Annotated in this window: 40 protein-coding genes, 9 tRNA genes and 1 riboswitch (1 of these 50 running past the window's edge); of the genes, 28 read left to right on the top strand and 21 right to left on the bottom strand. The window is 71.8% G+C overall.

Annotation, left to right across the window (positions count from 1 at the left end):
- The 3 genes from ACLB9X_RS30580 to ACLB9X_RS30570 all read left to right on the top strand — a co-directional run.
- Positions 1-1,548, top strand: the 3' portion of a protein-coding gene (locus ACLB9X_RS30580; protein ID WP_410363673.1) for a hypothetical protein. Its footprint begins 114 nt before the window's first position; 1,548 of the gene's 1,662 nt are visible here — the last part of the coding sequence; the start codon falls outside the window, past its left edge; the stop codon is at positions 1,546-1,548.
- A gap of 212 nt (positions 1,549-1,760) precedes the next feature.
- Entirely contained in the window at positions 1,761-3,221 is a 1,461-nt protein-coding gene (locus tag ACLB9X_RS30575) for a N,N-dimethylformamidase beta subunit family domain-containing protein (RefSeq protein WP_410363672.1), read from the top strand.
- A 94-nt stretch (positions 3,222-3,315) separates the two neighbouring features.
- The gene (locus ACLB9X_RS30570) at positions 3,316-4,215 is read left to right on the top strand and encodes a phosphoribosylaminoimidazolesuccinocarboxamide synthase (protein ID WP_410363671.1); all 900 of its coding nucleotides are present in this window, start codon (positions 3,316-3,318) and stop codon (positions 4,213-4,215) included.
- A 49-nt stretch (positions 4,216-4,264) separates the two neighbouring features.
- Here the strand turns inward: ACLB9X_RS30570 and ACLB9X_RS30565 are convergent.
- The 4 genes from ACLB9X_RS30565 to ACLB9X_RS30550 form a co-directional block, all read right to left on the bottom strand.
- Positions 4,265-4,337, bottom strand: a tRNA-Gly gene (locus tag ACLB9X_RS30565).
- Between the two features lie 338 nt (positions 4,338-4,675).
- Positions 4,676-4,748 (bottom strand) — tRNA-Gly (locus ACLB9X_RS30560).
- A gap of 81 nt (positions 4,749-4,829) precedes the next feature.
- A tRNA-Gly gene (locus tag ACLB9X_RS30555) sits at positions 4,830-4,901 on the bottom strand.
- Between the two features lie 116 nt (positions 4,902-5,017).
- On the bottom strand, positions 5,018-5,353 hold the full coding sequence (locus tag ACLB9X_RS30550; protein WP_410363670.1) for a histone-like nucleoid-structuring protein Lsr2: 336 nt from the start codon (positions 5,351-5,353) through the stop codon (positions 5,018-5,020).
- A 279-nt stretch (positions 5,354-5,632) separates the two neighbouring features.
- Between ACLB9X_RS30550 and purS the strand changes: the two genes are divergently transcribed.
- The 7 genes from purS to purM all read left to right on the top strand — a co-directional run bounded on the left by purS (position 5,633) and on the right by purM (position 13,702).
- Positions 5,633-5,878 (top strand): phosphoribosylformylglycinamidine synthase subunit PurS, encoded by a 246-nt coding sequence (gene purS / locus ACLB9X_RS30545; protein ID WP_410363669.1) that lies wholly within the window; start codon positions 5,633-5,635, stop codon positions 5,876-5,878.
- The gene (purQ, locus tag ACLB9X_RS30540; protein ID WP_410363668.1) at positions 5,875-6,555 is read left to right on the top strand and encodes a phosphoribosylformylglycinamidine synthase subunit PurQ; all 681 of its coding nucleotides are present in this window, start codon (positions 5,875-5,877) and stop codon (positions 6,553-6,555) included. Before purS ends, purQ begins: the two co-directional genes overlap by 4 nt.
- Positions 6,552-8,801, top strand: a complete 2,250-nt coding sequence (gene purL, locus ACLB9X_RS30535) for a phosphoribosylformylglycinamidine synthase subunit PurL (protein WP_410363667.1) — start codon at positions 6,552-6,554, stop codon at positions 8,799-8,801. The genes purQ and purL overlap by 4 nt, the downstream gene beginning before the upstream one ends.
- Before the next feature lie 84 nt (positions 8,802-8,885).
- Positions 8,886-9,674: a sterol carrier family protein gene (locus ACLB9X_RS30530; RefSeq protein WP_410363666.1), complete on the top strand. Its 789-nt coding sequence runs from the start codon at positions 8,886-8,888 to the stop codon at positions 9,672-9,674.
- An 83-nt stretch (positions 9,675-9,757) separates the two neighbouring features.
- Positions 9,758-10,564 carry an META domain-containing protein gene (locus ACLB9X_RS30525; protein ID WP_410363665.1) on the top strand — a complete coding sequence of 269 codons (807 nt, stop codon included), beginning with the start codon at positions 9,758-9,760 and terminating at the stop codon, positions 10,562-10,564.
- 510 nt (positions 10,565-11,074) lie between these two features.
- Positions 11,075-12,592, top strand: a complete 1,518-nt coding sequence (purF, locus tag ACLB9X_RS30520) for an amidophosphoribosyltransferase (RefSeq protein ID WP_410363664.1) — start codon at positions 11,075-11,077, stop codon at positions 12,590-12,592.
- Positions 12,593-12,634: 42 nt separating this feature from the next.
- The gene (gene purM / locus ACLB9X_RS30515) at positions 12,635-13,702 is read left to right on the top strand and encodes a phosphoribosylformylglycinamidine cyclo-ligase (RefSeq protein WP_410363663.1); all 1,068 of its coding nucleotides are present in this window, start codon (positions 12,635-12,637) and stop codon (positions 13,700-13,702) included.
- 54 nt (positions 13,703-13,756) lie between these two features.
- Here the strand turns inward: purM and ACLB9X_RS30510 are convergent, their stop codons facing one another.
- Positions 13,757-14,020 carry a DUF3073 domain-containing protein gene (locus ACLB9X_RS30510; RefSeq protein ID WP_410363662.1) on the bottom strand — a complete coding sequence of 88 codons (264 nt, stop codon included), beginning with the start codon at positions 14,018-14,020 and terminating at the stop codon, positions 13,757-13,759.
- A 281-nt stretch (positions 14,021-14,301) separates the two neighbouring features.
- The gene (locus ACLB9X_RS30505; protein ID WP_410363661.1) at positions 14,302-15,393 is read right to left on the bottom strand and encodes a Leu/Phe/Val dehydrogenase; all 1,092 of its coding nucleotides are present in this window, start codon (positions 15,391-15,393) and stop codon (positions 14,302-14,304) included.
- A gap of 156 nt (positions 15,394-15,549) precedes the next feature.
- Between ACLB9X_RS30505 and ACLB9X_RS30500 the strand changes: the two genes are divergently transcribed.
- Together ACLB9X_RS30500 and bldC are read left to right on the top strand one after the other, a co-directional pair.
- Positions 15,550-16,380 (top strand): hypothetical protein, encoded by an 831-nt coding sequence (locus ACLB9X_RS30500; RefSeq protein WP_410363660.1) that lies wholly within the window; start codon positions 15,550-15,552, stop codon positions 16,378-16,380.
- Between the two features lie 477 nt (positions 16,381-16,857).
- Positions 16,858-17,064, top strand: a complete 207-nt coding sequence (gene bldC / locus ACLB9X_RS30495) for a developmental transcriptional regulator BldC (RefSeq protein ID WP_003949541.1) — start codon at positions 16,858-16,860, stop codon at positions 17,062-17,064.
- A gap of 367 nt (positions 17,065-17,431) precedes the next feature.
- Here the strand turns inward: bldC and ACLB9X_RS30490 are convergent, their stop codons facing one another.
- The 3 genes from ACLB9X_RS30490 to hrpA form a co-directional block, all read right to left on the bottom strand.
- Positions 17,432-17,620: a DUF6274 family protein gene (locus ACLB9X_RS30490; protein WP_410363659.1), complete on the bottom strand. Its 189-nt coding sequence runs from the start codon at positions 17,618-17,620 to the stop codon at positions 17,432-17,434.
- A gap of 244 nt (positions 17,621-17,864) precedes the next feature.
- A tRNA-Asp gene (locus tag ACLB9X_RS30485) sits at positions 17,865-17,939 on the bottom strand.
- Between the two features lie 90 nt (positions 17,940-18,029).
- Positions 18,030-21,959, bottom strand: coding sequence for an ATP-dependent RNA helicase HrpA (hrpA, locus tag ACLB9X_RS30480; RefSeq protein ID WP_410363658.1), 3,930 nt, complete (start codon positions 21,957-21,959; stop codon positions 18,030-18,032).
- Between the two features lie 118 nt (positions 21,960-22,077).
- Here hrpA and ACLB9X_RS30475 point away from each other — a divergent pair, with 118 nt between their 5' ends.
- The 3 genes from ACLB9X_RS30475 to ACLB9X_RS30465 are packed head-to-tail and all read left to right on the top strand — an operon-like array spanning position 22,078 to position 24,518.
- Complete coding sequence (locus tag ACLB9X_RS30475; RefSeq protein WP_410363657.1) at positions 22,078-22,869, top strand: hypothetical protein; 792 nt, start codon at positions 22,078-22,080, stop codon at positions 22,867-22,869.
- 60 nt (positions 22,870-22,929) lie between these two features.
- Positions 22,930-23,688: a DsbA family protein gene (locus tag ACLB9X_RS30470; RefSeq protein WP_410363656.1), complete on the top strand. Its 759-nt coding sequence runs from the start codon at positions 22,930-22,932 to the stop codon at positions 23,686-23,688.
- The gene (locus ACLB9X_RS30465; RefSeq protein WP_410363680.1) at positions 23,688-24,518 is read left to right on the top strand and encodes a cytochrome c biogenesis CcdA family protein; all 831 of its coding nucleotides are present in this window, start codon (positions 23,688-23,690) and stop codon (positions 24,516-24,518) included. The genes ACLB9X_RS30470 and ACLB9X_RS30465 overlap by 1 nt, the downstream gene beginning before the upstream one ends.
- Positions 24,519-24,618: 100 nt before the next feature.
- On the opposite strand, the gene ACLB9X_RS30460 is transcribed toward ACLB9X_RS30465, so the two are convergent.
- The 4 genes from ACLB9X_RS30460 to ACLB9X_RS30445 all read right to left on the bottom strand — a co-directional run bounded on the left by ACLB9X_RS30460 (position 24,619) and on the right by ACLB9X_RS30445 (position 26,571).
- Positions 24,619-24,695, bottom strand: a tRNA-Phe gene (locus ACLB9X_RS30460).
- A gap of 22 nt (positions 24,696-24,717) precedes the next feature.
- Positions 24,718-24,792 (bottom strand) — tRNA-Asp (locus tag ACLB9X_RS30455).
- Positions 24,793-24,831: 39 nt separating this feature from the next.
- Positions 24,832-24,904, bottom strand: a tRNA-Glu gene (locus ACLB9X_RS30450).
- An 80-nt stretch (positions 24,905-24,984) separates the two neighbouring features.
- Positions 24,985-26,571: a metallophosphoesterase gene (locus ACLB9X_RS30445; RefSeq protein WP_410363655.1), complete on the bottom strand. Its 1,587-nt coding sequence runs from the start codon at positions 26,569-26,571 to the stop codon at positions 24,985-24,987.
- Positions 26,572-26,646: 75 nt separating this feature from the next.
- Between ACLB9X_RS30445 and ACLB9X_RS30440 the strand changes: the two genes are divergently transcribed.
- The 6 genes from ACLB9X_RS30440 (at position 26,647) to ACLB9X_RS30415 (ending at position 35,883) form a co-directional block, all read left to right on the top strand.
- A complete protein-coding gene (locus tag ACLB9X_RS30440) occupies positions 26,647-26,997 on the top strand; it encodes a metallopeptidase family protein (RefSeq protein ID WP_307714680.1) in 351 nt (116 codons plus the stop codon).
- A gap of 311 nt (positions 26,998-27,308) precedes the next feature.
- Positions 27,309-27,821, top strand: coding sequence for a hypothetical protein (locus ACLB9X_RS30435; protein ID WP_410363654.1), 513 nt, complete (start codon positions 27,309-27,311; stop codon positions 27,819-27,821).
- Between the two features lie 264 nt (positions 27,822-28,085).
- Positions 28,086-30,203 carry a DEAD/DEAH box helicase gene (locus ACLB9X_RS30430; protein ID WP_410363653.1) on the top strand — a complete coding sequence of 706 codons (2,118 nt, stop codon included), beginning with the start codon at positions 28,086-28,088 and terminating at the stop codon, positions 30,201-30,203.
- A 225-nt stretch (positions 30,204-30,428) separates the two neighbouring features.
- Positions 30,429-33,506: an FG-GAP-like repeat-containing protein gene (locus ACLB9X_RS30425; RefSeq protein ID WP_410363652.1), complete on the top strand. Its 3,078-nt coding sequence runs from the start codon at positions 30,429-30,431 to the stop codon at positions 33,504-33,506.
- 104 nt (positions 33,507-33,610) lie between these two features.
- Positions 33,611-33,683 (top strand) — tRNA-Lys (locus tag ACLB9X_RS30420).
- A 586-nt stretch (positions 33,684-34,269) separates the two neighbouring features.
- Positions 34,270-35,883, top strand: a complete 1,614-nt coding sequence (locus ACLB9X_RS30415; protein WP_410363651.1) for a phosphodiester glycosidase family protein — start codon at positions 34,270-34,272, stop codon at positions 35,881-35,883.
- Between the two features lie 149 nt (positions 35,884-36,032).
- Here the strand turns inward: ACLB9X_RS30415 and ACLB9X_RS30410 are convergent, their stop codons facing one another.
- Positions 36,033-37,031, bottom strand: a complete 999-nt coding sequence (locus ACLB9X_RS30410; protein WP_410363650.1) for an N-acetylmuramoyl-L-alanine amidase — start codon at positions 37,029-37,031, stop codon at positions 36,033-36,035.
- Positions 37,032-37,275: 244 nt separating this feature from the next.
- Here ACLB9X_RS30410 and ACLB9X_RS30405 point away from each other — a divergent pair.
- The 3 genes from ACLB9X_RS30405 (at position 37,276) to ACLB9X_RS30395 (ending at position 40,177) form a co-directional block, all read left to right on the top strand.
- Positions 37,276-37,349 (top strand) — tRNA-Met (locus tag ACLB9X_RS30405).
- Between the two features lie 181 nt (positions 37,350-37,530).
- On the top strand, positions 37,531-38,745 hold the full coding sequence (locus ACLB9X_RS30400) for a PP2C family protein-serine/threonine phosphatase (RefSeq protein WP_410363649.1): 1,215 nt from the start codon (positions 37,531-37,533) through the stop codon (positions 38,743-38,745).
- Between the two features lie 214 nt (positions 38,746-38,959).
- Positions 38,960-39,116: riboswitch (cyclic di-AMP (ydaO/yuaA leader) on the top strand.
- Positions 39,117-39,127: 11 nt separating this feature from the next.
- Positions 39,128-40,177, top strand: a complete 1,050-nt coding sequence (locus tag ACLB9X_RS30395) for a M23 family metallopeptidase (protein ID WP_410363648.1) — start codon at positions 39,128-39,130, stop codon at positions 40,175-40,177.
- 161 nt (positions 40,178-40,338) lie between these two features.
- Here ACLB9X_RS30395 and ACLB9X_RS30390 read toward each other — a convergent pair whose 3' ends face one another.
- From ACLB9X_RS30390 to ACLB9X_RS30375, 4 genes are all read right to left on the bottom strand, one after another.
- Complete coding sequence (locus ACLB9X_RS30390; RefSeq protein ID WP_410363679.1) at positions 40,339-41,667, bottom strand: PrsW family intramembrane metalloprotease; 1,329 nt, start codon at positions 41,665-41,667, stop codon at positions 40,339-40,341.
- A 266-nt stretch (positions 41,668-41,933) separates the two neighbouring features.
- Positions 41,934-42,725 carry a tRNA (guanosine(46)-N7)-methyltransferase TrmB gene (gene trmB, locus ACLB9X_RS30385; protein WP_410363647.1) on the bottom strand — a complete coding sequence of 264 codons (792 nt, stop codon included), beginning with the start codon at positions 42,723-42,725 and terminating at the stop codon, positions 41,934-41,936.
- Positions 42,726-42,801: 76 nt separating this feature from the next.
- Complete coding sequence (lhgO, locus tag ACLB9X_RS30380) at positions 42,802-44,049, bottom strand: L-2-hydroxyglutarate oxidase (RefSeq protein WP_410363646.1); 1,248 nt, start codon at positions 44,047-44,049, stop codon at positions 42,802-42,804.
- A gap of 190 nt (positions 44,050-44,239) precedes the next feature.
- Positions 44,240-45,724, bottom strand: coding sequence for an MFS transporter (locus tag ACLB9X_RS30375; protein WP_410363645.1), 1,485 nt, complete (start codon positions 45,722-45,724; stop codon positions 44,240-44,242).
- A 706-nt stretch (positions 45,725-46,430) separates the two neighbouring features.
- Between ACLB9X_RS30375 and ACLB9X_RS30370 the strand changes: the two genes are divergently transcribed.
- Complete coding sequence (locus tag ACLB9X_RS30370) at positions 46,431-48,605, top strand: asparagine synthase-related protein (protein ID WP_410363644.1); 2,175 nt, start codon at positions 46,431-46,433, stop codon at positions 48,603-48,605.
- A 37-nt stretch (positions 48,606-48,642) separates the two neighbouring features.
- Here ACLB9X_RS30370 and ACLB9X_RS30365 read toward each other — a convergent pair whose 3' ends face one another.
- Both ACLB9X_RS30365 and ACLB9X_RS30360 read right to left on the bottom strand, forming a co-directional pair.
- Positions 48,643-50,646 (bottom strand): sigma-70 family RNA polymerase sigma factor, encoded by a 2,004-nt coding sequence (locus ACLB9X_RS30365; RefSeq protein ID WP_410363643.1) that lies wholly within the window; start codon positions 50,644-50,646, stop codon positions 48,643-48,645.
- 231 nt (positions 50,647-50,877) lie between these two features.
- Entirely contained in the window at positions 50,878-51,663 is a 786-nt protein-coding gene (locus ACLB9X_RS30360; RefSeq protein WP_410363642.1) for a TetR/AcrR family transcriptional regulator, read from the bottom strand.
- A gap of 325 nt (positions 51,664-51,988) precedes the next feature.
- Between ACLB9X_RS30360 and ACLB9X_RS30355 the strand changes: the two genes are divergently transcribed.
- Both ACLB9X_RS30355 and ACLB9X_RS30350 read left to right on the top strand, forming a co-directional pair.
- Entirely contained in the window at positions 51,989-53,452 is a 1,464-nt protein-coding gene (locus ACLB9X_RS30355; RefSeq protein WP_410363641.1) for an NAD(P)/FAD-dependent oxidoreductase, read from the top strand.
- Positions 53,453-53,581: 129 nt separating this feature from the next.
- Positions 53,582-55,237: a SpoIIE family protein phosphatase gene (locus ACLB9X_RS30350; protein WP_410363640.1), complete on the top strand. Its 1,656-nt coding sequence runs from the start codon at positions 53,582-53,584 to the stop codon at positions 55,235-55,237.
- Positions 55,238-55,240: 3 nt separating this feature from the next.
- On the opposite strand, the gene ACLB9X_RS30345 is transcribed toward ACLB9X_RS30350, so the two are convergent.
- Complete coding sequence (locus ACLB9X_RS30345; protein ID WP_410363639.1) at positions 55,241-56,515, bottom strand: MFS transporter; 1,275 nt, start codon at positions 56,513-56,515, stop codon at positions 55,241-55,243.
- Between the two features lie 158 nt (positions 56,516-56,673).
- Between ACLB9X_RS30345 and ACLB9X_RS30340 the strand changes: the two genes are divergently transcribed.
- On the top strand, positions 56,674-57,240 hold the full coding sequence (locus ACLB9X_RS30340) for a MarR family winged helix-turn-helix transcriptional regulator (protein ID WP_410363638.1): 567 nt from the start codon (positions 56,674-56,676) through the stop codon (positions 57,238-57,240).
- The last annotated feature ends 431 nt before the right edge of the window (positions 57,241-57,671 follow it).

The following is a 57,671-nucleotide window of genomic DNA, read 5'->3' as shown; positions in this document are numbered from 1 at the left end:
GTCGCCGTGATCCTGCTGGCCGGCGGTGCGACGGGCCGGTTGAGCGGCACGGGCTGGGACGCAGCGCGCTGGACGGTGACCGCGTGCGCCGTGGTGGTGCTGCTCGCCGCCGCGGCCGTCGCCGCGGTGATCACCCGGGCCACGCCGGCGCTCAGCCCGACCGTGGAGCTCCCGGAGCGCTCGGCCCCCGATCTGTACCGGCTGGTCCACGATCTGGCCGAGCGCCTGGACGTGCCCGCGCCGTCCGCGCTCGCGCTCACCCCCGACTGCGACAGCTGGCTCGAGGACCGTACGCACCCGGCGCACGCGATATCCGGGACCAGGCGGCGCCCGGGCGAGGCGCCGGTCCTGGTCATCGGCTCGCCCTTCCTGTGGTGGATGCGGGTCGCCGAGCTGCGGGCGGTGCTCGGCCCGGTCGTCGCGGGCACCGTGCTCGCCGCCGACCCCGACATAGCCGCCGCCCGCCGGTTCGTGCGGGGCCTGGACGCGGCGGTCGCCGACGCGGCCGGCCCGGGGAAGCGGTCCATAGGCAGGCCGCTGTCCCTCGCGACCGGCCGGATCGCCCGGCTCCTGCTGCGCGGCTGTCAGATGCACGCGGCGGAGATGGAGCGCTGGGTCGCGGCAGCGGCGTCCGAGCGTGCACAGGGGGTGGACTACGGCCTGCGGATCGTCGCCCAGGAGCAGGTGGGCCTCGCCTACGCGGGCTGGGACCGGCTGCTGACCAGGGTCGCCCTGCCCGCCTGGCACATGGGCCGCTGGCCGTCGCGCCTGGACGCGGGCGTCGTGGCGGCGCTGACCGAGCTCTCCCGGCGTGACCGCCTCGCCGAGGGCTTCACCTCGCGGCTGGGCGAGCGTCCCGCCTGTGACCTGCTGGAGGAGCCGGGCACCGTGGACGAGGCGGCGTCGCTGCTGGCGGCGCGGCTGTTCCACGGCGGGCCCGCCGAGGTGGGCCCCGACTGGTCCCCGGTGGACTGGCAGCGTTATCCGGACGAGGTCGTGGACCGCAAGTGGCGAACGGAAGCGGCCCGTATACACCGGGTTCTCGACGAGCTGGGTGTGCCTCCCGCGACAGGGCCCGAAGGGCCGACCCTCGCCCGTGTGATCGAGCACCTGTCGCAGCGGCCGGGCGGTGCCGCGAGCGACGACCTGGCGGCCGCCCTCACCGCCCGTACGGCACGTGAGGAGGCGGCACGGGAGCCGGCCAGGGTCCAGGGCCGGCCGGCGGCCGCCCGGGACGGCGTAAGCGACGTGCTGGCCCTGTGGGGCGGGGACCCGCTGCCGCTGTTCCCGCTCCAGCCGCCGCGCACCGGCCGTGACCTGCTCGCGGACCATGTCGTCGCGATGGTGTGCTGCACGGCGATCGACACCGTGGGCGCGGCGCCCGGCCTGGACTGGCTGGACGGCCCGGCCCTGCTGATCGACGGCGAGCGGCGGTCGGACCTCATGGCGCCCGTCCTGAGCCTGGTGGAGGACGGCGACGCGCAGCCGCTGCGGCTCTGGCTGGGTTCCCTTGGCGTCCGGCCGGAGAAGCCGGTCCGCCTCGCCTGATCCGCCGATCCGGACGGCCGGCGGCCCCAGCGCTCAGCCGGTGACCTAGCGTTCAGGGCCGTCGCGCGAGCCCCTCACCCGGAACGATCTCTTCCCTTTGACGTCAATTCGCGACGAAAGGTGACGGAGTGAGTGCGTTATGTGATGTGCTGGAGAACGGCGCTGAACAGGTCGGCGCATCGATGTCCGGGGCACCGAGGGAGGGCGCAGTCATGGGGGCGGAGCAGATCCGGCGATGGGAATCGGGCGCCCTCGCGCACGCCGTCAGCGATCCCTTCGGGCAGGGGCCGTTGCCCTGGCTGCGCGGCGGCGAGCACTACTTCGGCGACACCGGCCAGGTCGTCCCCTGGTATGCCGACCCGGTGCTGGCCCGCGGTGGCACCGGGGGCCCGCGCACCGCCGACGACGTACGCCGTCAGATCAAGGGCTTCGTCTCGCCCGGCGCCGCCGGTCCCGGCGAGGCAATCGATTTCCACATCACCGTGGATCCGCCGCAGCAGTTCTCGGTCGACATCTACCGCATCGGTCACTACGGCGGCGACGGCGCCGCCAAGATCACCACGAGCCCGCGACTGTCGGGCATCGTCCAGCCGCCGCCGCTCACCGCCGACCGCACGGTCTCGTGCCACCACTGGTGGCTCTCGTGGCGGCTGCAGATCCCCTCGTACTGGACGATCGGCGCGTACGTCGCCGTGCTGACCACCCTCGACGGCCACCGCTCCCACATTCCCTTCACGGTCCGCCACGACCGCCCTGCCGACCTGCTGCTGCTTCTGCCCGACGTCACCTGGCAGGCGTACAACCTCTACCCGGAGGACGGCCGGACCGGCGCGAGCCTGTACCACGCGTGGGACGAGAACGGCCGGCTCCTCGGCGAGGGGGACGCCGCCGTCACCGTCTCCTTCGACCGGCCCTACGCGGGCGCGGGCCTTCCCCTGCATGTCGGCCACGCCTACGACTTCATCCGCTGGGCCGAGCGGTACGGCTACGACCTCGCCTACGCCGACATCCGCGATCTGCACGCGGGCCGCGTCGATCCCTCCCACTACCGCGGCCTGATCTTCCCCGGTCACGACGAGTACTGGTCGGCGCCCATGCGCCACGCCGCCGAGACCGCCCGCGACCGCGGCACCTCGCTGGTCTTCCTCTCCGCCAACACCATGTACTGGCAGGTCGAGCTCGCTCCCTCGCCGTCCGGCATGCCCGAGCGGCTGCTGACCTGCCGCAAGCGCCGCTGCCCCGGCAAACCGGCCCTGTGGCGCGAGGTCGACCGGTCCGAGCAGTTGCTGCTGGGCATCCAGTACGCGGGCCGGGTCCCGGAGCCCTCCCCCCTCGTCGTGCGCAACGCGGACCACTGGCTGTGGGAGGCGACCGGTGCCGGAGAGGGCGACGAGCTGCCCGGTCTGGTCGCGGGCGAGGCCGATCGCTACTTCCCGCGCACCCCGCTCCCCGAGCACGTCAGCCGCATCCTGCTCGCGCACTCGCCGTACGAGGACGGCGACGGCGTGGTGCGCCACCAGGAGACGTCGCTGTACCGCGCCCCCTCCGGCGCTCTGGTCTTCGCGTCGGGGACCTTCGCCTGGTCGCCGGCCCTGGACCGGCCCGGCCACGTGGACCCCCGCATCCAGCGCGCGACGGCCAACCTCCTCGACCGCATCTGCAAACGCGACTAGGCGACGATCCGGCGCGTCCGGCACCCCTGCTCAGGAGAGTCCCGCCCGCATACGGGACAATCGGAGCCGTTGTACGTAACCACGGGGAGGAACCGTGTCCGGATTCGTCGAAAAGCCCGAGCCGATCCAGGTGCCCGGCCTGATGCACGTGCACACCGGCAAGGTGCGCGACCTGTACCGGAACGAGGCGGGCGACCTCGTGATGGTCGCCAGCGACCGCATGTCCGCCTACGACTGGGTGCTCCCCACGGAGATCCCCGACAAGGGCCGGGTGCTCACCCGCCTGTCCCTGTGGTGGTTCGAGCAGTTGCAGGACCTCGTCCCGAACCATGTGCTGTCCACCGACCTGCCCGCCGGCGCCCCCGCCGACTGGGCGGGCCGCACCCTGATCTGCAAGTCGCTGAACATGGTCCCGGTCGAGTGCGTCGCCCGCGGCTATCTGACCGGCTCCGGCCTCGTCGAGTACCAGCAGACCCGCACGGTCTGCGGCCTGGCGCTCCCCGAGGGCCTGGTCGACGGTTCCGAGCTGCCGGCCCCGATTTTCACACCGGCCACCAAGGCCGCCGTCGGCGACCACGACGAGAACGTCAGCTACGAGGAGGTGGCCCGCCAGGTCGGCGCGGAGACCGCCGCCCACCTGCGCCGCACGACGCTCGACGTGTACGCGCGCGCCCGCGACATCGCCCGTGAGCGGGGCATCATCCTGGCCGACACGAAGTTCGAGTTCGGCTTCGACGGGGACACCCTGGTCATCGCGGACGAGGTGCTGACCCCGGACTCGTCCCGCTTCTGGCCCGCGGCTTCCTGGGAGCCCGGCCACGCCCAGCCGTCGTACGACAAGCAGTACGTGCGCGACTGGCTGACGTCCCCGGCCTCCGGCTGGGACCGCAGGAGCGAGCAGCCGCCGCCGGCCCTGCCGCAGGACGTCGTTGACGCGACCCGCGCCAAGTACCTGGAGGCGTACGAGCTGCTGACCGGGACTGCCTGGCACTGACGGCACACGAAGAAGCCCCCGGCGAGATCGCCGGGGGCCTCTTCATCTGAGCGGACGACGAGATTCGAACTCGCGACCCTCACCTTGGCAAGGTGATGCTCTACCAACTGAGCCACGTCCGCATGCGCCGTAGCGCGGAGCCCACTATACCCAAACTCGCGGCCGGGTGAGACATACGCCCGTACGGATCTCCGCCCAGGGCGTCGCCGGGCCGTTGGGGGCCGGGCCCGGTCGGTGGTGCCACGGCCCGGGCGGGGCCGCTGGGGAGTCGGAGCCGGTACGTGGCGCCACGCCCCGCGCCCAATTGCCGGTCGGCAGGCCGCCCGGGGGCGGGTTGCGGGGTGCCGGACAAGGAAGCCCGTATGGGTCGCTTGCTGTGGCGACCGTCACACGCTGAAGCCGTCCGGAATCACGGAACGACGAAGGCCCCGGTCATATCGACCAGGGCCTTCGCTCTCTGAGCGGACGACGAGATTCGAACTCGCGACCCTCACCTTGGCAAGGTGATGCTCTACCAACTGAGCCACGTCCGCATTGCGGCCGCTCGGCTCTCACCGGGCGGTGTGTTCACCACTGTACCTGATCCACATCGGTGGACGGTAATAGTGGTGCAGAGCGGGTGACAGGAATTGCACACTGCGCCTTCCCCCTGGAAGGGGGATGTTCTGCTACTGAACTACACCCGCATGCTCGGTGGGCCGGGCCTTTCGGCCTTGCCCCTCGGCGTGCTCCAGACTCTAGCCGATCACCAGGGGTGCAGTGCAACTCGCTGCCCGCCGCCGCCCGCTCGAGGGCCGTCGGCTCAACTGGCCTCGCGGAACGCCTCGTAGACGTGCTTGGGGATCCGGCCCCGGGCCGGCACGTCCATCTTGCGCGACTGAGCCCAGGCGCGGACCGCGGCCGGGGACGGCTCGAGCGAGGTGTGCCGGTACGAGACGCGTGACTTGTCGCGCTTGGTGACGTTCGTCATCTTGCGGCCCGCGGCCACGTACGGGGCCAGGGCCTTGCGCAGTTTCTTTGCATTGGACGTATTGAGGTCGATCTCGTACGACTTCCCGTCGAGGCCGAACATGACCGTTTCCGCCGCTCCTCCTCCGTCGATGTCGTCGGAGAGCGTGACCACTACTCGCTGAGCCACGGATATCGGTCCTTTCCCTGCGGTATCACCGGTGCTGACGTGCGGTGATACCGGCTTTACGGCCATCGAGGGGCAATGCTGCTTTCCTCTGTATTCCTTTGTACAGCGCAGGGCCACGCATTGTGAAGCCCCGGCAATTTTCTGCGCGTGTCCGCCGCAAAGGCGTCAGGGATTCTTATCCGGGATTTCACTGCGGGGCTCCGGGATATCTACTCGCGTAGATTTTCGGGCCGGGTACGCTGAGGGAACCGCCCTCGCAACACACCACCGGGAGTGCCCGTGGCTCGCGTCGTAGTCGACGTCATGCTCAAGCCCGAGATCCTCGACCCCCAGGGACAGGCGGTGCAGCGTGCACTGCCCCGTCTGGGATTCGACGGGATCGCGGACGTTCGTCAGGGAAAGCGTTTCGAGCTGGAAGTGGACGGGCCGGTCGACGACGCCGCCCTCGCCAGCATCCATGAGATGGCCGAAACGTTCCTCGCCAACACCGTCATCGAGGACTTCGTCGTGAAGGTGGAGTCGTGACCGCTCGCATCGGAGTCGTCACGTTCCCCGGGACACTCGACGACCGGGACGCACTGCGCGCCGTCCGTGTCGCGGGCGCCGAGCCGGTCTCGCTGTGGCACCGCGACAAGGACCTGAAGCAGGTCGACGCCGTGGTCCTCGCCGGCGGGTTCTCGTACGGCGACTATCTGCGGGCCGGCGCCATCTCCCGCTTCTCGCCGGTGATGGAGACGATCATCGACCAGGCGAAGGCCGGTCTGCCGGTCCTCGGTATCTGCAACGGCTTCCAAATCCTCACCGAGGCGCACCTGCTGCCGGGCGCGATGCTGCAGAACGACCATCTGCACTTCATCTGCCGTGAGCAGAAGCTGCGGGTGGAGAACGCGGGCACCGCCTGGACCGCCGATTACGCGCAGGGCCAGGAGATCTCCGTCCCGCTGAAGAACATGGACGGCCGTTACGTCGCCGACGAGCGCACGCTCGACGAGCTGGAGGCGGAGGGCCGCGTCGCCTTCCGCTACCTGGACGGAAACCCGAACGGCTCGTTGCGCGACATCGCCGGCATCACGAACGCCGCGGGCAATGTGGTCGGTCTGATGCCGCACCCGGAGCACGCCGTGGAGCCGCTGATCGGTACCGGCGGTACCGACGGGCTCGGGTTCTTCACCTCGATCCTGAAGAAGTTGGTCGCAGCATGACCCTCGATACCGTCAAGCACGCAAGCGAGACCCCCGAGTCCGAGCAGCCCTGGAAGGAGCTCGGCCTCAGGGAGGACGAGTACGCGCGGATCCGGGAGATTCTGGGACGTCGTCCCACGGGTGCCGAGCTCGCGATGTACTCCGTGATGTGGTCGGAGCACTGCTCGTACAAGAGCAGCAAGGTCCACCTGAAGCAGTTCGGTGAGAAGGCCCCCGACAACGACGCCATGCTGGTGGGGATCGGCGAGAACGCGGGCGTCGTGGACGTGGGCCAGGGGTATGCGGTCACGTTCAAGGTGGAGTCGCACAACCACCCCTCGTACATCGAGCCGTACCAGGGTGCGGCGACGGGTGTGGGCGGCATCGTCCGCGACATCCTGGCGATGGGCGCGCGTCCGGTCGCGGTGGTGGACCCGCTGCGGTTCGGCGCGGCGGACCATCCGGACACCAAGCGGGTGCTGCCGGGCGTGGTGGCGGGCATCGGCGGCTACGGGAACTGCCTGGGTCTGCCGAACATCGGCGGCGAGGTCGTGTTCGACGCCTGCTACCAGGGCAATCCGCTGGTGAACGCCGGCTGCATCGGTGTGATGAAGCACGAGGACATCCATCTCGCGAAGGCGTCGGGCCCGGGCAACAAGGTCATCCTGTACGGCGCCCGGACGGGTGGCGACGGCATCGGCGGCGTCTCCGTGCTGGCCTCGGAGACCTTCGACGACACGAAGCCGACGAAGCGGCCCGCGGTGCAGGTGGGTGACCCGTTCCAGGAGAAGCTCCTGATCGAGTGCACGCTGGAGATCTTCAAGGAGAAGCTCGTCGCGGGCATCCAGGACCTCGGCGGCGCGGGCCTGTCCTGCGCCACGTCCGAGCTGGCGTCCGCCGGTTCCGGCGGTATGCGGGTCGAGCTGGACACCGTTCCGCTGCGTGACGCGACGCTCTCGCCGGAGGAGATCCTCATGAGCGAGTCGCAGGAGCGGATGTGCGCGATCGTGGAGCCGCAGCACGTCGAGCGGTTCATGGAGATCTGCGAGAAGTGGGACGTCACCGCCACCGTGATCGGTGAGGTCACCGACGGTGACCATCTGGAGATCTTCTGGCACGGTGAGCTGATCGTGGACGTGCCGCCGGGCACGGTCGCGCACGAGGGCCCCACGTACCACCGCCCGTACGCCCGCCCCGCCTGGCAGGACGCGCTGCAGGCCGACGACGCGAACAAGCTCGCGCGCCCGCAGACGGCCGAGGAGCTGCGTGAGCAGGTGCTGAAGCTGGTCGCCTCCCCGAACCAGGCCTCCAAGGCGTGGATCACCGACCAGTACGACCGGTTCGTGCAGGGCAACACTGTCCTCGCCCAGCCGGAGGACGCGGGCATGGTCCGCATCGACGAGGAGTCCAACCTCGGTGTGGCCATGGCGACGGACGGCAACGGCCGTTACGCCAAGCTCGACCCGTACACCGGCGCGCAGCTCGCGCTGGCGGAGGCGTACCGCAACGTGGCCGCCTCCGGGGCGAAGCCGCTGGCGATCTCGGACTGCCTGAACTTCGGCTCTCCGGAGGACCCGGACGTGATGTGGCAGTTCGCCGAGGCCACCCGCGGTCTCGCGGACGGCTGCCTGCAGCTGGGCACCCCGGTGACCGGCGGCAACGTCTCCCTGTACAACCAGACCGGTGACGTGGCGATCCACCCCACCCCCGTGGTGGCGGTCCTCGGTGTGATCGACGACGTGACCCGCCGCACCCCGATCGCGTTCGCCGAGGAAGGGCAGCTGCTGTACCTGCTCGGTGACACGCGGGAGGAGTTCGGCGGCTCGGCCTGGTCCCAGGTGATCCACGACCACCTGGGCGGCATGCCCCCGCAGGTCGACCTGGACCGGGAGAAGCTGCTCGCGGAGATCCTGATCTCCGCCTCCCGCGACGGCATGATCGACGCGGCGCACGACCTGTCCGACGGCGGACTGGTCCAGGCCGTGGTGGAGTCCTGCCTGCGCGGCGGCCACGGCGCCCGCCTCGTCGTCCCGGACGGCCTGGACGCGTTCACGTTCCTGCTCAGCGAGTCGGCCGGCCGTGCGGTCGTCGCCGTCCCGCGCAGCGAGGAACTCCGCTTCACCGACATGTGCGGCGCCCGCGGCCTGCCCGCCACCCGCATCGGCGTCGTCGACGGAGACACGGTCGAGGTGCAGGGCCAGTTCAGCATCTCCCTGCCCGAACTCCGCACCGCACACGAGCAGACCATCCCGGGTCTGCTCGTCTGAGGCGCGTGCCCCGAGGCCCCCGTCCGGTCCGACCGGGCGGGGGCCCTCGGCGTCCTGTCGTACCCACCCCGTAAGGTCGGCGTCATGCCACCGGCCAAGAAGCGTCTTCGTACGTACGACTCCGCCAAGGTCCGGGCCGCCGTGCTGGCCCAGTTCGGGCATGTCCGGGAGGTGGCGGAGAGTCTGACGGCCCGGCAGCTGGAGCTGCCCACCCGGCTGGGGGACTGGACCGTGCGGGAGCTGGTCGCGCACCTCGCCATGGCGGTCGGCGCCGTGCCCCGCTACCTCGCGCAGCCCGAGCCGGCCCGGCAGGACGTCGCGCTGCTCGACTGGCCGTTCGCCACGGTGACGGTCGCGGGGCAGGTCGACGAGGACACCCGGGAGCTGGCCGGCGGTGACCTCGGCGAGCTGTACGCGCGCACGGCCGAGCGCATCGGCGAGCTGCTGCCGCTGGTGTCGGACGAGCGGCTGGTGCCGACGCGGTTCGGGGCCATGCGGCTCGGGGACTTCCTGGTCACCCGCACCGTCGAGCTGGTCGTCCACACCGACGACCTGGCCGACGCGACCGGCCTGGACGTCCCGTACGACCGGCAGGCGCTCGCCGCCTGCACCCGGCTGCTCGCCGACGCGCTCGCGGTCAAGGCGCCCGGGGCGTCGACCGAGGTGCGGATCCCGCCGTTCGCCGTCGTGCAGTGCGTGGAGGGCCCCCGGCACACGCGGGGGACCCCGCCCAATGTCGTCGAGACCGACCCGCTGACCTGGATCCGGCTCGCCACCGGGCGCACGGGGTGGGCGGAGGCGCTGGAGGCCGCGAAGGTCAGCGCGAGCGGGGAGCGCGCGGACCTCGGGGGGCTCCTGCCGATCCTCGGCTGATCGCCCGATCCGGGCCCGGCCACGGTCCTCGGCCCGTCGCGCGTCCGAGGGAACCGACCTCGGGCCCGCCCCGTCCCAGGGGTATGCGCTACCAGCTGAGCATTCCGGTCACCGCCCTGGCCCTCCTGGCCCTGGCCGCCTGCGGCACGGAGCAGGGAGGCGGGGCCGGCAGCGGCGACTCCGTGGCACCCGACGTTCCTCTCACCGGCGTGCGCTGGTCCGTGGAGAGCGTGAGCGTCGACGGCACGAAGACCGCTTCCCCGTCCGACGCATATGTCGAGATCACCGACAAGGGCCGGGCGCAGGGCAACTACGGCTGCAACCACTTCGGCGCGGACATCACGGTCGAGGGCGACACCGTGACGGTCGGTCCCGGCGAGGTGACCGAGATGGCCTGCGACAAGAAGATCCAGGGATTCGAGGACACCCTGCGGGCCGCGTTCTCCGGCAAGCTCAAGGCGAAACTCACCGACGGCAGGCTCACCCTCACCACCGAGAAGGGCGACACGATCGCCCTGACCGTCGAGCGGCCCTCCCCGCTGATGGGCACCCGGTGGACCGTGGACTCCCTGGTGGAGGGCGAGACGGCCACCTCCCTGCCCGCAGGCACCGAGGGCAAGGCGCATCTGACCATCGCCAAGGACGGCAGCGTCGGCGGCAGTCTCGGCTGCAACCGCTTCACCGGCACCGCGAAGGTCTCCGGCGACACGATCACCTTCGGCCGCATCGCCTCCACACGGAAGCTGTGTCCTGGCCCGGAGATGGATCTGGAGCGCCAGGTGGCCCAGGTCCTGCAGCAGCGGACGGTGAAGTACGAGGTGAGGCACCGCGCCCTGAGCCTCACGGCACCGAACGGCAAGGGTCTGGGGGCGTACGCGGACATGCGCTGACCTGGCCGGGGCCGCCGATCGGCCGAGACCGCGCGTCACGCCGGGACACACAGGCCCGTACGAGGTGCGGGCCTCGGGGCATACCGGCCCGAAACGGGCGCCGGTGGCATCGAGCACATGAGCACGAGGTCGGTGAGGTGCCCAGAATGTCGGAAATCGGCCCCGCCGTCGGCGGGGCCGGGGTGTGAACTAGCGCACGCGGTGGCAGGCGGCGCCCGCGACATCGACCAGGCCGACGTGGAGGGGCTCCGCGCGTCTGACCGCCGGTCACCGAGGGGCCGCGCGGCCCGGAGTCCGGCCGGGACCGGCCAGGTGTGGCGACGATCGTCCCGGGATGCGGACGCCGAAATGGACGGCTTGTCGGTCTCCGGCAGCCGCCCCGACGGCTGTACGGGCACTGCGGATTCCCGCCTCCGCCACCGTGCGGAGGCCGCTCGGCGGACTCCCGGAATCGGGTTGCGCGGCATCCCCAATTCGGACCAGTGGTCGATCTCGCCTACACTCGGTTGCGTGCCACGTGGTGACGGACGACTCAACCACGACCTGCTCCCCGGCGAGAAGGGCCCCCAGGACGCTTGCGGCGTCTTCGGTGTCTGGGCTCCGGGTGAAGAGGTCGCGAAGCTCACTTACTTCGGGCTCTACGCCCTCCAACATCGAGGCCAGGAATCCGCGGGAATCGCGGTCAGCAACGGCTCTCAGATCCTCGTCTTCAAGGACATGGGCCTCGTGTCCCAGGTCTTCGACGAGACCTCTCTCGGCTCCCTGACCGGCCACATCGCGGTCGGCCACGCCCGCTACTCGACCACGGGCGCCTCCGTGTGGGAGAACGCACAGCCGACCTTCCGGGCCACGGCCCACGGCTCCATCGCGCTCGGCCACAACGGAAACCTGGTCAACACGGCGCAGCTGGCCGAGATGGTCGCCGAGCTCCCCAAGGAGAACGGCCGGGCTACCCAGGTCGCCGCGACCAACGACACCGATCTGGTCACCGCTCTACTCGCCGGGCAGGTCGACGAGGACGGCAAGCCGCTGACGATCGAGGAGGCGGCCGCCAAGGTCCTCCCCGACGTCCGGGGCGCGTTCTCGCTCGTCTTCATGGACGAGGGCACCCTCTACGCGGCCCGTGACCCGCAGGGCATCCGCCCGCTGGTCCTCGGCCGTCTCGACCGCGGCTGGGTCGTCGCCTCCGAGAGCGCCGCCCTCGACATCTGCGGCGCCAGCCTGGTCCGCGAGATCGAGCCCGGCGAGCTCATCGCCATCGACGAGAACGGCATCCGCACCTCTCGCTTCGCGGAAGCGAAGCCCAAGGGCTGTGTCTTCGAGTACGTCTACCTGGCCCGTCCCGACACCGACATCGCCGGCCGGAACGTCTACCTCTCCCGGGTCGAAATGGGCCGGAAACTGGCCAAGGAAGCCCCGGTCGAGGCCGACCTGGTCATAGCGACGCCGGAGTCCGGTACGCCGGCCGCGATCGGCTACGCCGAGGCCAGCGGCATCCCGTACGGCTCCGGCCTGGTGAAGAACGCCTATGTCGGGCGTACCTTCATCCAGCCCTCGCAGACGATCCGCCAGCTGGGCATCCGCCTGAAGCTGAACCCGCTCAAGGAAGTCATCCGCGGCAAGCGGCTGGTCGTCGTGGACGACTCGATCGTCCGCGGCAACACCCAGCGGGCCCTGGTCAAGATGCTCCGCGAGGCCGGCGCGGCCGAGGTCCACATCCGGATCTCCTCCCCGCCGGTGAAGTGGCCGTGCTTCTTCGGCATCGACTTCGCGACCCGCGCCGAGCTCATCGCCAACGGCATGTCGATCGACGAGATCGGCAAGTCCCTGGGCGCCGACTCCCTCGCGTACATCTCCATCGACGGCATGATCGAGGCGACCACCATCGCCAAGCCGAACCTCTGCCGCGCCTGCTTCGACGGCGAGTACCCGATGGAGCTGCCCGACCCCGAGCTGCTCGGCAAGCAGCTTCTGGAGACCGAGCTTGCGGGCGGCGCCGACGCCGCCGACGCGCTCCGTCGCCCGTAATCCCCGCTCCAACGCAGTCACGACACGAAAGCTCTCAACCCCATGAGTGAGACCACCGGTGCCAGCTACGCAGCCGCGGGCGTCGACATCGATGCGGGTGACCGCGCCGTCGAGCTGATGAAGGAGTGGGTGAAGAAGACCCGGCGCCCGGAGGTCCTGGGCGGTCTGGGCGGCTTCGCCGGCCTCTTCGACGCCTCGGCCCTGAAGCGTTACGAGCGTCCGCTGCTGGCGTCCGCGACGGACGGGGTGGGCACGAAGGTCGACATCGCCCGGCGGATGGGCGTGTACGACACGATCGGGCACGACCTGGTCGCGATGGTCATGGACGACATCGTGGTCTGCGGCGCGGAGCCGCTGTTCATGACGGACTACATCTGTGTGGGCAAGGTGCACCCGGAGCGGGTGGCCGGGATCGTCAAGGGCATCGCCGAGGGCTGTGTGCTGGCCGGTACGGCGCTGGTCGGCGGCGAGACGGCCGAGCACCCGGGTCTGCTGGGGCCGGACGACTTCGACGTGGCCGGTGCGGGCACGGGTGTGGTCGAGGCGGACCGGCTGCTGGGCGCAGATCGTATCCGGACGGGTGACGTGGTCGTCGCGATGGCGTCGTCCGGGCTTCACTCCAACGGGTACTCGCTGGTGCGGCACGTGCTGTTCGACCGGGCGGGCATGGCGCTGGAGCAGCAGGTCGAGGAGTTCGGCAGGACGCTGGGCGAGGAACTGCTGGAGCCCACGAAGATCTACTCGCTGGACTGTCTGGCGCTGACCCGGACGACCGAGGTGCACGCGTTCAGCCACATCACGGGTGGCGGGCTGGCGGCGAACCTGGCGCGGGTGATCCCGGACGGTCTGCACGCGGTGGTCGACCGCTCCACGTGGACCCCGGGCGCGGTGTTCGACCTCGTCGGACGGGCCGGCCAGGTGGAGCGGCTGGAGCTGGAGAAGACGCTGAACATGGGCGTCGGCATGATGGCGGTCGTCCCGGCGGAGTCCGTCGAGGTCGCGCTGACCACCCTCGCCGACCGCGGTGTGGACGCCTGGGTCGCGGGCGAGATCATCGAGCGCGGCGAACGTACCACGGGCGCGGAGCTGACCGGCGACTACGCAAGCTGAACAGCACAGAACCCGGTCCGGGGCAGGCCCCGGACCGGGTCGGTGAGTACAGCGTCAAGCGCCGCGGCGCTGTGACGACGGGCCGGACTCGTCGTCCTCGTCCTCGTCGTCGTTGTACATGTCCGCGTACCGTGCGTACGGGTCGTCTTCCTCGTCGTCGTCCTCGAACGGCTCGCCGTTCGGCGGCTGGTTCGAAATCGGACTCGAAGTCGATGCGCCCAGCTCGTTGGCCAGACGCGACAGGTCAGTCCCGCCGCTGTTGTACTTCAGCTGGCGGGCGACCTTTGTCTGCTTGGCCTTGGCCCGGCCGCGCCCCATGGCTCGACCCCCTCGGTGACGGGGCTCGACGGCCCCAGAGTCTTGACACGCGTTCATGAGTCGGAACGGGCTCTCCGTGGAGAGCTCGGTCCGTAGGGCTTCAACGGTACCTGCTTCCGCGGCCATACGGTACGCCGCCCGCATGAGGTGCCGCTTCACACGACCCGCGAGGCGCCCCGTCCTCGCTGGTCAACTGCGATTTTAACCTCTTCCTGGTGCCCGACCCGCCGACCGGGGTGAGTCTTGTCTCCCCGGACCGGCGGGCCGGACGCGTGCCCGGGTCAGCGACGGCGGGCGTCGGCCATGCGCTGCTCGGCGATCCGGTCGGCCGCGGCGGCCGGCGGAATACCGTCTTCCTTCGCACGTGCGAATATTGCCAGCGTGGTGTCGAAGATCTTCGACGCCTTGGCCTTGCACCGGTCGAAGTCGAAGCCGCGCAGCTCGTCGGCGACCTGGATGACGCCGCCGGCGTTCACCACGTAGTCGGGGGCGTAGAGGATCCCGCGGTCGGCGAGGTCCTTCTCGACACCCGGATGCGCGAGCTGGTTGTTCGCCGCGCCGCAGACGATCTGCGCGGTCAGCGCCGGCACGCTGACGTCGTTCAGGGCGCCGCCGAGCGCGCAGGGCGCGTAGACGTCCAGACCCTCGGTGCGGATCAGGGTGTCGGTGTCGGCGACCGCGGTGACGCCGGGGTGCTTGTCGAGGATGCGGCGCACGGACTCCTCGCGCACATCGGTGATCACGACCTCGGCGCCGTCGGAGAGCAGGTGCTCGACCAGGTGGTGGCCGACCTTGCCGACGCCCGCGACGCCGACCTTGCGGTCGCGCAGCGTCGGGTCGCCCCACAGGTGCTGGGCCGAGGCGCGCATGCCCTGGAAGACGCCGTACGCGGTGAGCACGGAGGAGTCGCCCGCGCCGCCGTTCTCGGGGGAGCGGCCGGTGACCCAGCGGCTCTCGCGCGCGACGACGTCCATGTCGGCGACGTAGGTGCCGACGTCGCAGGCGGTCACGTAACGGCCGCCGAGGGAGTCCACGAACCGGCCGTAGGCCAGCAGCAGCTCCTCGGACTTGATCTGCTCCGGGTCGCCGATGATCACGGCCTTGCCGCCGCCGTGCTCGAGACCGGCCATGGCGTTCTTGTACGACATGCCCCGGGAGAGGTTCAGGGCGTCCGCGACGGCCTCCTCGTCGGAGGCGTACGGGTAGAAGCGGGTGCCGCCGAGGGCCGGGCCCAGGGCGGTGGAGTGGATGGCGATGACGGCCTTCAGGCCGGAGGCGCGGTCCTGGCACAGCACGACCTGCTCGTGCCCTCCCTGCTCCGATCGGAACAGAGTGTTCAGTACGTCGACCGGAGCGCCGGTTACATCGGTCACGGTGGTGACTCCCAAGTACGAAGCGGCGGATACGGGGCCTTCCTGCGGGTGGGGTAGGTCCCGTTGGGCAAGAGAGTAAGTCCTCAGCAAGCGTAGATCCGACCCGGTGCCGAGGATCACCCTCTGGCGGAGTACGGACGTGGAAGGATCTGCGGCATGCCGGCGCTGTCCTCGGTCCTCGTCCCGTATGCGGCCTACCTGCGGATCTACGAGCCGCTGGTGGCCTTCCCCGAGCCCGAGCGCAGCCACTGGACGCGGTACGCGCGCCGCGATGACACCCCTACCGCCCAGGACGAACTGCGCCGCTCGCTGGCCGATCTGCTGCCGACCCCGCCCGTCGCGGTCCGGGTCCACGAGAGCGCGGACGCCTTCGTGACCGATGCCGACGGCGTGGTGTGCGTCTGCCCGTGGCGTACGCGCCTGCGCGGCTGGCTCGCCCTGGAGGAGCTGGCCGGGCAGCTGTCCCGCCCGCTCCTGGACGCGGTGCTGCCGCCGGTCGTGCGGGAGCAGGCCGCCGCCGACTTCGCACAGTGGCGCGAGCGGAACCCGGACGCCCGCCCGTGGATCAGGACGGCCGTGTGGGGGGTGCCCGTGGGCTGGTTCGTGCTCTTCGCCGACGAGGAGCGCGAGTACGCGGCCGCCGCGCCCTCGCTGCGCTACCGGACGCCGATGGTCGAGGCCCGCCGACGGCTGGCCCGGGGGCTGCGGACGCTGCGGGAGGCGATCGACGAGGGGCCGCTGACCGAGAGCCTGGTGGACGTGGGGCGGTGGCTGGAGGAGTTCCACCCGCGGTCACTGGTCGAGCTGGACTACGGCGGTCTCGTGCACGCGCTGCCCGGGGACCTGCTGGCGGAGGACCGGTCGGCGGCGGACGCGGCGGAGGGTATCGCGGCGCTGCGGGCCGGGGACGGCGACGGAGCGGCCGAGGCGTACGGGCGTCTGACGGAGCGTTGGAGAGCCGTGAGGGATCGTCAATTCGCGAACTGACAGGGGCCGGCGGCGACGTCCACGGCCGGGGCGGGACGTACGTCCTGATCCGGGCGATTGCCCCAAGCGTGACGGATTACACTAACCGCTCCCTTGCGCCTATCACCCACCCTCGTGTCAAAATAGGACAAGGAGTCCGGGGAGGGTTCCTTCCGTCCAAGTAACGGCGGATTGCTCAGCATTGCACGCTATGGGGGGTCTGACGACTCCTGATCGCTCTGTGACTGATCGTCACTGTGACGTGACTGTCCGTTATGGCATGGTCCATCGGCCTTCCGCCGCTGATGGACACCTGAGAGGGCAATTCCATCGGTTTGGCCGACGTGGCTGGACAGATGGTGTAGTTGTAGTGCCGAGGACAAGCCGTTCGTCCTATAACCGACTCGACCCGCGTCCGCCATTTCGGGCAACGCGGGTCAAGGTGCAGAATTTAGAGGAAAGAACCGAGAAGGTTCGGTTCTCCCGAGGAGGCCGCTCATGACCGCTCGCACCCCTGATGCCGAGCCGCTGCTGACCCCGGCTGAGGTCGCCACGATGTTCCGCGTGGACCCGAAGACGGTCACCCGCTGGGCCAAGGCGGGCAAGCTCACGTCCATCCGCACGCTCGGTGGCCACCGCCGCTACCGCGAGGCAGAGGTCCGCGCACTGCTTGCGGGTATTCCGCAGCAGCGCAGCGAGGCCTGAACACCCCGTTTGACCGGGCATTTCCGGGGCCCCCACCTCGGATGAGCCCACCACTGGCTCCACAGGCGTGCGTCTGCCCCAACAGACCTTCGTCTTCGATCGCGCTGGACTCCGCCGGGTCCAGCGCGATCTTTTTGTGCCCCGTGCCGGCTGTTGCGGGGGTGGCCCGTGACATCGGTGTCGATATCTGGGACTCGTGTGGGGACGGTGCAATGGCACATATTAAATGGACCCCTTGTAGGGAAGGGTTAAGTGCCGCGGTTCAGGAAATCCGTTCGGTGACACCCGTCACAGTGCACACCTCTTGCCAAAACCCGGGGCCCGCACTCAACGAGCTGCGTTCCAGCAGGTGTTGGTCTGGCGTCGGTCACTCGTCGGTGGCTTCCGGAGCGGGGTCGCGCGTGGTCGGCTCCGGTTCGGCGCGCTCCAGGGCGAGGCGCAGGAACCGATGGCAGACGGGGCAGCTCCTCGTGAGGTGGCGATAGCCCGTGGCGGCCGCCAGATGGGCGCGCAGCAGCGCGCGTGTCTCGTGCCGCCTCGCCGCAGACGCCGCCATGTACGCCACCCCCTGGACCCTGGGTACCGGCGGCGGATGACACCATCAAGACGGTACGAGCGCGCATACGGCAGAGGCCGGCATCGAGGGGGCGCGGGGCCTGCTGGCGAACAGGCGTGGCCGTGACGGGATTTGCTGCGTCTCGACCGCGGAATCTGGCCGGGCCGCCGCATGGCGCGGCCTCCGGTGGTCCGGATACTACGAAGGCCCGCATCAATGTGATGCGGGCCTTCGGTCAATCGCGCGGTCCTGACGGGATTTGAACCCGCGGCCTCCACCTTGACAGGGTGGCGAGCACTCCAAACTGCTCCACAGGACCAGGTTTCGCGGCCGAACACTCCTTGGCCGCGAGAGAGACTGTACAGCAGGTTCGCTGGTCAGGTCGAACTCACCCAGGGTGACCGTGCCGTCACGGTGCCGCCGCGTCGATCGCCTTCACGATCCGCTTGTCCGAGACGGGATACGCCGTGCCCAGCGCGTGCGCGAAGTAGCTCACCCGCAGCTCCTCGATCATCCAGCGGATGTCCAGGACCTGCTGCGGCACCGGCCGGCCCTGGGGCAGCTGCTCCAGCAGCCAGGCGTACTCGTCCTGCATCTCGTGGACCTTCTCCATGCGCGTGGTGTCGCGCTGGACGGCCGTCGGCATCTGCTGGAGGCGGCGGTCCACGGCGACCAGATAGCGCATCAGGTCGGGCAGCCTGCGCAGACCCGTACGCGTCACGAAGCCGGCCGGCATCAGGGCGGCCAGCTGCTCCCGGACGTCCTGGACGTTGTTGATCAGCGTCAGGCTGTTCGTGGCCTTCAGGCGGCGCTCACAGGCCTGCCAGGCCGCGAGGATCTGCTGCACCTGGTCGATCGTGCGGACGGTCAGGTCCACGAGGTCGGCGCGGACCTGATCGAACAGCTTCCGGAATGATTCCTCGTCCCAGGCGGGGCCGCCGTGGTCGGCGATGAGCCGGTCCGCCGCCGCCATGGCGCAGTCCTCGAACAGTGCCTGTACCGACCCGTGCGGATTGCGGGACAGCGCCAGCTTCTGCTGGTTGGTCAGCCTGTCGGCGGCGAACTTCGCGGGGCTGACCGGGATGTTGAGCATGATCAGCCGACGGGTGCCCTGCCACATCGCCTGCGCCTGCTCGGCCTCCGTGTCGAAGAGCCGTACGGACACGCTCGCGCCCGCGTCGACGAGCGCCGGGTACGCCTTGACCGGCTGGCCGGCCCGGCGTGTTTCGAACACCTTCGTCAGCGTGCCGATCGTCCAGTCCTTCAGACCGGTGCGCTCGATGGACTCGCCCGAGGGCCCCGCGGTCGCCGCGGCCGCCTTGGACAGGGCCTGGCGTGCCTTGGGGCGGAGCTTGAGGCGGAGCGCCTCCAGGTCCTTGTCCTCGGCGAGCTTCTTGCGGCGCTCGTCGACGATCCGGAATGTGATCTTGAGGTGGTCGGGGACCTTGGCCAGGTCGAAGTCGTCGGCCGAGACCGGTACGCCCACCATGCGCTGGAGTTCGCGGGCGAGGGTGACCGGCAGCGGCTCCTGCTGGGGCACCGCCCGCTCCAGGAATGCCTTCGCGTAGTTCGGCGCCGGCACGTAATGGCGGCGTACCGGCTTGGGGAGGGAGCGGATCAGCTCGGTGACGACCTCTTCGCGCAGGCCCGGGATCTGCCAGTCGAAGCCCTCGTCGGTGACCTGGTTCAGCACCTGGAGCGGGATGTGCACGGTGACGCCGTCGGCGTCCGCGCCCGGCTCGAACTGGTAGGTCACCCGGAACTTCAGCCGGCCCTGCCGCCACGTGTCCGGGTAGTCGTCCTTGGTGACCGCGCCGGCCTTCTCGTTGATGAGCATCTCGCGCTCGAAGTCGAGCAGGTCCGGCTGCTCGCGGCGTTTGTGCTTCCACCAGGAGTCGAAGTGCGCGCCGGACACGACGTGCTCGGGCACCCGCCGGTCGTAGAAGTCGAAGAGCGTCTCGTCGTCCACGAGGATGTCGCGGCGGCGGGCGCGGTGCTCCAACTCCTCGACCTCGGTCAGGAGTCTGCGGTTGTCCGCGAAGAACTTGTGGTGCGTGCGCCAGTCGCCCTCGACGAGCGCGTTGCGGATGAACAGGTCGCGGGAGGTCTCCGGGTCGATGCGCCCGTAGTTCACCTTGCGCTGGGCGACGATCGGCACGCCGTACAGCGTCACCTTCTCGTACGCCATGACGGCCGCGGCGTCCTTCTCCCAATGCGGCTCGCTGTACGTACGCTTCAGCAAATGCTGGGCGAGCGGCTCGATCCACTCCGGCTCGATCTTCGCGTTGACCCGGGCCCACAGGCGCGAGGTCTCCACGAGCTCGGCGGACATGACGAAACGCGGCGGCTTCTTGAAGAGCGCGGAGCCCGGGAAGATCGCGAACTTGGCGTTCCGCGCTCCCAGGTACTCGTTCTTCGCGCCCTCCTTCACGTCCTTCATGCCGACGTGCGACAGCAGGCCGGAGAGCAGGGAGACGTGGACGGACTGCTCCGGAGCGTCCTCCTCATTGAGGTGGATGCCCATCTGCTTGGCCACCGTGCGCAGCTGCGAGTAGATGTCCTGCCACTCGCGGATGCGCAGGAAGTTCAGGTACTCCTGCTTGCACATGCGGCGGAAGCTGGAGGAGCCGCGCTCCTTCTGCTGCTCGCGGACGTAGCGCCACAGGTTGAGGAAGGCGAGGAAGTCGCTCGTCTCGTCCTTGAAGCGCGCGTGCTGCTGGTCGGCCTGCGCCTGCTTCTCGGCCGGGCGCTCGCGGGGGTCCTGGATGGACAGCGCGGCCGCGATGACCATCACCTCACGCACGCAGCCGTTCTTGTCGGCCTCGATGACCATCCGGGCGAGCCGGGGGTCGACGGGGAGCTGGGAGAGCTTGCGGCCGAGCGGAGTGAGCTTCTTGCGGGGGTCTTTCTCCGCGGGGTCGAAGGCTCCGAGCTCCTGGAGCAGGTGGACGCCGTCGCGGATGTTGCGGTGGTCCGGCGGGTCGATGAACGGGAACTTCTCGATGTCGCCGAGCCCGGCCGCCGTCATCTGCAGGATGACGGACGCGAGGTTGGTGCGCAGGATCTCCGCGTCCGTGAACTCGGGACGGGAGAGGAAGTCGTCCTCGGAGTACAGGCGGATGCAGATGCCGTCGGAGGTACGGCCGCAGCGGCCCTTGCGCTGGCTGGCGCTGGCCTGGCTGACCGGCTCGATCGGCAGCCGTTGGACCTTGGTGCGGTGGCTGTAGCGCGAGATCCGGGCGGTGCCCGGGTCGATCACGTACTTGATGCCGGGGACGGTCAGCGAGGTCTCGGCGACGTTCGTCGCGAGGACGATGCGGCGGCCGGTGTGCGGCTGGAACACGCGGTGCTGTTCGGCGTGCGACAGCCGGGCGTACAGCGGCAGGACCTCGGTGAAGCGGTACTGCTTCTTGTTGAGCGCGTCCGCGGTGTCACGGATCTCGCGCTCGCCGGAGAGGAAGACGAGGATGTCGCCCTTGCCCTCGCCCATCAGCTCCTCGACGGCGTCCGTGATCGCGGTGATCTGGTCGCGGTCGGACTCCTCCGAATCCTCCTCCAGCAGGGGGCGGTAGCGGACCTCTACCGGATAGGTCCGGCCGCTGACCTCGACGATCGGCGCGTCGCCGAAGTGGCGGGAGAACCGCTCGGGGTCGATCGTCGCGGAGGTGATGACGACCTTGAGATCGGGGCGCTTGGGCAGCAGCTGGGCGAGATAGCCGAGCAGGAAGTCGATGTTGAGGGACCGCTCGTGGGCCTCGTCGATGATGATCGTGTCGTAGGCACGCAGCTCGCGGTCCGTCTGGATCTCCGCGAGCAGGATGCCGTCGGTCATCAGTTTGACGAAGGTCGAGTCCTGGTTCACCTGGTCCGTGAACCGGACCTTCCAGCCGACCGCCTCGCCGAGCGGGGTGCGCAGTTCCTCCGCGACGCGCTCGGCCACCGTGCGGGCGGCGATACGGCGGGGCTGCGTGTGGCCGATCATGCCGCGCACGCCCCGGCCGAGCTCCAGGCAGATCTTCGGAATCTGGGTCGTCTTCCCGGACCCGGTCTCACCCGCGACGATCACGACCTGGTGGTCCCGTATCGCCTGGAGGATCTCGTCCTTCTTATGGCTGACCGGGAGCTGCTCCGGGTACGTGACCTCGGGCACGCGCTCGGCACGCCGGGCGGCGCGGGCCGCGGACTTCTCGGCCTCGGCGGCGATCTCGTCCAGCACGGCCTGCCGCGCCTCGGGCTTACGGATGCGGCGGGCGCCCTCGAGACGACGGCCGAGCCGGTGGGCGTCGCGCAGGGACGCCCCGGCCAGCAGGGTCTGGAGATCGGCGAAGGAAGTAGACATACGGGGTCCAGGATCGCACTCTCCGGAAAGCACTGGCGAACTCATTTCGTCAGCAAGCTGGTGCAGTATGGAGCGAATCGTTCATCCCTCCCGAGCGTCCCGAAGGGAAAGCACGCCCATGCTGATCGGCCGCGTCGGCCGCGATCGCCGGCATCGCGTCGCGGTGACCGTGAGCCTGCTGCTCGGGCTGCTCGGCACGCTGCTGGGATGCGTGGCGGCCCTGTCGACGAAGGTCGAGGCTGCGGCCGCGCCGGCGGGCTCGGCCCGCGGTGGGGTGGTCGTGGTGACTGCCGGGCAGGGCTTGGCCGGCGGTGAGACGACCGCCGTGACTGCTCGCTCGGTCGGCGGTGGGGTGGTCGCGGTGACTGCCGGGTCAGGCGCGGCCGCCGACGTGGGTTCCGGCCGTGGTGCGGGGTCCGTCGGCGACGTGGGTTCCGGCCGTGGTGCGGGCTCCGTCGGCGACGTGGGTTCCGGCCGTGGTGCGGGCTCCGTCGGCGACGTGGGTTCCGGCCGTGGTGCGGGCTCCGAGACCGACGCGGGCTCCGACCGTGCTGGGGGCGTCCCCGGTACAGGCGCCAGGGCATCCGGCGTCCGGGCGGGCGGCGTCCGTGACGGTGACATCGGTGTGCGGGCCGGCGCCGCACCCGGTCCGGCCGAAGCGGTGGCCGCCGGGGCGGCCGAGCTGCCCGGATGCGGGCAGCGCACCGGGGCCGGGGACAGCGGGGCGCATCCGGGTGTGCCGCCGCGCGGCGGCACCGCGTACGAGTTGCTGCCCGTGCTGCACCAGACCCACGGCTTCGGCGGCACCGCGCTGGTCTGCGATCAGACCGTGCTGGACGTCTCGCCCCTGCGCGGCCCGCCACCGCTCGCGCCGCCCTCGGCGGTCGACTTCTCCGTCCTGCGCGTATAGGCCCGCCGGTCCCCTCACCGGCATCCGTTTCCGTCAGGCCTTTCGTTCAGGAGTTCCGCCATGCCTTCCCCGTCTTCCGCCCCGTCCACCTCCTCCCGCTCCTCCCGCAAGCCGCTCGCGATCGGCGCGGGCGTCCTCGTCGCCGCGCTGCTGCTCGGCTTCGCCTCGTACACCGCCACCCGGCCGGAGGCCGGGCCGTCCGATGGGTCCTCGTCCGTCGCGGACGTCTCCGCCGAGCCGCAGGCCGGCACGTACCCCGAGCTGGAGAAGCTCGCCCGCCGCGACGCGAAGGACCCGCTCGCGGCGGGCCGCGCGGACGCGCCCGTCGTGATGGTCGAGTACGCGGACTTCCAGTGCGGATTCTGCGGGAAGTTCGCCCGCGACACCGAGCCCCGGCTGATGAAGAAGTACGTCGACGCCGGCGTCCTGCGCATCGAGTGGCGCAACTTCCCGATCTTCGGCGAGGCGTCCGAGGCCGCCGCACGCGCCGCGTGGGCGGCGGGGCAGCAGGGCCGCTTCTGGCAGTTCCACGCCGCCGCGTACGCGGCGGGCGCGAAGGAGAAGGGCTTCGGCCCCGACCGCCTCACCGCTCTGGCCCGCGAGGCGGGGGTGCGCGACCTCGACCGCTTCACGCGTGACCTGGACAGCGACGCCGCCCGCCGGGCGGTCACGAAGGACCAGGAGGAGGGATACGGACTGGGCGCCACGTCCACGCCGTCCTTCCTGATCAACGGCCGGCCCATCGCGGGAGCCCAGCCCCTTCAGACGTTCACCGAGGCGATCGAGACGGCGGCGCGCACCGCGAAGCAGGGCTCGTGATGCACGACATCGGCTATCTGGCCGCGTTCCTCGGCGGACTCCTCGCCCTGATCAGCCCGTGCAGCGCCCTGCTGCTGCCCGCCTTCTTCGCGTACTCGATCGACTCCACGGGCCGGCTGCTGGCGCGCACCGGCATCTTCTTCGCGGGCCTCGCGACGACCCTGGTCCCGCTCGGGGCGGCCGGGTCCTTCGCGGGCCGGCTCTTCTACGGCCATCGCGACCTGCTGGTCTCGGCCGGCGGCTGGCTGATCGTCGCGCTCGGCGTCGCGCAGATCCTCGGGATGGGCTTCGCCTCGCGCCGTATCGCCGCGGTGTCGGGCCGTATCCGTCCGACGACGGCCCTGTCCGTCTACGCCCTCGGCCTGGTCTACGGACTGGCGGGCTTCTGCGCGGGCCCGATCCTCGGGAGCGTGCTGACGGTGGCGGCGCTGAGCGGGAGCCCGGTCTACGGCGGCCTGCTGCTCGCCGTCTACGCCCTCGGCATGGCGGTTCCGCTGTTCCTGCTGGCCCTGCTCTGGGACCGCTTCGACCTGGGCGGCCGCCGGCGGCTTCGCGGGCGCGAACTGCGCGTGGGCCGGTTCCGGCTGCACACGACGTCGCTGGCGTCGGGCCTGTTCTTCGTGCTGCTGGGCACGCTGTTCCTGGCGTTCGACGGCACGACGGCCCTACCGGGCCTGCTGTCGGTCGACGACTCGTTCGCGGTGGAGGAGTGGGCGTCGGGGGTGGGGAGGACGGTCCCGGACTGGGCGCTGCTGGTGCTGGTGGTCGCGGTGGCGGCGCTGGTCCTGGCCGTGCGCGGCCGGCGCCGGGGCGAGCGGGAGAAGGCGTAGCCCGCGCCCCGGGGTGGGGGCTCTCGGTCCCCGCCCCAGGGCCCCCGGCGTCAGAGGAAGAAACGGCGAAGGCCCCGATCCGGGGATCGGGGCCTTCGGCTGGTGGCTGGGGCCGGGGTCGAACCGGCGACCTATCGCTTTTCAGGCGATCGCTCGTACCAACTGAGCTACCCAGCCACGAAGCTCTTTCGAGCTCCAGCGGTCCTGACGGGATTTGAACCCGCGGCCTCCACCTTGACAGGGTGGCGAGCACTCCAAACTGCTCCACAGGACCAAGCATTGTGCGAGAACAAGTCTCGCACACGGTGATGCGTGCCCCCAACGGGATTCGAACCCGTGCTACCGCCTTGAAAGGGCGGCGTCCTGGGCCACTAGACGATGAGGGCTAAGGGCCCGCCTGGGCGCTTCTCAGCGCGTCGGGGACGTGAGAAGCATATGGGATGCGGGGACCTATCGCCAAAACGGTTTACGGGGAGGGCGACGGCGAGCCTCCGGACTGGCTCGATGAGGGCGACCGTGAGCCCCCGGACGGGCTCGGGGACGGCTGCTCCGGCTCCGCGACATGGCGGCTGACCTCCGCCGTCGTCAGCCCCAGGCCGCCCAGCGTGATCTCGTCCCACGCCTGCAGCCGCCGGCTCGTCCGGTCGAAGTAGAGCACCGATGCGCGCACCTTCTCCGGCTCCTTGTCCTCCACCGCGCGCAGCCCGCCGCCACCGGTCGATCCCTCGACCCTGAGGCGCGTGCCGTGCGGAAGGATCTCGGTGTGGCGCTTGTGGATGTGCCCCGCCAGGACCAGTGGCACCGTGCCGTCGGTCTCGCGGGCCGCGACCGGGTTGTGGGCGACCGCGATGTCGACGGGGGTGCCCGCGCGCTCCTGGTCGCGCAGCGCGGACGCGAGGCGGATGCCGGTCATGCGTTCCGCCGGGTCGCCCTGGGCCACGACCGACCGGTCCGGGGTGAACTGCGGGTCGCCGCTGCCCGCGATGCGCAGTCCCCCCACGCTCACGGCTCGGCCTTCGTCGAGGACGTGGACGTTCTTCATCCGGGCCAGGTACTTCTGCGTCGTGCGCGAGTCGTGGTTGCCGCGGACCCACACGTAGGGCGCACCCAGATCGGAGATCGGGTCGAGGAAGCCGTTCTCGGCGGCCGACCCGTGGTCCATCGTGTCGCCGGAATCGATGATCACGTCGATGCCGTACTGCTCGACGAGGGAGCCGATGATGTGCCACGCGGCGGGGTTGAGGTGGATGTCGGAGACGTGGAGCACCCGCATCGTGCTCGGGTCCGGCGCATAGGCCGGGAGCGTCGACGTCGCCTCGTACAGCTTGGTCACGTTGGTGACCAGGCGGGCCAACTCCTTCTGGTAGACGTCGAATTCGGTCACGATCGAGCGCGCGTTGCCGACGACGGACGGCGCGGAGGACAGCAGTCCGGAGAACTTCGGCTCCAGGACGGACTTCGGGTTCCAGGTCGCCGCCGCCGAGACGCCGGACGCGGCGAGGAGCGCGAGCGCGAGGCCGCCGGCGGCGAGGGCGCGGCGCGGGCGGCGGTAGACGGCGAGGCCCAGCGCGGTCGCCCCCGACACGACGGCCACGCAGGAGCGCAGGGCGAGTTCGGTGGTGCCGTCCCGGACGTCGGCGGAGATCTCTTCCTGCAGGCCGGACAGTCGCTCGGGGTGATCGACCAGGGCCTGGGAGCGGACGGGGTCGAGGCGGTCCACGTCGACGTCGAGGCGGACGGGGGCGACGTGGGAGTCGAGTTCGAGGGCGCCGAGCGGGGAGACGTCGATCTTCGTGCCGCCGGTCAGGGAGGGGCGCAGCGTCATGGTGGCGTCCATCGGGCCGACCGGCGTACGGACGTTGCCGACGATCAGCAGTCCGAGCCAGGCGCCGAGGAGGACGACGGCCGTCAGTCCGAGGGCGCGGACCCAGGGCCGCTGGGCCGTGGTGAGTGCGGTGGTCTGCGAGGACGTGCGGCCGCCGAGGAGCGGCGCGGTGCGGAACGGGCGGATCGGGCGGGTCGGCTGCTTCGGTTCCGGGGCTTCGCGGGCCATTGGTCCCGTATGCCCAAAGCGACCGTCGACCATGCCGGGCGGCGCGGTCCGCGTGCCGTACGTGACAATGGCCGGGTGCTGGAGATGACGCGCGAGGAGTTCGAGGAACTGGTCGCCGAGGCCCTGGACAGGATCCCGCCCGAACTGACGCGGCTGATGGACAACGTCGCCGTGTTCGTCGAGGACGAGCCCACCCCGGACGACCCCGAGCTGCTCGGGCTCTACGAGGGGACTCCACTGACGGACCGCGGTGAGTGGTACGCGGGCGTGCTGCCGGACCGGATCACCATCTACCGGGGCCCCACCCTGCGGATGTGCGAGACCCGCGAGGACGTCGTGGCGGAGACCGAGATCACCGTGGTGCACGAGATCGCCCACCATTTCGGGATCGACGACGAGCGGCTGCACGCACTGGGATACGGGTGATTCCCGGGCCCGGCCGTGCCGGGCAGGCCGTCGACCGGACGAGCGCGGGCGGACGTTCCCGGCCGTCGCGAGCGTGGCCGCTTCGCTGCTGGTGGGGCTGGGACCGCTGTTCCCGGGCGTGGAGTTGACGCGCGGCATCGTGGGCCGAGGGGTCGGGAGGCGTGTCCCCCACAGGGTGAGGGGAGTTGGGCAGGGTGACCCGCGAACCCCTGTCCCGGAGGTGCCCCGTGCGCCAGTTGTCAGCCCCCGGCCGGACGGCCGTCTGGATCGCCGCCTCCTTGGCGGTCCTGGCCTCGGCAGGCTGTATGAGCGTGAGCGAAGACGAGGGCCGCAAGCCCGCGCCCAGTACCTCGGCGGAGCGGCCCGGGGCGGCGGAGCCGGACGGCGGCCACGGAGCGCCCGGCGGCGGGCAGCGCCCGGTCGGCCACGGCGAGGTGGACCGGGACGGGAAGGACGACACGGCGGACGACACGGAGAAGGGGCCGGACGCCGAGGGATCGCCGGCCCCGAGCGGTGCGGCGAGCGGCGGGGCGGAGCCGACGCCCGGCGGGAAGCCTCCGAAGCCGGGGACCAAGCCGACACCGCCGCACGGCGGCGGGTCCCCGTCCTCGACCCAGCAGCCCCCGACCCTGCCTCCGCCCCAGTCGCCCACGCCCCCGGCGAGCCCGACGCCGCAGCCGAGCGAGCCGACGGACCCGCCGACGTCGTCGGCGCCCGAGGTGCACGCGGGGGCGAAAAGGTCGGTCGAGCATCAGGGCAGTCGCCGGGGCGGCCACCGGGGCTACGACGAGCGCACGGCGTCGTCACAGGAGTGGCCGGCGTAGGTGCGGGGGCGAGGGCGGGGACCCGGTGGCCTCCGCCCTCGCCCGGGCTGCGGATGTAAGGCGGGTCACTCGCGGGCGGTTTGCCTTTGCCGGGGGAGGGTGCGTATGGTGGTAGATCGTTTGATCCCATTGCCCGGCGCCGAAACGGAAGCGCGCCGTGTGGCGCGTATCTCCCTAGCCGTGGCTGACCGCATCGAGGCGGTCGAATTGCGAATTCACGGAGTTTGGGCGCGTGCCGAGACTCCGGAAGGTTTCGCATTTCGCATGTCCACTTTCAGTACTGATCACGCCGTCGTGCCCGAGAACGACACGCTCGACGAGACGGTCTCCGAGGTCGCCGAGACGGCCGCCGAGGAGTCCCAGCAGCCCCAGGTCACGTTCGCGGACCTCGGCCTGCCCGAGGGCGTCGTCCGCAAGCTCGCCCAGAACGGCGTGACCACCCCCTTCCCGATCCAGGCCGCGACCATCCCGGACGCCCTGGCCGGCAAGGACATCCTCGGCCGCGGCCGCACCGGCTCCGGCAAGACGCTCTCCTTCGGTCTCCCGCTGCTCGCCACCCTGGCCGGCGGCCACACCGAGAAGAAGAAGCCCCGCGGCGTCATCCTGACCCCGACCCGCGAGCTCGCGATGCAGGTCGCGGACGCCCTCCAGCCGTACGGCGACGTGCTCGGCCTCAAGATGAAGGTCGTCTGCGGCGGTACGTCCATGGGCAACCAGATCTACGCCCTCGAGCGCGGCGTCGACATCCTCGTCGCCACCCCGGGCCGGCTGCGCGACATCATCAACCGCGGCGCCTGTTCCCTGGAGGACGTCCAGGTCGCGATCCTCGACGAGGCCGACCAGATGTCCGACCTGGGCTTCCTGCCCGAGGTCACCGAGCTGCTCGACCAGGTCCCGACCGGCGGCCAGCGCATGCTCTTCTCCGCCACGATGGAGAACGAGATCAGCACCCTGGTCAAGCGCTACCTGACCGACCCCGTCAGCCACGAGGTCGACAGCGCACAGGGCAACGTCACGACAATGACGCACCACGTGCTCGTCGTGAAGCCCAAGGACAAGGCGCCGGTGACGGCCGCCATCGCCGCCCGCAAGGGCCGCACCATCATCTTCGTCCGCACCCAGCTGGGCGCCGACCGCATCGCGGAGCAGCTGCGCGACGCCGGTGTGAAGGCCGACGCGCTGCACGGCGGCATGACGCAGGGCGCCCGTACGCGCACGCTGGCCGACTTCAAGGACGGCTACGTCAACGCGCTCGTCGCGACCGACGTCGCCGCCCGCGGCATCCACGTCGACGGCATCGACCTCGTCCTGAACGTGGACCCGGCCGGCGACCACAAGGACTACCTGCACCGCTCGGGCCGCACCGCCCGCGCCGGCAAGTCCGGCACGGTCGTCTCCCTGTCGCTGCCGCACCAGCGCCGCCAGATCTTCCGCCTCATGGAGGACGCGGGCGTCGAGGCGTCGCGTCACATCGTCGGCGGCGCGGGCGCGTTCGACCCGGAGGTCGCCGAGATCACCGGTGCACGTTCGCTCACCGAGGTCCAGGCCGACTCCGCGAACAACGCCGCCAAGCAGGCCGAGCGCGAGGTCGTCGAGCTGACCCGTCAGCTGGAGCGCGTGCAGCGCCGCGCGGCCGAGCTCCGCGAGGAGGCCGACCGCCTGGTGGCGCGCGCCGCCCGCGAGCGCGGCGAGGACCCGGAGGCCGCGGTCGCCGAGGTGACCGAGGCCGCCGAGGCGGAGATCGCCGCGACGCCGGAGCCGCAGCCGGAGCGCGAGTCGCGCGAGGAGCGCCCCGCGTACGACCGGCGTGACGACCGCGGCAACTTCGAGCGCCGCGACCGTGACCGTGGCGACCGCGGCGGCTTCCGCCGCGACGACCGCCGCGACGACCGTGGTGGCCGTCCGTTCGAGCGTCGTGACAACGACCGTGGCGGCTTCCGCCGCGACGACCGCCGCGACAACGACCGCGGTGGCTTCAACCGCGAGCGCGGTTTCGACCGTGACCGTGGCTTCGAGCGCCGGGACGACCGTGGTGGCCGTTCGTTCGAGCGTCGTGACAACGACCGTGGCGGCTTCCGCCGTGACGACCGTCGGGACGGTGACCGCGGTGGCTTCCGCCGCGACGACCGTGGTGGCCGTTCGTTCGAGCGCCGTGACAACGACCGTGGCGGCTTCCGCCGCGACGACCGCCCGTCCGCCCACCGCGGCAGCGACCGTCCGTACGGCCGCCGCGACGACCGCCCCTCGAGCGGCTTCCGCTCCGGTGGCGAGCGCCACGACCGCCCGTACGGCCGCCGCGACGACCACCGCGGGGCCGGTTCGAACTCCGGCTCCTTCGGCGGCCGCCGTGACGACAAGCCGCGCTGGAAGCGCAACGGCTGACGCTGTGTGACCTGCTGAGACAGGGCCCGTACGACACTTCGGTGGCGTACGGGCCCTGTTGCGTTGAACGGGTTCGAAAGTGCTTCCACTGCTGGTGGGGCTGCTGTTACAGTCCTTCCACTTGCATGGGGTGCGGTGCGGCCGGGGGGCCTTCACACATTGCTGTTCAGCACGGGCACCGCTGATCTCCCGTGCCTCTTCTTCATTCATCAGGGGAGGACCTGAGTGCCTCGTAGCGCTCTCCTACGCCATTCCATCGCGGCCGTCGCCGCGACCACCCTTCTCGCCGGCCTCGGCCCTCTCTCCGCGCCGGCCACCGCGGCCGAGGACCGGGGGGTCGTCTTCCCGGCCTCGGTCGCGGGGCAGCCGCGCGACGTGGTCCCGCTCGTCGCGGGGCCGACCGGTTACCTGTGGTACGAGCAGGGCCGCGGACACTTCTGGAGCACCTATGCGGGCGACTCCACCCCGCTCACCGCCAGAGAGGAGGGGCCGGAGGCCGACGGCACGTACGGCGCCGGTTTCGACGGCTTCGCCACGTACCTGGCCGACTGGACACCGACGTCGGACTCGGTCCGGCTGGTGGACATGGCCACGGACAGGCTCAGCTACCTCGACATCCCGAGCCGCCACCAGTACGTCGGCGTCTTCGGGTCCACCGTGGTCACCTTCACCCAGAGCACCACGACCGCTCCGCGCGCGTGGCATCTGCTCCGGACAGTGAACGGCACGGTGCAGGACACCCCGGTGACCGGCTGGCCGGAGGGCGCGCTGCCGCCCGCCAAGGCGGTGACCGGAACGGCGGACGGCATCCTCACCACGTACGAGCTGGACGGCGTCTCCCGCTCCGCCTGGATCGACCTCGCCTCGGCGCAGGTGCGCACCGTCCCCGGTGACGCGACGGTCCAGCCGGTGTCCACCGTGTCGAGCCCGACCGAGGTCGTGGAGTGGGCTAAGGACGGCGAGGCGCGGTTCTACACCAAGGGCGAGGCCGGCGCATCCGGTCCGCTCACCCTGGCGGCGACGACCGACCTTCCCTACAACGAGGGCGACGTGCTGCTCGGGGTCGTGGGCAGCCGGCTGATCGTCGGGCGTGCCTCCGGCGACGGCTCCTCCGCCCCGTACCGCGTCGTCTCCGTGCCGCGCGCTGGTGGGGAGGAGACCACTCTCTTCGCGCACGGGCGCAAGCAGGCGCTGGCGGCTCCGGACGGCGGGCTGCTGCTGGTCGCGGGGGCGACCGCCGACGCGCTGAGCCTCCAGCGGCTCGTGGCGGAGGGGGACGGGACGGCCGCGGCCGAGCTGGTGGACGTCACCCCCCTCACCTCCCAGCCGAGGTCGTTCAGCTTCAGCCACGGCCGGCTCGAGTCCCTGGAGCAGATGCCGGACGAGAGCAACGCCTACCGCACGCGGTCGGTGTCCGTGACCGGCGAGCTGACGGCGGGGGCGACGCAGGAGCGGGGCGGCTTCGGGCTCGGCATCGACAAGTGCACCGACGGCAGCCCCTGCGACGAGCACTTCGCCACAGGCGACGGACGCCTGGTCGTCCAGGGACTGTTCCAGTCGGACGACGAGCCCCTGGTCGTGGAGGAGGGCGCGACCTCGGGGCGCGTCCTGACCACCGAACTCACCAACGTCCAGATCACCGACGTCTCCGGGCGTTACGCGCTCGGCGGCGGAGAGACCGAGACCGGTGAATGGGTGACGAACACCGCCCTTGACCTGGACACGGGGAAGCGCCTGGCCACGTTCACGATCCCCTTCGACTACGACCTGTACGGCGACACGCTCTGGACGCAGGGCAAGGTGAACGGAACGGTCGTCGGCTACGACGTCCGGACCGGCGCGGTGAAGCGCACGGTCGACCTGGGCTCGGGCTGCCGGGCGGAGTTCATCAAGGTCACGGCCCACTGGCTGAGCTGGGACTGTGCCGGCTCGGTTCCCACCGGGGGTGTCTACGACCTCGACAAGAACGTCAACAAGCCGTACACGCAGCCGTTCTCGGTGCTCGGTGACGGCTATGTCGTCCAGACAGAGGGCCGGGACCTGACGGTCACCGACATCCGTGGTGCCGAGCCGGTCCTCAAGGCCACCTACCAGACCTCGGAGGACAACTTCGAGCACGGTCCGTGGGCCGTGGACACGGCGACCGGCCGCATGGCCTTCGAGGACAACGCCGCCGGTGACGTCCGGGTGGTCGACCTCGGGGTTCCGGCGTCGCCGCTGGCCCGTATCGACGCCGACGTGCCGACGGGCGCGAACCTGAAGGCCGGTGCCTGGAAGCCGCGCTGGTGGCTGTCGAAGCCGGCCGCGTCCTGGACGCTCACGCTGAAGAACAAGGCGACCGGCGCTGTCGCACGCACCCTCACCGGGGGCGAGGCGCGCGGAGTGCTGCGGGCCTCCTGGGACGGCAAGGACGCGGCCGGAAAATTCGTCGCGAACGGTACGTACACCTGGGCGCTGACCGCGCAGCCGGCCGACGGCCAGGGCGCGGACCTGACCGTGACGGGCTCGGTCGCGATCAGCGGGGCCGCGCCGGTGTGGCGTGACCTCGCCGGGGACGACGGCTTCGGTGACCTGCTGGTGATGGACTCGACGGGTCTCGTGTCGCTGTACAAGGGCACGGGCACGGGCGGGGTGTCGTCGCGGATCGCGGGGACCGGGGCGAAGTTCGCGACGACGGCGGTACTCGTGCCATCGGGCGACGTGAACGCAGACCGCTGCAACGACGTGCTCGTACGCCTCGGCAACGAGCTGCGGTCCTACCGGCCGGGCTGCGGCAAGATCGTCTCCGCGTCCTCGCCGTACACGTCGGTCGGCACCGGGTGGGGCCAGTACGACGTGCTGACGTCGCCGGGCGATGTGAACGCCGACGGCTACACCGACCTGATCGTGCGTCAGACGACGACGGGTGACATGTACTTCTACGCGGGCACGGCCGATCACCGGTTCAAGGGCCGGGTGAAGATCGGCACGAACTGGAAGACGTACGCGAAGATCGTCGGCGCGGGCGACCTGAACGGCGACGGGCGTGGTGACCTGCTCGGCGTCGACAAGGCGGGCGCGTTGTGGCGGTACTACGGCACGGCCACCGGTGGCGTCACGCCGCGGGTGCAGCTGGCGACGGGCTGGGGCGGGTACACCTCGGTGGTCGGGATCGGCGACATCGGCGGTGACGGGAAGCCGGACATCCTGGGCCGTACGAGTGACGGCCGGCTGTACCGGCACAGTGCGACGGGGAGCGGGACACTTGCGGCCCGGGTGCTGATCGGCACGGCGGGCTGGCAGGCGTTCAAGGGCCTGTACTGACGATCTCCCGCCGCGGTCCGGGCGACCGGGCCGCGGCGGGACAGGCCGGTACGGGATACCCGATCGGTTCCGGGGATCTCTTTGGTTATGCTCAGGTGTGCCGGGGGCCGTTAGCTCAATTGGCAGAGCAGCGGACTTTTAATCCGTTGGTTGTGGGTTCGAGTCCCACACGGCCTACCGCCAGGCAGGGCGGGCAGAGCGTACCCGACCTGCTACGCAGCGCCTCGATCGGTTTCGACCGGTCGGGGCGCTGCGTCGTTTCCGGCCTCGGGCGGGGCGCGATGCGCGAGCGGACGTCCCGGCGGGAGCCGCTGCGGAGACATCCTGACGGGCGCAGGGCCGGCGTGGCGGCGGCTCCTGTCCGGCCTGCGGGCTCGGTACGCATCCGGGGTCGGCGTGATCGTGGCGTGCCGCAGCGCCTCCGTGATCGTGTGGAGGCCGCCACCGTCGCCGTGTCGGGGTGAACGTGATCAGCTGCCGGCTGATCGAGCGCACGAAGCCGAGCGAAAGTGATTTAGCGTCAGCTACGTGACGCATCGGACGCCAGGTAACTTCGGCTCCTCCGGCCGGGCTACCCGCCCCCACACCCCCAACACCCCACGGGCACAAGGCCCGCGCCCTGCGTCGCGCAGCGCGGACGGGGGCATTCATCTCATCGGACCGCAGATTTCCTCTAGCTGCCTCGTCCGTTGAACTGCGAGTCACCTCACGGCAATCGACTGCGCCTTGCCTTGCCTTACGTTCCGACGACGGAAGGACGCCCATGCAGCGCAAGTCCCTTTCCCTCATGGCGGCGGCTGCGACTGTGCTGGCCGCGGCCGCGGCCGCGCCCCTCGCGGAGGCCGCGTCGCCGCAATCCTCGGCGGCCCGGACATCCCCCGTCCACGTCGCGAATCAGCCGCTCAGGCCCAGCGCCCCGCCGGTGACGACCACCGTGGCGCCCGGAGCGACACTGACCTCGATGACGTTCGGCAAGCGGGATGCCAACGACCGGTGGACCGTGCACGTCTATCTGCCGGCCTCCCCCGACGGGCCGCTCGCCTCCGCGGGCACCGCGCTCGGTCCCCAGGCCACCGCCGACCGCGTGGCTGCGGCGCTGCGCGAGAAGGGGTTCGAGCCCCGGGTCGAGAGGGTCGGGTCACCAGCGTTCGCCGACCGCCGCGCCGGAACGCTCGGCTGGACCGTCCGCATCGGCCGCTACGTGGACGCCGCCGACGCGACGGCCATGCTGGGCCGGGTCAAGGCGGCCGGATTCGCCGGCGGTACGCGCTACACGGCACAGGACGGCACCGACGCCCACGCGCCGCAGAAGGTCCACGTGCTCCGGCTCGACTTCCGTACCTTCGACGGCACGGTGGGCACGGACTTCGGGCCCGCGCTCAACGGGACCGAGAAGCTGACGGACCTCATCGGGTCGACGGGCGCGATAGCCGGCGTCAACGGCCAGTGGTTCTACAACAACGCCCCTGGCGGCATGTACGTCAAGGACGGCAAGCTGCTCGGCTCCGCCACCCAGGGCCGGGCCGGCGTGAAGCTGACCCGCGGCGGGCGGTCCGTCGACGTGGACACGTTCACCGCGCACGTGACGCTCCGGGCCGGCGCGGAGAGCGTCGAGATCGACGGGGTGAACCGTGTGCCCGGCGTCGTCTGGAACTGCGGCGGCGTCGGCGGCGACCTGCCGACCGAGAAGGCGCAGCACGACCTGCGGTGCACGGACAGCAGCGAGCTGGTGCGGTTCACCCCGGAGTGGGGCAAGGCCCCGGCCGGCGCGGGCGCGGAAGCCGTGCTCGACGCGAACGGCCGCGTGACCGCGGTGAACACCTCACGCGGCGCCCGTGTGCCCGCCGGAGGTTCGACCGTCCAGGCGATCGGCGACAGCGCCGACTGGCTGCTGGCGCACGTCGCGGTCGGCGAGACGCTGACGTTCACCGAGGAAGTGAAGGACAGCAGGGGCCGCCGGGTGGAGCTCACCCCGGACACGACGATCCTCCAGGTCGGCCCGACCCTGGTCAGGGACGGGCGGGTGTCGGTCAACGCCCAGCAGGACGGCATCATCCGCGAGGGCACGGACCAGACCTTCACGTACAACTGGACCGTGCGCAGCAATCCGCGCTCGGTGATCGGCGTGGACTACTGGGGCAGGATGCTGCTCGTCGTCGTCGACGGCCGGCAGGCCGGTTACAGCGAGGGGCTGGGTGTCGCGGAGGCCGCGCAGCTGATGCGGCAGCTGGGTGCGCGTGAGGCGATGAACCTCGACGGCGGGGGTTCCAGCGTCATGGCCACGGCGGAGGCGGGAGTCGTCAACCGGCCGTCGGACGCCGCCGGTGAGCGTCCGCTCGGCAACGTGCTGCTCGTGCACCCGCGCGCGACCTCCTGATCGCGGCAGCGCCCCTGGCAGGTCGGGGGGCTCCTCCGACCTGCCAGGGGCACCTCGATCGGGTTCGAGCGGTCGGGGCGCTCTGTGGTCTCGGGTCTCGGCGGCCGAGACCCGGGGCCGGCACGCGAGGGCCGCGAGTCCGGCGGTCGTCACGTCCAGAACAGGCCGCGCACCCAGGAGGACGTGATCGTGGCGGGCGCGGAGTCCGTCGCCGAGGCCGGGAAGTACACGGCCTCGAAGCGGACCTTCTCGTTCGCGGCGACCGAGCCGGCGTGGGGGAAGTCCGGGAAGCTGGAGCCGGCCGTGGTCAGGCGTTCCACGGCGGGGCCGGTCCAGCGGGAGCCGTCGGGGCGCAGGTGGTAGAAGCGGCCCTGGACCGTCCCGCCCGGGGGAGCCGTCAGAGTCAGGTGTACGGAGCCGGTGTAGCGCACGGCGCCCGTGAGCAGGTCCGTCGATCCCACCGGGACGGTGGTCCACTTGCCCGGCGGCAGCGACGTGTCGGTGTCGGAGGCGAGATTCCAGTTGTCGGGCATGTCGTCCTCCTCGGAGGGCGGGGCGGATGCGAGACGGTCGGCGATGCGCTCGCGCATGGACGCCATCGTGAATCCGCGCGGGTCGACCTTTCCCGGCTGCCACTCGAGGTGGCCGATCACGCTGCGGTGGGTCCAGCCGTGCGCGCGGCAGATCGCGGCGGACGCCTTCTCGATCGCTTCGAGCTGGGCGGCCGGCCACGGGTCCTCGCCGTCGCCGAGGTTGATGCACTCGAAGCCGTAGAAGTGGCGGTTGCCGTCGGTGTTCGCCTCGTCGTCGGGAGGCAGCGTGCTCTCCGCGATCACGGCGCGCAGGACGTCGTCGTCGCCGGCTCCCGCATGGTTCGCCCGGCCGTTGCCGACCATGTAGACGGTGCCGTCCTTGGCGATGACGCCGTGGCACAGCGGTCCGGGCAGTCCGGAGTAGCCGTTGTAGCAGAGCTCCACCGAGGACGCGGTGCCGGAGGTGACGGTGTGGTGGACCATCACACCGTGCACCGGGGCCCAGGGGCCCACGTGGTTGCGGTTGTGGGTGCGCCACTCGCGGTACTCCACCACGCGCAGTCCCTCGTTCCGTAAGGCGGTGAGCAGCTGGTCGGCGGTCAGCGGTTCGGCCATCGGGTCTCCTCTCGGTGTGCGTCACGGTGTGGTCGCGCAACGATCGGCGATCAGTGCTGGCATACCCAACGGGCGTACTGTTCACCCCGGTTGGGGCCACGGACGAGGGCGCCCGGACGCAGCGGCCGTCGTCGGAGCGGGCCGCGAACCCTGGCCGGGTGCGGCCGCGCAGGGCCGGATCGGCGGCCTGACCGGTAAATGGGAGTGGATCTTGCTCCGGATGGCGTAAGGTGGTGTTCACCGACGCGGGGTGGAGCAGCTCGGTAGCTCGCTGGGCTCATAACCCAGAGGTCGCAGGTTCAAATCCTGTCCCCGCTACTGAAGACGGTGGCCTGGCAATCGAGACGATCGATTGCCGGGCCACCGTCGTTTCCGGCGCCCGTGACCTGGGCTTCTGTGCATGCGGACGCGGCAAGTCGCCGCCTGCCGCACGGGCGCGCAGCATGGGAGGGGCGCGGCACCGGTCCGTTGCCGTGGCGGAGCGGCAGGGAGAACACCTGTGGGGCGAGAACTGGGCAGCAGCCACCGGGCGCCGTGGTTCGTCCGCGTCCTGCCCGCTGTGATGATCGCCTGCGGCATCGTCTTCGACCTGCTGACGCCGGCCCGGTTCACCGCGGTCCCGCTCTTCGCCGCGGCCCCACTCATCGCGGCACCGATCGTCAGCTGGGTCGTGACGCTCCTCACCGGGATCGCCGCCGTCCTGGCCACGACAGTGCTGCACGCCTACAACGCCACCATCACTCAGATCACCGCTGCCACCGAGACGAGCACGGTGCTCACCGTGGCGGCCCTCGCGCTGCTCATCAACGGGGTCGTGGCGCGCAGCAGCGCGCGGCTCGCCTCGGCGCGGGTGATCGCCGAAGCCGCGCAGCGCGCCGTGCTGCCCACGCCCGCGGACCGGATCGCCGGTCTGCACATCGCGGCGAGGTACGAGGCGGCGCAGGCGGACGCGTTCATCGGCGGCGACCTCTTCGCGGTGCAGGACACCCCGCACGGGGTGCGGCTGATCGTGGGGGACGTGCGCGGCAAGGGGATGGGGGCGGTGGCGGCCGTCGCCGTGCTGATCGGGGCGTTCGGGGAGGCGGCCGAGCAGGAGACCTCGCTCGAGGGCGTGGCGCGGAGGCTGGAGCGGGCACTGAAGCGCGAGGGCATGCGGCGCGAGGGGGTGGAGGCCGTCGAGGGGTTCGCCACCGCCGTGCTCGGGGAGATCCCGCCCGGCGACGGCGCGGGGCGCGGCACCGTACGGCTGGTGAATCGCGGGCATCCCGACCCGCTGGTGCTGCACGCCGACGGCGGACTGGACGTGCTGGAGCCGTCCGAGGCTGCGCTGCCGCTGGGGATGAGCGACTTGGGCATGTGGCCGGACCGTGCGCAGGAGTATCCGCTGCCCGCCGGCTCGACGCTGCTGTTGTACACGGACGGCCTGTCCGAGGCGCGCGACGCCAGGGGCGTCTTCTACGACCCGGGTGAACGGCTCCGGGGCGGTGTCTTCCCCGGTCCCGACGCGCTGCTCGACGCGCTGGTCGACGACGTGCGCCGGTACACGGGCGGTGGGGCCACCGACGACATGGCGCTCCTGGCGGTCGGCCGGCCGGACGAGGGGCAGCCGGTCCGTCGGCGGACGGTGCCGGTCGTCTCCGCCGAGGGCGCCTCCCGGACGCATGGGCGGCCCGCGGGGCGGCGAGGGCCTACCGCACATCCGTACGGTGCGTAGTCGTAAGGTGCCACTGTGCATAACATTTGACACAACATCAGAAGACGCGCCGATCTGAAGGGTTGTCAAGTCGCCCGATTCCGCCTGCTTCTGTCCTGGTAAGTCCCGGCCGCAGTCGTCAACGATCAGTCGGAACAGCTTGGAATCCGGCCCTGGCTTCTATTAACGTTCGATAACGCAGCGCGGTTGTCCCAGCCGTCGCAAGAGGCGGCACCGTGCGCACGCGCCGAATCCCGTGAGGGAACCGGGGAACCACCAATTGGGGTGAATCGGGCATCACTTGCCGCGCAGTCCGCGGCCGAGGACGCCCGTAGGAGACCTTCCTGCTCCGAACCCGTCAGCTAACCCGGTAGGCGAGAAGGAAGGAAAGGAGTACGCCTTCGTGGCGTCCAACATGCCTGCCCCCGAGGCCCCGTTCGCGCCCGGTCACTTCGGCGGCGACGCCGCGGAGCGGACGTGGGAGGAATGGAATCCCACCGCGGAATCCATCCGTCCGGTGCGCGGCCGGCACCGCGTCGTCAAGCAGCGCGGCGGGCTCGCCCGCAGCTCCACCGTCCTCGGCGTCGGCGTCATCGCCGCAGTCGGCGCCGGTGGCATGGCGACCGCCCAGGAGAAGCCGGCGGTCTCCATCTCCCTCCCGGACTCGATCACGGACAACCTGCCCGACGCCACGTCCCTTCCGGGCGTGGGCTCCCTCATCTCCGACGACGCCGGCTCCGAGGGTTCCGCGGCGAATGCCGCCCCGCTCACCTCGATGACCGCCGTCGCCGACAACGGGACGGCCACCGGCGGGCAGACGGCCGGCGCGGGCGAGGCCCTGCGCGCCCGCATCCTCCAGCAGGTCGAGCAGCAGCGCGCCGAGGCGGACGCCGAGGCGAAGGCCGCCGCCGAGAAGCTGGCCGCCGAGCAGGCCGCCGCCGCGGCGGCGAAGCAGCAGAGCGAGGCCGAGGCCCAGGCGGCCGAGGAGAAGCGGAAGGCCGAGGAGGCCGCGCGGGCCAAGGAGGAGGCGGAGCGCCTCGCCAGGCTCGCCGCGAGCTATGCGCTGCCCACCTCCTCGTACACGATCACCTCCACGTACGGCGAGTCCGGCTCCATGTGGTCCTCCGGCCAGCACACCGGGCTGGACTTCGCCGCTCCCACGGGCACCCCGGTCAAGGCGGTGCACGGCGGCACGATCAAGTCGGCCGGCTGGTCGGGTTCGTACGGCTACCGCATCGTGCTTGAGCTGGCGGACGGCACCGAGGTCTGGTACGCCCACCTGTCGTCGATGACCGCGAGCGCGGGCCAGAAGGTCGCCACGGGCGAGACCATCGGCCGCGTCGGCGCGACCGGCAACGTCACCGGGCCGCACCTGCACATGGAGGTCCACACCCCGGGCGGCTCGGGCCTCGACCCGATGGCCTGGCTGCGGGACAAGGGCCTCACGGTCTGACCCGACCGACGGCAGGGCCGAGCGCGCGCGGTACGGGATTCTCCCGTGCCGCGCGTTCTTGTGCCGGGGGTGGATCTCCGTGGCGCGCGTCGCTGTGCCGGGGGTCTCGCCGTGCGGCGACGTGTGCGGCGGGCGGGGCGGCGGAGGCGAGCGCCGCGGAGTCAGCGGCGGTACGGGTTGTAGCCGGCGTAGTCGCGGTGCGGAGGCGGTACGGTCGCGCGGCCCGTCGCCCGCGCCGCGTACACGAGCGCCGGCGCGGCGACGTCCCTGCGTCGCCACAGCTGGTGCAGCAGCTCCCGCTCGCGCTCCGCGAAGTCCGGGCCCGCCGCGCCACGGTGGGCCCGGTGGCGGAGGGAGGCCAGCGACGTCGCGAACGCCTCGTACTCGGAGACCGCGTGGCCCGCGGCCGGACCGTACGTCCGCCGCGCGTAGTCGCGGGCCATTGTGCGCGCGCGCATCGAGGACAGCGCCTGCGGCTCGGCGGCCGCCAGCCAGCCCGCCGCCGCGTACGCCGGCAGCTCGGTGGATACCGTGCGCAGCTCCCGCTGCCGGGTCCATATGGTCAGCCAGGTCAGCAACCCGAACGCGGGCACCATGAACGCCCCGTACACCCCGTAGAAGCCCCACGGGCCGAGCAGTGACGCCGAGGCGTTCCACAGGGCGTGCATGCCCATCGCGAGGGCCAGACCCGTCAACGGCAGCGCGACGCGCCGAATTCGGTGGCGGCGCGCGGCGAGCGCGGCGAGGCCGAAACCGATGCCGGTGAGCACCGTGAACAGCGGGTGCGCGAACGGCGACATCACGATCCGCACGAAGAACGTCGCCGCGGTGACCGAGGCGAGGCCCGAGGTGCCGAACGCCCGGTCCTCGCCGTAGGCGTTGCCGAGGTACAGGATGTTCTCGGTGAAGGCGAAGCCGGTCGCCGTCACGCCCGCGACGACGACCCCGTCCACGAGGCCGGTGAAGTCCCGTCTGCGGAAGAGGAAGAGGAGCAGGACCGACGCCGCCTTGGCGCTCTCCTCGACGACCGGCGCTATGACGGTCGCGCCCAGGGTGTCGGCGGATGCGGGATCGGCGGTGGCGGTGGCGATCCAGCGGGTCGCGAAGGAGTTCGCGATGATCGCTATCAGGGCGGCGGCGCATGCGCCCCAGGCGAAGGCGAAGAGCAGGTTCCGCCAGGGGCCCGGCTCGACGCGGTCCAGCCAGCGGAACGCCGCCAGCAGCAGCGGCACCGGCAGTGTCGCGAGGCCGAGGCCGACCAGGAAGCCCTGGGTGCCGGTCTGTTCCCGCACGAGCGCGAGGATCACCAGCCCGCACAGCGCCAGCAGCGTGATCAGCACGCCCGCCCGGACCGCATGGCTGCGCCACAGGCGGGCGGCGCGCAGCCGGCGGCGCCGCTCGGTGCTCTGCGGCATGCCACCGACCGGCCCGCCGTCCTGCTCCTGACGGCACGCGGGCACCGCCGGATGGGGCGGGCGGCTCGCCATCATGTGCTGCGACGCAGACGACTGGGACACCTCTCGACCCTAACGAGAGGTACTGACAACTGGCGACGGTGCGAGTCACGTCACCGCGTCCGCCCGGCGACGCCGGCCACGGCCCCGCGGCGATCGCGGCCGGGCGCCGCGCACGGCCCCGTGGCGGCCACGGTCCGGCGGCGGTCGCGGCCGGACGCCGCTCACGGCCCGCGGCGGTCACGCCACCGCGCCAGTCACGGCCCCGCGGCGGTCACGCCTCCGCGGCGGGGGCCCCGCCGTCACGCCTCCGGCTGCGCCCGCCGGAACAACAGGTCGTGGACGTTGTGTCCCTTGTCCAGCCCCTGGCCCTCGAAGCGGGTCAGCGGACGGAAGGCGGGACGCGGGGCGTAGCCGCCGTCCGGGACGCTGTTCTCGAAGTCCGGGTGCGCGGTCAGGACGTCGAGCATCTGCTCGGCGTACGGCTCCCAGTCGGTCGCGCAGTGCAGGACCGCGCCGGGGCGCAGGCGCTGGGCGGCCAGCGTCAGGAACTCCGGCTGGATCAGCCGCCGCTTGTGGTGGCGCTTCTTGGGCCAGGGGTCCGGGAAGTAGACGCGCATGCCGTCGAGCGAACGGGGCGGCAGCATCTCGCGCAGCAGGATGATGGCGTCGCCGTTGGCGACGCGCACGTTGGTCAGGCCGTTGCGCTCGGCGAGCCCGAGCAGGTTGCCCTGGCCGGGCGTGTGCACGTCGACGGCGAGGATCCCGGTGTCCGGATCATCGGCGGCCATCTGCGCGGTGGCCTCGCCCATCCCGAACCCGATCTCCAGGACGACCGGCAGCCCGCCGAACATCTCGTCGAGGTCGAGTACCCCGTGCCCGTCGATGTCGAGTCCCCACACCGGCCACAGCCGCTGCAATGCGTCGCCCTGCCCGGCGGTCACCCGGCTGCGGCGCGGCTGGAAGCTGCGGATGCGCCGCTCGTGGTGCGACCCGGCCGGATCGGCGGCGGGCCCGCCGGGGAAGCGCGGCTCGCCCTTGGCACGGAGGACGGGGCGCGCGGTGTGGGGGGTGGTGTTTCGAGACTCAGACACAATGCCTCGATTCTACGAGGCCGAGCACGGAGCCCTGCCGAGCAAGGGGCCCCTGCCGGATCAGCGCCCTGCCGGGTCAGCACCCGGTCGTCGGCGTGCTCGCGTCAGGGAGCCGGTCCTGGTGCAGGGCCGCGAGCGCCCGGCGGGCCACCTCGCGGCCGATCGGCAGGGACGCCGTCGCCGCCGGGGACGGGGCGTTCAGCACGTGGACCGTCCGCGGTGCCTCCCGGATCAGGAAGTCGTCGGCCAGCGTCCCGTCCCGCAGCACCGCCTGGGCACGGACGCCGGCCGGGGCGGGGCGCAGATCGTCCTCGGTCACGGATGGGAGCAGCCGGCGCACCGCCTGCGTGAAGGCGTGCTTGGACAGGGAACGGTGCAGCTCGCCCGCGCCGTAACGCCAGTGCCGGCGGGCGATCCGCCAGGACCCCGGCCAGCGCAGCGTCTCCGCGAGCTCCAGCGGGCGCACGGCGGACCAGGCGTAGCCCTCGCGGGCCAGGGCGGGGACCGCGTTGGGCCCGACGTGGACGCCGCCGTCGATGCCGCGGGTCAGATGCACCCCGAGGAACGGGAACGCCGGGTCCGGCACCGGATAGACCAGGCCCCGCACGAGGCGTGGGCGGGTCAGCTCGTAGTACTCCCCACGGAAGGGAACGATCCGCATCCCCGGGTCGTCGCCCGCGAGCCTCGCCACCCGGTCGCAGTGCAGCCCCGCGCAGTTCACCAAGGCCCGCGCGCGCACCACCGTCCCCGACGCCGTCCGCACCGCGACCCCCCATGGCCGGCGGTCGACGGCGGTGACCTCCTCGCCGTACCGCACGTCCGCGTCGGACGCGCGCGCGAGCTGTGCCGCGACCATGCCGTAGTCGCACACGCCCGTGGTGCCGACGTGGATCGCGGCGAGGCCGCGCACCTCGGGCTCGTACTCCGCGATCTGCGCGGGGCCCAGCTCGCGCACGGGGATGCCGTTCTCCCGGCCGCGCTGGACGAGGGCGTGCAGCCGTGGCAGTTCCTCGCGCTCCGTGGCGACGATCAGCTTCCCCGTGACCTGGTGGTCGATGCCGTACTCGGCGCAGAACTTCACCATCTCGGCCGCCCCGCGCACCGCGAAGCGGGCCTTCAGAGATCCGGGCCGGTAGTAGATGCCGCTGTGGATCACGCCGCTGTTGCGCCCGGTCTGGTGCCGGGCCGGACCGCGCTCCTTCTCCAGGACCGTCACCCGCGTCCCGGGCGCCGAACGCGTGAGGGCATACGCCGCCGACAGGCCGACGATCCCGCCGCCCACCACCAGCACGTCGCAGTCGAAGCTCCGCCCGGACGCCGTCACCGCGTCACCTCCCACCCCGATAGTGCACTGGCCCGCCGACAATGCGCTTAAACCAGCGTCGCCGAGGGGGCGCGCGTCACCTGCTCACATCCCGTCCCGACCGGACCCTCCGCGCCGGACCGTCCCCGCCCGCCGTCCCGCCCCCTCGCGGATGCCGCGGCCGCCGCCGTCGCCACGCGCCGGCCTCCGCCTACGCCGGTGCCGCCAGCAGCGGGCGGGCCCTCTCCCGCAGCTCCATCACCCGCGGCTCGTCGCCGTACGGCTCCAGGCGGTGCAGCAGGTCCCGTACGTACTCGGTGGTGCGGGCCGAGGAGATCCTGCCCGCGACCTCCACCGCGCGCGTGCCCGCCGCGCAGGCCGCGTCCAGGTTCCCCGACTCCAGCTCCGCCACCGCCGAGACGACCAGGCGTAAGCCGTGCGAGCGGACGAACTCCTCCGTCGGCCGCGACAGCGCCTGCTCGGTGAAGCGGCGCACCTGGCGCGGCGCCTTCAGGTCCCGGTAGCACTCGGCGGCGTCGGCGGCGAAGCGGTCGTACGAGTAGAAGCCGAGCCACGACGGGTCCGCGTCGCCCTCGCGGGAACGTTCCAGCCAGCCCTCGGCAGCCTTCAGCGCCTGGCCGGCCGCCGCGGCGTCGTTCGCCTTGGCGTGCGCCCGGGCCTCCACCAGCCGGAAGAAGCTCATCGTCCGGGCGGTGGCGAGGCCGCGGTTGCGCTCCAGCGCGGCCTGCGCGAGGTCGACGCCCTCGTCGGCGAAACCCCGGTAGGTCGCCTGCAGCGACATCGAGGCCAGTACGTAACCGCCCAGCGGCACGTCGGCCGCGGCACGGGCGAGCCGGAGCGCCTGGATGTAGTAGCGCTGCGCCGCCTCCTGCTGGCCGGTGTCGAACGCCATCCACCCGGCCAGCCGCGTCAGTTCGGCGGTGGCGCCGAACAGGGCGCGGCCCACCTCGTCCGAGTACGATCCGAGGAGCAGCGGGGCCGCGTCCACGCGCAGGCACTCGGGGACCATCGACGAACGCCAGTCCCCGCCGCCGTACTTGGAGTCCCAGCGGCGCGCGTCCTCCGCGGCCTCGCGCAGCTTGGCCACGTCGCTGTGGCCGACGCGCACAGGGGCTTCCGTGCTCTCCGGCGTCTCGGGGGCGGCCGGTGCGGATCCGCCGGCGGGGGCGGTCCGTCCGGCGCCCGCGGAGGCGCCGACGAGCCGCTCGACCGACGGGTCCGCGGGGGTTATCAGCCAGCGCGAGGCGGGAGTCGCGTAGGCGCTCACCGCGAAGGAGCCGGCCAGCGACTGCCAGATGCCCCCGCCGCCCGCCCGCCGGCCCGCGAGGTCCAGGCGGTACAGCTCGGTGGCCGATTTCACCGCCTCGCCCACGTCCCGCGGGAAGGCCAGACCGACCTCCGGCGCCGGGTCCGCGTCGGCCAGCCCGATCTCGTGCAGCGGCACCGGCCGGCCCAGCTTGGCCCCGATGGCGGCGGCGATGAGATGGGGCGCCGAGCCCTGCGGCACCATGCCCTTGGAGACCCACCGCGCCACCGACGTCTTGTCGTAGCGGAGGGTCAGACCGCGCTGCGCCCCCAGGTCGTTGACCCGCCGGGCGAGGCCGGCGTTGCTGATTCCCGCGAGGGCGAGAACGGTGCCGAGCTTTTCGTTCGGCCCGCGTTGCTCCCTGGACATGCGCCACCCCTCGACACACAGACAGCTGCCGTGACGCCTGCGGCGCACGGCATTCGTGCTGTGTCCTCCCGGTTCGCACACCCCCCGCGTCCGAGTGCTCCCGGCCGCAAAAGCGGGTGGCCGGGCCCTTCGGAATATGCGCTCCTGCCGAGGACAGCAGTAAACCCAGCGTAGTTCGCCACATCCCTACCGTTAAGAGGCGGTGTTCCCTATGGCGGGATTGTTGTGCGGGCGGGAGTACGCCGCCGGCCGCCGTGCTCCCGCCGTGTGGCCGTGCGCCCGTGTGTGCGCTCTGGCCGAGGATGTTCGGGAGCGCTTCCATCATTACCGCGTGGGTCGGCCCACTGCGTACTGGAAACCAGTGGGCTGGGGGACACTGCCGCCTCCATCCCCGCGGGGCGGCGGACCGGTCCGGGAGGCGAACTCCGCCTCCCGGCCCGGAAGTTGGGCCCGGAGTCAGTTGCCGAGAATGGCCGAATGACGCCTGTCCCTCAACGCCCCGGAACCCGCCGGACGGGCCCTCGCGGAGCCCCCGTGGCCCTCCCGGCGGCCACCGAGGGGCCCATGCCGCAGGCGAGTTCACTTTTTGCGCGCGCTACCGGAGCCCTCCGCCTGCGCCCTGGCGGGCATGGGTGTTACCTCCATCCCTTGCGCCTCCTTCGTGGCAGCATGTCCCCGAACGGCTTCGGGAATCGTGGAGGCGGGGATGCGGTGGCTGGTGGGGTGGAGCAGTATCGCCGCGAACTTCGGTACGGCCGGGGCCGTCGGAGCCCCTGACGGCCTTGACGACCTCGATGGCGACGGCCGCACCGTCCACCCCGTCGGAGCCCAACTGCTGTGGGGAGACCCCGATCCGCTCTGGGCGGTCGGCGACTGGCGGCCCGACGAGGTGCGCGTCGTCACGGCCGAACCGCCCGTGCGTTCCGTCCCCGGCGGCGGCACGAACCCGCCCGCGGTCACCCGCCTCGCCGTCCTCGGCTGCTGCGCCGCCAGCGACGAACAACTGCGGCTCGGACTGTTCGCGGCGCGCGGCGGCGCACTGAGGCATCTGACCGCATGGGCCGGCAGCTACACGGCCGTGGTCCAGGCCGGCCGCCGCATCACCGTCGTCGGCGATCTCGCGGGCGCCCGGCCCGTGTTCTACACCCCGTGGGCCGGTGGCACCGCGTACGCCACCGCCGCCCTCCCGCTCGCCGACCTCATCGAGGCCCAGCTCGACATCGGGCATCTGGCCGCGCTGCTCGCCTGCCCCGAGACGCCGGAAGCGCTGCGCGACTCCACCCCGTACGCGGGGGTCAAGCGCATCCCGCCCGGGCACGCGCTGATCCTGCGGGAGGGCTCACGGGAGATCACCGGGTACGAGCCGGTGGCCTCCCTGGCCGTCGCCGGGCCGCAGATCGACCCGGCCAAGGCGGTCGACGGCGTGCGGGACGCACTGGTCGACGCGGTACGGGCGCGACTCACCGCCCCGCGGCACGCACCGGAGACCCTGCCGCCCGACCCGGGCCCCGTGCCGGGCATGGGTCCCGCCGAACGCCGCGCCGCGCGCGGGGCCCCCGCTCCCGGCATCGGCGCCGACCTGTCCGGAGGCAGTGCATCCAGCACGCTGGCGTTGCTGGCAGCCGGGCTGCCCGGCGTGCCGGGCACCGTGCTCGGACACGGGGCGGGCGCGGGCGAACGGCTGCTCGCCGTCACCTTCAACGACCTGGTCACCAGCGGACGCGAGGCCCGCGAGCCGGAGCTGGAACGCGCCCGCGCCATCGCCGCCAACCCGCGGCTGCACCACGTCGTCGTCGCGGCCGGGGAGGAGTCCCTCCCGTACGCCGGGCTCGACTCGGGGCCACTCACCGACGAACCGTCGTCGGCCCTGGTGACGGCCGAACGGCACCGCAGCCGGCTGGCGGCCGGCAGCGCCGACCACTTCACCGGGGCGGGCGCGCGGCAGGTGCTGGACGCGCATCCGGCGCGGCTCGCGGATCTGCTGATGGACCGGCGCCGACGCCATCTGCTGCGGCCGGTCACCGCACTGGCCCGGGCCGACGGGGCGTCGCCGCAGTCACTGTTCGTGCCGCTCACCGTGTACCGGGCGGCGCGACGCCTGGCCCGTACGCCCTACCGCGCCGGTCTCGAAGCCGCTGCCGACCGGCTGCTCACCGCGAACCGTGCGGGCGCGGTCGGTCTCAACGGCGCGGTCGGCGCTTCGCTCGCCGCGCTGCACTGGGCCCGGCCCGGCCCCGCGGCGCGCTGGCTGACCGGCGAGGCGCTCGCTGAAGTATCGGTTCGCCTGATGGAGGCGGCGACACGGCCGACGTCCGTGCAACGGCCCGGCGAGGCCCGGGCCCGGGCGGCGCTCAGCCGCCACGCCGCGGACCAGCGCATCCTGGAACAGGCCGCCGAGATCCGCAGCCAGCGGGTGCACGCCCCCTTCCTCGACAACCAGGTCGTACGCGCCGGCCGCGACCTCCCCGAATCGCTGCGGGTGCAGCCGGGGGCGCGGGCATCGGTGCTGCGCACGGTCCTCGCGGGGGCCGGCATCCACGACCTCCCGCCGGGCTGGGGCGCCACGACGCATGCCTCCCACACGGCGACGGCGGCGGCGCGCACCGGCCTGCGGGCCGCGCTCCCGCATCTGATGGCCCTGTTCGACGCCCCGCTGCTCGCGGATGCGGGCCTGGTGGAGGCGCGCGTCGTCCGCAAGGCGCTGCGTGCCGCGTCCGAAGGGGAACCCGTCCCGCTGGACGGCCTGGCCGACCTGGTCTCCACGGAACTGTGGCTGCGCCGGCTCCTGTCCCGCCGCGGCACCTGCTGGACGGGCACGGCGGCACCGCGCCGCCGCGCGGTGGCGGGCGGCGTCCCCAAACGCCGCACGCTCCAGGCGTAGCGCGCCGGGCCGAGGGGCACGCCCCTGCGGTCGCTGTCTAGCGGCAGGTGATCCGGGACTCCGCCCAGTCCGCCAGCGCCGCCATGCCCGACAGGTCCGCCGGCTCCACGACCAGGCGCAGCGTCGCGTGGCCGGCGAGCGGCACGTGGACCGGCACCGCCGCGTCGCCGCGCCGGAGAGCGGCCGAGCGCCAGAGCCTGACCCCGTCCCCGTACACCGAGAAGCGCACCGCACGCACGCCCGGCGTCAGGTCGTCGACGCCGACGAGCGCGTCATAGGCCATGCAGTCGCGGTTGAGGTCGATGGTGACGGACGACCTGCCGTGCACCGTCACCCCGTGCCCGTACTGCCTGCCGCCGATCGACATGCCCGAGCGCTGCCACATCCAGCTGCTCTCGTCGTGCCGCACCTCGGGGCCGGTGTGGTCGCCGAAGACGCCGTAGCCCAGGCGGTTGACCTGGTAGACCTTCGGCTGCGGGGCAGGCGGCGTGGGTGTCGGGGTCGGTGAAGGAGTCCGCGTCGGCGTCGGTGTCGGTGTGGGTGTCGGCGTGGGTGTCGGGGTGCGCTTCGGCTCGGCGGGCGTCGGCGTCGGCGTGGGAGGGGCGCTTGGCTTCGGTACGGGCGCGGCCGCTGGGGGAACGGGCGCGGGCGGCGCCGGCGGGTCGGGCTGCGGCCGGGGTGCGGCCGGCTCCGGCGCGACGGGCTGAGTGACCGGTGGCTTGGCCATGGGCTCCGGCTCGGGCTCGGCGTCACCCAACAGCGCCCACACCAGCCCGGCCGTCGCGGCGAGGGCCACGGCCGCCGCGATCCCGGCCTTCGCGGGCGCACCGAGCCCCTCCACGGCCGCCGCGCCGACGGCACCGCCCGACGCGCCCGCCGTGCCCGACGCGCCTGACGTGGCGGCCGCGGCGGCACCCGCCCCCGCTGCGCCCACGGCCCCGCCGGCGACGATTCCCGCCGCCTTGAGGGAGTACCCGGCGGCGAACCAGCCGACGACCGCGATCGGCAGCAGTGCGGGAATGCCCGCGTTCACATGGGCCAGCTCACCGGCGGCCAGACGGCACTTGACGCAGTCGTCCAGGTGCTTGCGCAGTCCCCGCTCCGCCAGCATCCGCAGCCCACCACGGGCATACGCGCCCAGCCGGTCCGCGTACCGGGCGCAGTCGCCGCCCGCGGTGAGCGCCGTGCTCACATGCGCCTGGAGATACGCCTGCCTGAGGCCTTCCCTGGCCCGGCTGGCCAGCACCGCCGTCGCGTTGGCGGTCAGGCCGAAGAGGGGCGCCACGTCGCTCGGCGACTCCTCCTCCACCGTCGTGTGCCACAGCACCGCCTGCCAGCGCTCGGGCAGGGACCGGAACGCCTGCATGGCCAGCGACTGTTCGGCCTCGTGCATCGCGCGCACGTCCGCTCCGAGGCCGAGCGTGTCGTCCGTCGCAGAGTCCGGGCTGCGCGCCGCCTCCGCGACGAACGCCGCGAAGTCGTCGACCAGTTGCTCCCGTTTCGCCGTTTTCGTCCAGGCAGCGGCGACCCGGCGGACGGTGGTGAGCAGATACGCCCGCACCGCCTGCTCCGGCCCGGCACCGCCGCGCACCGCCTGGAGGGTCCGCGCGAAGACCTCCGCGGTCAGGTCGTCCGCGGTGTGCGCGTCGCGGCAGCACGTGCGCGCGTACCGCCGGACGGCCTCGCAGTGGCGGCGGAACAACTCCCCGTAGGCGCCGTCGTCGCCGGCCCGCATGCGCTGGATCAGCTCGGAGTCCGCCGGCGGGAGCTCGCGCGGCGGCAGCACCGAACCGGCGCTGCCGTCACGCTGCTGCGGAACCGCGTACTTCTCCGGGTCCGCCTGATCCCGCTCGCGCGCCCCGCCGGGGTCCGCCCCGCCGGTGTCCGCGCCGTCCGCCCGGTGGTTCGCCTCGCCGCCATGCGGCCGCGGCACGCCGGACGCGCCACGGCGTCTGCCCTGGCCGGGTATCCGCCGAGACGGTCCGGCCGTCCCGGAGCCGCCCGCACCGGCGAGTGACTCGTCCTGATGGTCACCGCTCATCGCGGAAGCCCCCGTAAGCACTTAGGACCCGAATGACCGGGCCAGCGTGCCACAGCGCGGCCGTACGCCGAACCCATATGCGCCGCGACCACTCGTCCGGGGAGACTTCCCCGGAACCTCACTTCGCCAGTCATGCGAAAGAGGCACAATCAATCGGCCGCGGCGACAAGGGCGGTTGACGTCAGAGCGCCGCCGGAACGAGCCACGGGGCAGGAGCGCCCGTGTGCAACCTCATGCGGACCGCGGCCGCAAACCCTCCAGCAGGATGTCCAGCAGCCGGGCCGACGCGGCCTCCTGCTGCGCCGCGTCGGGCAGCGACGGCGCAGCCGTCGCTATCACCAGCAGCACGTCGGCCACCGTCACGTCATCGCGCAGCTCACCCGCGGCCCGTGCCCGCTCGACGAGTCGGCCCACGACCTCCAGCAGGTCCGCCGCGCCCGCGTCGTCCTGCTCCTCGGCCGGCACCGCGCGCGGCCCGACCACCCGCAGCCCCGACGGCGCACCCGCCCGCTGCTGCGGCACCCGCATGTCCTCGCGCGCCTGCCCCGGCAGGTCGTCGGCCCGCCCCGCCGCCTCGTCGCCGTCCACCTGGACCCGCAGGACCTGAGGCGGCAGCAGCCGCCCGGCCCCGGACGCCACTGAGGTGCGCAGGAACCTGGAGAGCGCCGACCACGGCTCCTCCTCCTGCCCGAGGGCCGTACGCGCCTGCTCGGTCAGCCGGGAGATCTCCTCCGCGGCTATCCGCCGCACCAGCACGTCCTTGCTCGGGAACCGGCGGTAGACCGTGCCCACCCCGACCCGGGCGCGCCGGGCCACGTCCTCCATCGGCGCCCCGTACCCCAGCTCGCCGAACACCTCGCGGGCGGCGCGCAGGACATGCTCGAGATTGCGCTGCGCGTCCACGCGCAGCGGCGCCGAACGGCCCGTCCCTATCGGACCCGTCGGGCCGCTCCCATTGCCGTCCGTCACCGAAGCCTGCGCGACGGCGGTCTGCCAATGCGAATCCTGAATGTGCATACCGTTCCCCCGGTCATGTCGTCTCCCCCCGGAGACATCCCCGCCCTGGTCTGCCGGGCGTGCCATGACCTGGCACCCCGACCGATGACGAACATAGTTGAGCCGGAGTCAATTCAGAAGGGGGTACTTCGCACGGAGCGCCCCCCGATCGGAGCAAGGACCGGAAGGATCCCTATTCCACCCCCTGGCTCCTGCCACCCCGCCCGGCCTGACCTGCTCGGCTTCCGTTATGCCCCGAGCTGTGCCGCGGCAGGGCCGGCGACGGCTTCCGGTCACACAATTCGCCGAGCCTGTGGACAAACGAACGACGACGTTGCGTCATGGGATGGTGAAGGCTGCAAACTCCCGGGGCACGACCTCCGGCACCTCGCCGCGCACCCGCATTCTGGTCGTCGGCGGCGGCTACGTCGGGATGTACACCGCGCTGCGCCTCCAGCGGAAGCTGAAGCCGGAGCTCGACCGCGGCGACGTCGAGATCGTGGTGGTCACCCCCGATCCCTACATGACGTACCAGCCGTTCCTGCCGGAGGCCGCGGCCGGTTCCGTCTCCCCGCGCCATGTGGTCGTCCCCCTGCGCCGCGTCCTCCACAGATGCACGATCGTCATCGGTGAGGCCCGTGCCGTCGACCACGCCAAGCGGACGGCCACCATCACCACGCTCGCCACCGAGGAGGAGGGCACCGGAGCCGTCGACATCACCTACGACGAGCTCGTCATCGCCCCCGGCTCCGTCTCCCGCGCCCTCCCCGTCCCCGGCCTCGCCGACTACGGCATCGGTTTCAAGACGGTCGAGGAAGCCATCGGCCTGCGCAACCACGTCATCGAGCAGATGGACATCGCGTCCTCCACCCGCGACCCGGCGATCCGCGACGCGGCCCTCACCTTCGTCTTCGTCGGCGGCGGCTACGCGGGTGTCGAAGCCCTCGCCGAACTCGAGGACATGGCCCGCTACACCGCCCGCTACTACCACAACGTCAAGCCCGAGGACATGAAGTGGATCCTCGTCGAGGCGGCCGGGCGCATCCTGCCCGAGGTCGGCGAGGAGATGGGCCGCTACGCCGTCCGCGAGTTGCGCGCCCGGAACATCGACGTACGGCTGGAGACGCGGCTCGAGTCGTGCGAGGACCGGGTCGCCGTGCTCAGCGACGGCTCCCGCTTCCCGACCCGGACCGTGGTCTGGACGGCCGGCGTCAAACCGGCACCGCTGCTCGCCGCCACCGACCTCCCGCTCAACGAGAGCGGCCGCCTCGCCTGCACCGAACACCTCACCGTCGACGGTGTCGCCCACGCCTGGGCGGCGGGCGACGCCGCGGCCGTCCCGGACGTCACCTCCGACAGACCCGGCGCCGAATGCGCGCCCAACGCCCAGCACGCCGTGCGCCAGACCAAGGTGCTGGCCGAGAACATCGCCGCCGCCCTGCGCGGACAGCCCCTGCACCAGTACGCCCACAAATACGCCGGCTCGGTCGCCTCCCTCGGGCTCCACAAGGGCGTGGCCCACATCTACGGCCGTAAGCTCAAGGGCTATCCGGCCTGGCTCATGCACCGCACCTACCACCTCAGCCGCGTCCCGACCTTCAACCGCAAGGCCCGCGTCCTCGCCGAATGGACCCTCGCCGGCCTCTTCAAACGCGAGATCGTCTCCCTCGGGTCGCTGGAGCATCCGCGGGCCGAGTTCGAACTCGCCGCGGGCGGCAGACGCAACGGCGAGGGAAAGGACAGCAGCCCGCCGTACAGTGCCGCGGACGAGTCGGCGGACAGTTCCCCGGACGGCCCTTCCGGCACCTGACGCCGCCGACCGGAGCTGGGTGACAAGGACTGTCAGTCCGGTCGACCACACTGGACGTGTGACCATAGGTGGGCTCACACCTGCACAGAGTGACCCTTGGCGACGACCCCCATTGAGGCTTGAAAGTCAGTGAACTTCACGCGTTGGAGCCCCAGGCTCCCCGGTACGCAGCGTCGCGCCGCAGCACGGAGGACCGATCAGGGGCTCTCGCCGTCGCAGCGGGGCGAGGGATCGGTGCCCGCGGCCCGCGGTGAGTCCGGACAGCCGCAGGAGACCCCCTCGGACGTCCCGGCGCTGGAGGACTTCTCCGTGCCGGAGATCCTCGGCCGCCTCCCCGCGCTGGTCGCCCTCGTCTACGGCCCCGACCACCGCATCGCGTACGTCAACGACGCGTACACCGCCGCCTTCGGTCACCGCACGCCCGGCACCACGGCCGCCGACAGCTGCCCCGAGCTCGCCGAGCTGGGCCTGCTCCCGCTCATGGACCAGGTGCTGCGCAGCGGCAAGCCCCGCACGGTCAAGTCCCGCAGGACGCGGGGCGGGGGCTCGTACACGGTCACCTGCCTGCCCGCCGAGCGGACCGGCGGCGGCAAGGAGACCGGCGGCGTTCTCGTCTTCGCGGCCGACGTCACCGACCACGCCGAGGCCGCCGAGCGGCTGCGCGCCAGCGAGCGGCGCCACCGCGAGACCGCCGTGACCCTCCAGCGCTCGCTCCTGCCGCAGGAGTTGGAGCAGCCCGACGACCTGCGGTTCGCCGCCACCTACCAGCCCGGCGGCACGGACGCGGCGGTCGGCGGCGACTGGTACGACGTGATCACGCTCGGCGCCGGCCGCACGGCCCTGGTCATCGGCGACGTGATGGGCCGCGGTGTCCGCGCGGCGGCCGTCATGGGCCAGCTGCGCACCGCCGTACGGGCCTACGCCCGTCTGGACCTGCCGCCCCACGAGGTGCTCCAGCTGCTCGACGGGCTCGCCTCCGAGATCGACCCCAGCCAGATCGCCACCTGTGTGTACGCGGTCCACGACCCGAACGAGGGCCGCCTGGTGTACGCGTCGGCCGGGCACCTGCCGATCCTCGTCCGCGACCAGGACGGCAGCGTCCGCCGCGCCGACGAGCCCACCGGCCCCCCGCTCGGCACCGGCGGCTACCTGCACACCTCGGGTTCCATCGACCTCCCGCCCGGCGCCACCGCCGTCCTCTACACAGACGGGCTGGTGGAGCGCCGGCGCGAGGACATCGACGAGGGCGTGGCCGCGCTGGAGCGCGCGCTGGCGGGGGCGACCGGCAGCCCGCAGGTGGTCTGCGACCGGCTGATCCGCTCCCTGGGCGTGACCGCCGAGCACGACGACGACGTCGCGCTCCTCGTCCTGCAGCACCCGACCCGCAAGGGCGCCGACGCCGAGCTGTTCCACAACGCCGCGCTGGACCTCCTCGGCGGCATCGAGGCCGCGCCCCGCGCGCGTGCCTTCGCCTCCGGGGTGCTGGCCTCCTGGCGTTTCTCGCCCGAGCTCCACGACCTCGGCGTCCTGGCGGTCAGCGAGCTGGTGGCCAATTCCCTCAAGCACGGTTCCCCGCCCATGCGCCTGCGACTGCGCCGCACGGACCGGCGGCTGATCGTCGAGGTGACGGACGGGGACGAGCACCTGCCGCGCCGCCGCCGGGCGGAGTCCGAGGACGAGGCGGGCCGCGGCATCTCGATCATCGCGACGATCGCCTCGTCCTGGGGGAGCCGTCGTACGCCGGGCGGCGGCAAGGCCGTCTGGTGCGAGTTCGCCCTCCCCTGACCGTCACTGGGCGGGGGCGACGGCCTCCTCGGGCTTGTGCACGGTCACCACGCGGGACTTCACCGCGAGCGACGGCCGGTCCTGCACCGGAGTGAGCCGCTTGCCCAGCCGCAGCGCGAGCACGGTGATGCCGAGCGAGAACAGCACGAACGTCACGATGTACGGCCCGTGCAGCGCCGCGCCCATCGGACCGCCGACGGCCGGACCGACCGCCAGCGCGAGCTGCTTGACCAGGGCGAACGCCGAGTTGTACTGCCCGACCATCGCATCCGGCGCAAGGTCGGCGACCAGCGGGGCGACGGTCGGCGACAGCATGGCCTCGCCGAGCCCGAACAGCGCGTACGTCGAGATGAACGCGGCGGTCGCCATGGCCTGGCTGCCGTGGCCGAGACCCGCGTAGCCCGCGGCGATCCACGCGACGGCCCAGATCAGACCGACCGACGCGATGACCCGGCTGCGGCTGCGGCGCTCGACGAACCTCAGCACGAGGAACTGCGCGGCCACGATCACCGCGGTGTTGGCGGCGAGCGCCGTGCCCAGGGTGGCGGGCTCGATCCCGGCCGCCTCGGTGCCGTACGCGGCGAGTCCCGACTCGAACTGCCCGTAGCAGGCGAAGAAGAGGACGAAGCCCAGAACGAGGAGCTGCACCATCGCCCGGTGCCCGAGCAGCGCGCGGACCCCGCCCCTGGCCCTGGCCTCCGTGTCGGCGGGCCGGGCACTGCGCAGCGACGCGGACTCGGGCAGCCGTACGGTCAGCGCGATGCCGGCGAGGACGAGGAACATCGCGGCCTCGATGCCGAACAGCAACGTGAAGCTGGCGGGCCGGCTCTCGTCGACGATGTGTCCGCCGATGAGGCCACCGATGCCGAGACCGAGGTTCTGCAGGAAGAACTGCATGGCGAAGGCGCGGGTGCGCGTCGTGGTCTCCGAGCACCAGACGATCATGGTGGCCAGAGCCGGCTGCATGACGGCCGTCCCGGCACCGAGCACCGCCGCGGACAGGACGACGGTCGGCACGCTCCCCGACAACCCCATGCCCGCCGCTCCCACGGACGCCAGCACCGCGGCCCCCACCAGTACGGGCAGCGGCCCGCGCCGGTCGATGACCCGCCCCGTGAACGGCAGAGCGACGAGGGCAGCCAGGGCGAAGACGGCGAGCACCACGCCCGATGTACTCGCGCCCAGGTCGCGCACCTGCGCCACATAGACGTAGAGGTACGGAACGGTGAAGCCGAGCCCGAACGCGCTCAGCGCGTTCCCCGCCTGGATCCGGCGCATCGCTGCACCCTTCGCCTTGGTCACACTCACCCACTTCGGCAGAGGTCCTGCAGGACCTGGAGGACTGAAGTCTGAAGACTTCAACAGTAAAGTTAGAGCCTCAACAATACACACTGAAGGACTTCAAGGCCAACGAGTGCCGTGCGATACTTCCGCGCATGCCTACTGAGACCCCCGCGGACGCCGTCTCCGGCCCGCAGGAGCCGAGCCTCGACGAGCAGATCGCCGCCTACCAGCGCGAGTACGGCGATCTCGACCCACAGGTCGAGAAGGTGGTCTCCGCCCTCGGGCGGCTCAACCGCCGGATGAACGTCGCGTACGGCCGCCAGGTCGCCGCCCTCGGCATCAGCAACGCCGAGTGGGAGGTCCTCAAGACCCTGGTCCTCTCGGGCTCCCCCTACCGCCTCGGCCCGGGGGAGCTCGCCAAGCGACTCGGCCTCACGCCGGCCGCCATGACCCACCGCATCGACCGGATGGCCGGCGAGGGCCTGGTGACCCGCGACCGGGACGAGAGCAACCGCGTCCGCGTGATCGTCGAGCTGACGGACGAGGGCCGCACGAAGTGGCTCGAGGCGATGCGTATGGCGACGACGTTCGAGGAGGACCTGCTCCAGGACCTCGCCCCGGACGAGCGCGCCCGGCTCGGCGAACTGCTGATCCGCGTGCTGCGCCGGGTCGAGCACGACCAGCCGGACGCCGGCGGACGGCTCACCGACCTGGACTGAGGACAGGTACCGGGACGCCGGCGGGGGAGAGTTGACACAGCCCCCGCCGATCCGTAAGGTTCTTCGAGTTGTCGCGGAGGCGGAACGGTTCCTCGACAGCCATCCTCGCCGCAGATGCGGCAACCAAACTCAGCACGATCTCCCAGCCGGGACGAATTTCGGCATGCCGAAATTCATTTCGACGACTCGATTATGAGTCGCCCGGGAAATCCGCTAGGGTTTGAGCGTCGGAACGGCCCAACGGCCGGGAAGGCAAATCCCGCTGACTGGGAATCGGGCCCGAAAGGATCTGATAGAGTCGGAACCGCCGGAAAGGGAAGCGCGAAAGCGAAGAACTGGAAAGCACCGAGGAAATCGGATCGGAAAGATCTGATAGAGTCGGAAACGCAAGACCGAAGGGAAGCGCCCGGAGGAAAGCCCGACGAGGGTGA

Source organism: Streptomyces sp. 5K101 (genome assembly GCF_046506645.1).
In the GTDB taxonomy this organism is placed as follows: Bacteria; Actinomycetota; Actinomycetes; order Streptomycetales; family Streptomycetaceae; genus Streptomyces.
The sequence above is the reverse complement of the archived record's forward strand: the minus strand, read 5'-3'. Positions and strand labels throughout refer to the sequence as shown.

Coding starts and splice junctions, on each gene's coding strand:
- ACLB9X_RS30370 (WP_410363644.1), top strand. CDS start 46,431: ATGCGGTGGCTGGTGGGGTGGAGCAGTATCGCCGCGAACTTCGGTACG.
- ACLB9X_RS30475 (WP_410363657.1), top strand. CDS start 22,078: ATGCTGATCGGCCGCGTCGGCCGCGATCGCCGGCATCGCGTCGCGGTG.
- bldC (WP_003949541.1), top strand. CDS start 16,858: ATGACCGCTCGCACCCCTGATGCCGAGCCGCTGCTGACCCCGGCTGAG.
- hrpA (WP_410363658.1), bottom strand. CDS start 21,959: ATGTCTACTTCCTTCGCCGATCTCCAGACCCTGCTGGCCGGGGCGTCC.
- ACLB9X_RS30355 (WP_410363641.1), top strand. CDS start 51,989: ATGGTGAAGGCTGCAAACTCCCGGGGCACGACCTCCGGCACCTCGCCG.
- ACLB9X_RS30575 (WP_410363672.1), top strand. CDS start 1,761: ATGGGGGCGGAGCAGATCCGGCGATGGGAATCGGGCGCCCTCGCGCAC.
- ACLB9X_RS30525 (WP_410363665.1), top strand. CDS start 9,758: ATGCGCTACCAGCTGAGCATTCCGGTCACCGCCCTGGCCCTCCTGGCC.
- purM (WP_410363663.1), top strand. CDS start 12,635: ATGAGTGAGACCACCGGTGCCAGCTACGCAGCCGCGGGCGTCGACATC.
- ACLB9X_RS30445 (WP_410363655.1), bottom strand. CDS start 26,571: ATGGCCCGCGAAGCCCCGGAACCGAAGCAGCCGACCCGCCCGATCCGC.
- ACLB9X_RS30470 (WP_410363656.1), top strand. CDS start 22,930: ATGCCTTCCCCGTCTTCCGCCCCGTCCACCTCCTCCCGCTCCTCCCGC.
- ACLB9X_RS30415 (WP_410363651.1), top strand. CDS start 34,270: ATGCAGCGCAAGTCCCTTTCCCTCATGGCGGCGGCTGCGACTGTGCTG.
- ACLB9X_RS30340 (WP_410363638.1), top strand. CDS start 56,674: ATGCCTACTGAGACCCCCGCGGACGCCGTCTCCGGCCCGCAGGAGCCG.
- ACLB9X_RS30390 (WP_410363679.1), bottom strand. CDS start 41,667: ATGATGGCGAGCCGCCCGCCCCATCCGGCGGTGCCCGCGTGCCGTCAG.
- ACLB9X_RS30345 (WP_410363639.1), bottom strand. CDS start 56,515: ATGCGCCGGATCCAGGCGGGGAACGCGCTGAGCGCGTTCGGGCTCGGC.
- ACLB9X_RS30510 (WP_410363662.1), bottom strand. CDS start 14,020: ATGGGGCGCGGCCGGGCCAAGGCCAAGCAGACAAAGGTCGCCCGCCAG.
- ACLB9X_RS30365 (WP_410363643.1), bottom strand. CDS start 50,646: ATGAGCGGTGACCATCAGGACGAGTCACTCGCCGGTGCGGGCGGCTCC.
- ACLB9X_RS30490 (WP_410363659.1), bottom strand. CDS start 17,620: ATGGCGGCGTCTGCGGCGAGGCGGCACGAGACACGCGCGCTGCTGCGC.
- ACLB9X_RS30530 (WP_410363666.1), top strand. CDS start 8,886: ATGCCACCGGCCAAGAAGCGTCTTCGTACGTACGACTCCGCCAAGGTC.
- ACLB9X_RS30500 (WP_410363660.1), top strand. CDS start 15,550: ATGCCGGCGCTGTCCTCGGTCCTCGTCCCGTATGCGGCCTACCTGCGG.
- purL (WP_410363667.1), top strand. CDS start 6,552: ATGACCCTCGATACCGTCAAGCACGCAAGCGAGACCCCCGAGTCCGAG.
- ACLB9X_RS30360 (WP_410363642.1), bottom strand. CDS start 51,663: ATGCACATTCAGGATTCGCATTGGCAGACCGCCGTCGCGCAGGCTTCG.
- ACLB9X_RS30375 (WP_410363645.1), bottom strand. CDS start 45,724: ATGTCCAGGGAGCAACGCGGGCCGAACGAAAAGCTCGGCACCGTTCTC.
- ACLB9X_RS30465 (WP_410363680.1), top strand. CDS start 23,688: ATGCACGACATCGGCTATCTGGCCGCGTTCCTCGGCGGACTCCTCGCC.
- ACLB9X_RS30410 (WP_410363650.1), bottom strand. CDS start 37,031: ATGGCCGAACCGCTGACCGCCGACCAGCTGCTCACCGCCTTACGGAAC.
- ACLB9X_RS30430 (WP_410363653.1), top strand. CDS start 28,086: ATGTCCACTTTCAGTACTGATCACGCCGTCGTGCCCGAGAACGACACG.